At 66.6% G+C, this 55,296-nt stretch carries 58 protein-coding genes and 1 pseudogene (2 of these 59 running past the window's edge); 23 read left to right on the top strand and 36 right to left on the bottom strand.

Going from position 1 to position 55,296, the window contains the following annotated elements; translation table 11 throughout:
- The 3 genes in view from crcB (ACFVBH_RS03225) to ACFVBH_RS03215 are tightly spaced (at most 48 nt apart) and all read left to right on the top strand, a layout consistent with a single transcriptional unit that may run on beyond the window.
- A protein-coding gene (gene crcB / locus ACFVBH_RS03225; protein ID WP_378999328.1) for a fluoride efflux transporter CrcB crosses the window boundary here: on the top strand, window positions 1-415 show its 3' portion. The gene continues 65 nt to the left of window position 1, outside the view; the window shows 415 of its 480 coding nt (coding positions 66-480); its start codon lies beyond the left edge, outside the window; its stop codon occupies window positions 413-415.
- Window positions 415-777, top strand: a complete 363-nt coding sequence (crcB, locus tag ACFVBH_RS03220; protein ID WP_378999326.1) for a fluoride efflux transporter CrcB — start codon at window positions 415-417, stop codon at window positions 775-777. The genes crcB (ACFVBH_RS03225) and crcB (ACFVBH_RS03220) overlap by 1 nt, the downstream gene beginning before the upstream one ends.
- A gap of 48 nt (window positions 778-825) precedes the next feature.
- On the top strand, window positions 826-1,632 hold the full coding sequence (locus ACFVBH_RS03215) for a CPBP family intramembrane glutamic endopeptidase (RefSeq protein WP_378999323.1): 807 nt from the start codon (window positions 826-828) through the stop codon (window positions 1,630-1,632).
- Between the two features lie 667 nt (window positions 1,633-2,299).
- Here the strand turns inward: ACFVBH_RS03215 and ACFVBH_RS03210 are convergent.
- The 3 genes from ACFVBH_RS03210 to ACFVBH_RS03200 all read right to left on the bottom strand — a co-directional run bounded on the left by ACFVBH_RS03210 (window position 2,300) and on the right by ACFVBH_RS03200 (window position 5,351).
- Window positions 2,300-3,781 (bottom strand): DUF222 domain-containing protein, encoded by a 1,482-nt coding sequence (locus tag ACFVBH_RS03210; RefSeq protein ID WP_378999321.1) that lies wholly within the window; start codon window positions 3,779-3,781, stop codon window positions 2,300-2,302.
- Window positions 3,782-3,915: 134 nt separating this feature from the next.
- Window positions 3,916-4,476 carry a dihydrofolate reductase family protein gene (locus ACFVBH_RS03205; protein WP_378999318.1) on the bottom strand — a complete coding sequence of 187 codons (561 nt, stop codon included), beginning with the start codon at window positions 4,474-4,476 and terminating at the stop codon, window positions 3,916-3,918.
- Between the two features lie 140 nt (window positions 4,477-4,616).
- On the bottom strand, window positions 4,617-5,351 hold the full coding sequence (locus tag ACFVBH_RS03200) for a pirin family protein (protein WP_378999316.1): 735 nt from the start codon (window positions 5,349-5,351) through the stop codon (window positions 4,617-4,619).
- A 144-nt stretch (window positions 5,352-5,495) separates the two neighbouring features.
- Here ACFVBH_RS03200 and ACFVBH_RS03195 point away from each other — a divergent pair, with 144 nt between their 5' ends.
- The 3 genes from ACFVBH_RS03195 to ACFVBH_RS03185 all read left to right on the top strand — a co-directional run bounded on the left by ACFVBH_RS03195 (window position 5,496) and on the right by ACFVBH_RS03185 (window position 7,548).
- The gene (locus tag ACFVBH_RS03195; protein ID WP_378999314.1) at window positions 5,496-6,350 is read left to right on the top strand and encodes a DUF3137 domain-containing protein; all 855 of its coding nucleotides are present in this window, start codon (window positions 5,496-5,498) and stop codon (window positions 6,348-6,350) included.
- Window positions 6,347-6,949 carry a LemA family protein gene (locus ACFVBH_RS03190; protein WP_378999312.1) on the top strand — a complete coding sequence of 201 codons (603 nt, stop codon included), beginning with the start codon at window positions 6,347-6,349 and terminating at the stop codon, window positions 6,947-6,949. Before ACFVBH_RS03195 ends, ACFVBH_RS03190 begins: the two co-directional genes overlap by 4 nt.
- Before the next feature lie 197 nt (window positions 6,950-7,146).
- On the top strand, window positions 7,147-7,548 hold the full coding sequence (locus tag ACFVBH_RS03185; protein ID WP_379001566.1) for a PPOX class F420-dependent oxidoreductase: 402 nt from the start codon (window positions 7,147-7,149) through the stop codon (window positions 7,546-7,548).
- Between the two features lie 6 nt (window positions 7,549-7,554).
- On the opposite strand, the gene ACFVBH_RS03180 is transcribed toward ACFVBH_RS03185, so the two are convergent.
- Window positions 7,555-8,934 carry an acyl-CoA dehydrogenase family protein gene (locus tag ACFVBH_RS03180; protein WP_378999310.1) on the bottom strand — a complete coding sequence of 460 codons (1,380 nt, stop codon included), beginning with the start codon at window positions 8,932-8,934 and terminating at the stop codon, window positions 7,555-7,557.
- A gap of 117 nt (window positions 8,935-9,051) precedes the next feature.
- Here ACFVBH_RS03180 and ACFVBH_RS03175 point away from each other — a divergent pair, with 117 nt between their 5' ends.
- Window positions 9,052-9,972 (top strand): SGNH/GDSL hydrolase family protein, encoded by a 921-nt coding sequence (locus tag ACFVBH_RS03175; protein WP_378999308.1) that lies wholly within the window; start codon window positions 9,052-9,054, stop codon window positions 9,970-9,972.
- On the opposite strand, the gene ACFVBH_RS03170 is transcribed toward ACFVBH_RS03175, so the two are convergent.
- Window positions 9,938-10,783 (bottom strand): helix-turn-helix transcriptional regulator, encoded by an 846-nt coding sequence (locus ACFVBH_RS03170; RefSeq protein WP_378999305.1) that lies wholly within the window; start codon window positions 10,781-10,783, stop codon window positions 9,938-9,940. The genes ACFVBH_RS03175 and ACFVBH_RS03170 overlap by 35 nt on opposite strands.
- 102 nt (window positions 10,784-10,885) lie before the next feature.
- On the opposite strand from ACFVBH_RS03170, the gene ACFVBH_RS03165 reads away from it, so the two are divergent.
- Window positions 10,886-11,605 (top strand): SDR family NAD(P)-dependent oxidoreductase, encoded by a 720-nt coding sequence (locus ACFVBH_RS03165; protein ID WP_378999303.1) that lies wholly within the window; start codon window positions 10,886-10,888, stop codon window positions 11,603-11,605.
- 80 nt (window positions 11,606-11,685) lie between these two features.
- Window positions 11,686-12,090 (top strand): hypothetical protein, encoded by a 405-nt coding sequence (locus ACFVBH_RS03160; protein WP_378999301.1) that lies wholly within the window; start codon window positions 11,686-11,688, stop codon window positions 12,088-12,090.
- A gap of 10 nt (window positions 12,091-12,100) precedes the next feature.
- On the opposite strand, the gene ACFVBH_RS03155 is transcribed toward ACFVBH_RS03160, so the two are convergent.
- Window positions 12,101-12,523 carry a DoxX family protein gene (locus ACFVBH_RS03155; RefSeq protein ID WP_354986201.1) on the bottom strand — a complete coding sequence of 141 codons (423 nt, stop codon included), beginning with the start codon at window positions 12,521-12,523 and terminating at the stop codon, window positions 12,101-12,103.
- Window positions 12,524-12,655: 132 nt separating this feature from the next.
- Window positions 12,656-13,978 (bottom strand): alpha/beta hydrolase family protein, encoded by a 1,323-nt coding sequence (locus ACFVBH_RS03150; protein ID WP_378999299.1) that lies wholly within the window; start codon window positions 13,976-13,978, stop codon window positions 12,656-12,658.
- Between the two features lie 193 nt (window positions 13,979-14,171).
- Here ACFVBH_RS03150 and ACFVBH_RS03145 point away from each other — a divergent pair, with 193 nt between their 5' ends.
- On the top strand, window positions 14,172-14,768 hold the full coding sequence (locus tag ACFVBH_RS03145; RefSeq protein ID WP_378999297.1) for a hypothetical protein: 597 nt from the start codon (window positions 14,172-14,174) through the stop codon (window positions 14,766-14,768).
- Between the two features lie 27 nt (window positions 14,769-14,795).
- Here ACFVBH_RS03145 and ACFVBH_RS03140 read toward each other — a convergent pair whose 3' ends face one another.
- Together ACFVBH_RS03140 and ACFVBH_RS03135 are read right to left on the bottom strand one after the other, a co-directional pair.
- Complete coding sequence (locus ACFVBH_RS03140; protein WP_354986204.1) at window positions 14,796-15,068, bottom strand: hypothetical protein; 273 nt, start codon at window positions 15,066-15,068, stop codon at window positions 14,796-14,798.
- Between the two features lie 63 nt (window positions 15,069-15,131).
- On the bottom strand, window positions 15,132-15,497 hold the full coding sequence (locus ACFVBH_RS03135; RefSeq protein ID WP_378999293.1) for a DUF6086 family protein: 366 nt from the start codon (window positions 15,495-15,497) through the stop codon (window positions 15,132-15,134).
- A 128-nt stretch (window positions 15,498-15,625) separates the two neighbouring features.
- On the opposite strand from ACFVBH_RS03135, the gene ACFVBH_RS03130 reads away from it, so the two are divergent.
- On the top strand, window positions 15,626-15,955 hold the full coding sequence (locus tag ACFVBH_RS03130; protein ID WP_378999291.1) for a hypothetical protein: 330 nt from the start codon (window positions 15,626-15,628) through the stop codon (window positions 15,953-15,955).
- 31 nt (window positions 15,956-15,986) lie between these two features.
- Here the strand turns inward: ACFVBH_RS03130 and ACFVBH_RS03125 are convergent, their stop codons facing one another.
- Complete coding sequence (locus ACFVBH_RS03125; protein WP_378999289.1) at window positions 15,987-16,619, bottom strand: hypothetical protein; 633 nt, start codon at window positions 16,617-16,619, stop codon at window positions 15,987-15,989.
- Between the two features lie 343 nt (window positions 16,620-16,962).
- On the opposite strand from ACFVBH_RS03125, the gene ACFVBH_RS03120 reads away from it, so the two are divergent.
- On the top strand, window positions 16,963-17,502 hold the full coding sequence (locus ACFVBH_RS03120; protein WP_378999287.1) for a hypothetical protein: 540 nt from the start codon (window positions 16,963-16,965) through the stop codon (window positions 17,500-17,502).
- A gap of 34 nt (window positions 17,503-17,536) precedes the next feature.
- On the opposite strand, the gene ACFVBH_RS03115 is transcribed toward ACFVBH_RS03120, so the two are convergent.
- Complete coding sequence (locus ACFVBH_RS03115; protein ID WP_378999284.1) at window positions 17,537-18,328, bottom strand: MBL fold metallo-hydrolase; 792 nt, start codon at window positions 18,326-18,328, stop codon at window positions 17,537-17,539.
- 6 nt (window positions 18,329-18,334) lie between these two features.
- Window positions 18,335-18,805: a grhN gene (locus tag ACFVBH_RS03110; protein WP_378999282.1), complete on the bottom strand. Its 471-nt coding sequence runs from the start codon at window positions 18,803-18,805 to the stop codon at window positions 18,335-18,337.
- Window positions 18,806-18,916: 111 nt separating this feature from the next.
- On the opposite strand from ACFVBH_RS03110, the gene ACFVBH_RS03105 reads away from it, so the two are divergent.
- Entirely contained in the window at window positions 18,917-20,065 is a 1,149-nt protein-coding gene (locus ACFVBH_RS03105) for a LuxR C-terminal-related transcriptional regulator (RefSeq protein WP_378999280.1), read from the top strand.
- Window positions 20,066-20,174: 109 nt separating this feature from the next.
- Here ACFVBH_RS03105 and ACFVBH_RS03100 read toward each other — a convergent pair whose 3' ends face one another.
- Window positions 20,175-21,320, bottom strand: a complete 1,146-nt coding sequence (locus ACFVBH_RS03100) for a TfoX/Sxy family DNA transformation protein (protein WP_378999278.1) — start codon at window positions 21,318-21,320, stop codon at window positions 20,175-20,177.
- 79 nt (window positions 21,321-21,399) lie between these two features.
- Window positions 21,400-21,975: a chloramphenicol phosphotransferase CPT family protein gene (locus ACFVBH_RS03095; protein WP_378999275.1), complete on the bottom strand. Its 576-nt coding sequence runs from the start codon at window positions 21,973-21,975 to the stop codon at window positions 21,400-21,402.
- An 88-nt stretch (window positions 21,976-22,063) separates the two neighbouring features.
- On the opposite strand from ACFVBH_RS03095, the gene ACFVBH_RS03090 reads away from it, so the two are divergent.
- Window positions 22,064-22,492, top strand: coding sequence for a DUF6892 domain-containing protein (locus ACFVBH_RS03090; RefSeq protein WP_378999273.1), 429 nt, complete (start codon window positions 22,064-22,066; stop codon window positions 22,490-22,492).
- Window positions 22,493-22,579: 87 nt separating this feature from the next.
- Here the strand turns inward: ACFVBH_RS03090 and ACFVBH_RS03085 are convergent, their stop codons facing one another.
- The 10 genes from ACFVBH_RS03085 to ACFVBH_RS03040 all read right to left on the bottom strand — a co-directional run bounded on the left by ACFVBH_RS03085 (window position 22,580) and on the right by ACFVBH_RS03040 (window position 31,779).
- On the bottom strand, window positions 22,580-23,056 hold the full coding sequence (locus ACFVBH_RS03085; RefSeq protein ID WP_378999271.1) for a nuclear transport factor 2 family protein: 477 nt from the start codon (window positions 23,054-23,056) through the stop codon (window positions 22,580-22,582).
- A gap of 77 nt (window positions 23,057-23,133) precedes the next feature.
- Entirely contained in the window at window positions 23,134-23,406 is a 273-nt protein-coding gene (locus ACFVBH_RS03080; RefSeq protein WP_378999269.1) for a hypothetical protein, read from the bottom strand.
- A 126-nt stretch (window positions 23,407-23,532) separates the two neighbouring features.
- Entirely contained in the window at window positions 23,533-24,114 is a 582-nt protein-coding gene (locus tag ACFVBH_RS03075; protein ID WP_378999267.1) for a hypothetical protein, read from the bottom strand.
- A gap of 149 nt (window positions 24,115-24,263) precedes the next feature.
- Window positions 24,264-25,397 carry an amidohydrolase family protein gene (locus ACFVBH_RS03070; RefSeq protein ID WP_378999264.1) on the bottom strand — a complete coding sequence of 378 codons (1,134 nt, stop codon included), beginning with the start codon at window positions 25,395-25,397 and terminating at the stop codon, window positions 24,264-24,266.
- A 45-nt stretch (window positions 25,398-25,442) separates the two neighbouring features.
- Window positions 25,443-26,453 carry a 4-hydroxy-2-oxovalerate aldolase gene (dmpG, locus tag ACFVBH_RS03065; protein ID WP_378999262.1) on the bottom strand — a complete coding sequence of 337 codons (1,011 nt, stop codon included), beginning with the start codon at window positions 26,451-26,453 and terminating at the stop codon, window positions 25,443-25,445.
- Window positions 26,450-27,388 carry an acetaldehyde dehydrogenase (acetylating) gene (locus ACFVBH_RS03060; RefSeq protein ID WP_378999260.1) on the bottom strand — a complete coding sequence of 313 codons (939 nt, stop codon included), beginning with the start codon at window positions 27,386-27,388 and terminating at the stop codon, window positions 26,450-26,452. Before ACFVBH_RS03060 ends, dmpG begins: the two co-directional genes overlap by 4 nt.
- A complete protein-coding gene (locus tag ACFVBH_RS03055; RefSeq protein ID WP_378999258.1) occupies window positions 27,385-28,197 on the bottom strand; it encodes a 2-keto-4-pentenoate hydratase in 813 nt (270 codons plus the stop codon). The genes ACFVBH_RS03060 and ACFVBH_RS03055 overlap by 4 nt, the downstream gene beginning before the upstream one ends.
- Window positions 28,194-29,894, bottom strand: a complete 1,701-nt coding sequence (locus tag ACFVBH_RS03050; protein ID WP_378999256.1) for a bifunctional 3-(3-hydroxy-phenyl)propionate/3-hydroxycinnamic acid hydroxylase — start codon at window positions 29,892-29,894, stop codon at window positions 28,194-28,196. The genes ACFVBH_RS03055 and ACFVBH_RS03050 overlap by 4 nt, the downstream gene beginning before the upstream one ends.
- On the bottom strand, window positions 29,891-30,913 hold the full coding sequence (locus tag ACFVBH_RS03045) for a VOC family protein (RefSeq protein ID WP_378999254.1): 1,023 nt from the start codon (window positions 30,911-30,913) through the stop codon (window positions 29,891-29,893). The genes ACFVBH_RS03050 and ACFVBH_RS03045 overlap by 4 nt, the downstream gene beginning before the upstream one ends.
- Window positions 30,910-31,779: an alpha/beta fold hydrolase gene (locus tag ACFVBH_RS03040; protein WP_378999252.1), complete on the bottom strand. Its 870-nt coding sequence runs from the start codon at window positions 31,777-31,779 to the stop codon at window positions 30,910-30,912. Before ACFVBH_RS03040 ends, ACFVBH_RS03045 begins: the two co-directional genes overlap by 4 nt.
- Before the next feature lie 154 nt (window positions 31,780-31,933).
- On the opposite strand from ACFVBH_RS03040, the gene ACFVBH_RS03035 reads away from it, so the two are divergent.
- Window positions 31,934-32,572, top strand: a complete 639-nt coding sequence (locus ACFVBH_RS03035; protein ID WP_354986224.1) for a helix-turn-helix domain-containing protein — start codon at window positions 31,934-31,936, stop codon at window positions 32,570-32,572.
- Between the two features lie 108 nt (window positions 32,573-32,680).
- Here the strand turns inward: ACFVBH_RS03035 and ACFVBH_RS03030 are convergent, their stop codons facing one another.
- The 3 genes from ACFVBH_RS03030 to ACFVBH_RS03020 form a co-directional block, all read right to left on the bottom strand.
- A complete protein-coding gene (locus ACFVBH_RS03030) occupies window positions 32,681-32,911 on the bottom strand; it encodes a hypothetical protein (RefSeq protein WP_378999249.1) in 231 nt (76 codons plus the stop codon).
- A gap of 223 nt (window positions 32,912-33,134) precedes the next feature.
- A complete protein-coding gene (locus tag ACFVBH_RS03025; RefSeq protein WP_378999246.1) occupies window positions 33,135-33,503 on the bottom strand; it encodes a VOC family protein in 369 nt (122 codons plus the stop codon).
- 402 nt (window positions 33,504-33,905) lie between these two features.
- Entirely contained in the window at window positions 33,906-34,445 is a 540-nt protein-coding gene (locus ACFVBH_RS03020) for a GNAT family N-acetyltransferase (protein ID WP_378999244.1), read from the bottom strand.
- 395 nt (window positions 34,446-34,840) lie between these two features.
- Between ACFVBH_RS03020 and ACFVBH_RS03015 the strand changes: the two genes are divergently transcribed.
- The 4 genes from ACFVBH_RS03015 to ACFVBH_RS03000 all read left to right on the top strand — a co-directional run bounded on the left by ACFVBH_RS03015 (window position 34,841) and on the right by ACFVBH_RS03000 (window position 38,414).
- The gene (locus ACFVBH_RS03015) at window positions 34,841-35,485 is read left to right on the top strand and encodes a hypothetical protein (protein ID WP_378999242.1); all 645 of its coding nucleotides are present in this window, start codon (window positions 34,841-34,843) and stop codon (window positions 35,483-35,485) included.
- Window positions 35,486-35,596: 111 nt separating this feature from the next.
- Entirely contained in the window at window positions 35,597-36,070 is a 474-nt protein-coding gene (locus ACFVBH_RS03010) for a hypothetical protein (protein WP_378999240.1), read from the top strand.
- Window positions 36,071-36,250: 180 nt separating this feature from the next.
- Window positions 36,251-37,072: an SPFH domain-containing protein gene (locus tag ACFVBH_RS03005; RefSeq protein ID WP_378999237.1), complete on the top strand. Its 822-nt coding sequence runs from the start codon at window positions 36,251-36,253 to the stop codon at window positions 37,070-37,072.
- A gap of 229 nt (window positions 37,073-37,301) precedes the next feature.
- Window positions 37,302-38,414 (top strand): serine hydrolase domain-containing protein, encoded by a 1,113-nt coding sequence (locus ACFVBH_RS03000; protein WP_378999234.1) that lies wholly within the window; start codon window positions 37,302-37,304, stop codon window positions 38,412-38,414.
- Window positions 38,415-38,419: 5 nt separating this feature from the next.
- On the opposite strand, the gene ACFVBH_RS02995 is transcribed toward ACFVBH_RS03000, so the two are convergent.
- Window positions 38,420-42,355 (bottom strand): hypothetical protein, encoded by a 3,936-nt coding sequence (locus ACFVBH_RS02995; RefSeq protein ID WP_378999232.1) that lies wholly within the window; start codon window positions 42,353-42,355, stop codon window positions 38,420-38,422.
- Window positions 42,356-42,712: 357 nt separating this feature from the next.
- Between ACFVBH_RS02995 and ACFVBH_RS02990 the strand changes: the two genes are divergently transcribed.
- Window positions 42,713-44,503: a hypothetical protein gene (locus ACFVBH_RS02990; protein ID WP_378999230.1), complete on the top strand. Its 1,791-nt coding sequence runs from the start codon at window positions 42,713-42,715 to the stop codon at window positions 44,501-44,503.
- A 558-nt stretch (window positions 44,504-45,061) separates the two neighbouring features.
- Here ACFVBH_RS02990 and ACFVBH_RS02985 read toward each other — a convergent pair.
- Complete coding sequence (locus ACFVBH_RS02985) at window positions 45,062-45,550, bottom strand: hypothetical protein (protein WP_378999228.1); 489 nt, start codon at window positions 45,548-45,550, stop codon at window positions 45,062-45,064.
- Between the two features lie 217 nt (window positions 45,551-45,767).
- On the opposite strand from ACFVBH_RS02985, the gene ACFVBH_RS02980 reads away from it, so the two are divergent.
- The gene (locus tag ACFVBH_RS02980; protein ID WP_378999226.1) at window positions 45,768-46,217 is read left to right on the top strand and encodes a DUF4279 domain-containing protein; all 450 of its coding nucleotides are present in this window, start codon (window positions 45,768-45,770) and stop codon (window positions 46,215-46,217) included.
- A 90-nt stretch (window positions 46,218-46,307) separates the two neighbouring features.
- On the opposite strand, the gene ACFVBH_RS02975 is transcribed toward ACFVBH_RS02980, so the two are convergent.
- The 3 genes from ACFVBH_RS02975 to ACFVBH_RS02965 all read right to left on the bottom strand — a co-directional run bounded on the left by ACFVBH_RS02975 (window position 46,308) and on the right by ACFVBH_RS02965 (window position 48,367).
- Window positions 46,308-47,084 (bottom strand): hypothetical protein, encoded by a 777-nt coding sequence (locus tag ACFVBH_RS02975; RefSeq protein ID WP_378999224.1) that lies wholly within the window; start codon window positions 47,082-47,084, stop codon window positions 46,308-46,310.
- A complete protein-coding gene (locus ACFVBH_RS02970) occupies window positions 47,081-47,536 on the bottom strand; it encodes a DUF6301 family protein (RefSeq protein WP_378999222.1) in 456 nt (151 codons plus the stop codon). Before ACFVBH_RS02970 ends, ACFVBH_RS02975 begins: the two co-directional genes overlap by 4 nt.
- A 282-nt stretch (window positions 47,537-47,818) precedes the next feature.
- The gene (locus ACFVBH_RS02965) at window positions 47,819-48,367 is read right to left on the bottom strand and encodes a hypothetical protein (protein ID WP_378999220.1); all 549 of its coding nucleotides are present in this window, start codon (window positions 48,365-48,367) and stop codon (window positions 47,819-47,821) included.
- 150 nt (window positions 48,368-48,517) lie between these two features.
- Between ACFVBH_RS02965 and ACFVBH_RS02960 the strand changes: the two are divergent.
- Window positions 48,518-49,680 (top strand): annotated as a pseudogene (locus tag ACFVBH_RS02960) (IS30 family transposase).
- A gap of 87 nt (window positions 49,681-49,767) precedes the next feature.
- Here the strand turns inward: ACFVBH_RS02960 and ACFVBH_RS02955 are convergent.
- The 4 genes from ACFVBH_RS02955 to ACFVBH_RS02940 all read right to left on the bottom strand — a co-directional run bounded on the left by ACFVBH_RS02955 (window position 49,768) and on the right by ACFVBH_RS02940 (window position 55,061).
- Window positions 49,768-51,225, bottom strand: a complete 1,458-nt coding sequence (locus ACFVBH_RS02955) for a flavin-containing monooxygenase (protein ID WP_378999218.1) — start codon at window positions 51,223-51,225, stop codon at window positions 49,768-49,770.
- Window positions 51,222-52,835: a GMC family oxidoreductase gene (locus ACFVBH_RS02950; RefSeq protein WP_378999216.1), complete on the bottom strand. Its 1,614-nt coding sequence runs from the start codon at window positions 52,833-52,835 to the stop codon at window positions 51,222-51,224. Before ACFVBH_RS02950 ends, ACFVBH_RS02955 begins: the two co-directional genes overlap by 4 nt.
- Window positions 52,836-52,838: 3 nt before the next feature.
- Window positions 52,839-53,480, bottom strand: coding sequence for a TetR/AcrR family transcriptional regulator (locus tag ACFVBH_RS02945; protein ID WP_378999214.1), 642 nt, complete (start codon window positions 53,478-53,480; stop codon window positions 52,839-52,841).
- 147 nt (window positions 53,481-53,627) lie between these two features.
- Window positions 53,628-55,061, bottom strand: coding sequence for an MFS transporter (locus ACFVBH_RS02940; RefSeq protein ID WP_378999212.1), 1,434 nt, complete (start codon window positions 55,059-55,061; stop codon window positions 53,628-53,630).
- 84 nt (window positions 55,062-55,145) lie between these two features.
- Between ACFVBH_RS02940 and ACFVBH_RS02935 the strand changes: the two genes are divergently transcribed.
- On the top strand, window positions 55,146-55,296 hold the 5' end (the start) of the coding sequence (locus tag ACFVBH_RS02935) for an AraC family transcriptional regulator (RefSeq protein ID WP_378999209.1). Its footprint extends 617 nt past the window's final position; the window shows 151 of its 768 coding nt (coding positions 1-151); the start codon lies at window positions 55,146-55,148; the stop codon falls past the right edge of the window.

Here is a 55,296-nt window from a genome sequence, read left to right as displayed (position 1 = left end):
AATCAGCGGAACACACGGCGCTGTGCTCGCCGTCATCGCAGCCGGGGGAGCACTCGGCGCACTGAGCCGATACGGCCTCACCCTCGTCTGGCCTGCCCCCGCCGGAGGATTCCCGTGGGCGATATTCGTCATCAATGTGGTGGGCAGCTTCCTGCTGGGTGTGCTGATGGTCGTCATCACCGAAATCCGCCCCGCGCACCCCCTGGTCCGCCCATTCCTGGGCGTCGGAATCCTCGGGGGCTTCACCACGTTCTCCACCTACGCCAACGACATTCGAGCACTGTTGAATCCGGACACGGTCGTCACCGCCGCGGCCTACCTCATCGGCACCCTGACCGCAGCGCTCACGGCCACCGCCTGCGCGCTGATTCTCACCCGCTACGCCGCACGGTCCATCCGGACGGAGACGATCTGATGGACGCACTGCTGGTAATCCTCGGCGCCGCGCTCGGCGCACCCTCCCGCTACCTGCTCGATCGCGCCATCCAATCCCGCCATGAGAGCCGATTCCCCTGGGGCACAGCAATCGTCAACATCTCGGGCTGCCTACTGCTGGGCGCGCTCACTGGCGCGGGTCTCGCGCAATCCTGGATGCTGTTGGCGGGAACCGGATTCTGTGGCGCTTTCACCACCTACAGCACTTTCAGCTACGAGACGATTCGCCTGACCGAGCAGCGCGCCTATCGCCCGGCGATTGTCTACGTCATCGTCAGCGTCGTAGCCGGGCTTATCGCCGCCGTTGCGGGTTACACCGTCACCCATGCGCTGTGGGGTTAGTCGGCGAGTAAGCCACTCTTACAGACCGGACGGCATTATCTTTGCTGAATGGGCACAACATCCGCTGTACCGCCGCGGGAGCGGCCTGCGCGTCGCCTGACCTACCTGGGTTTCGCGGCGATCGTCGTCGTTTACCTCGTGATCATCCAGGGCGGCGGGATTCTGCTGTCGAAACTCTCCGGGGAAGATGATTTCTTCACCACCCGGGGCGTCTTCTTCGGCATGATCATCCCACTCGGCGTGGCCTTGGCCTTCACCTACGGCATTGCCGCGTATCTGGGCTGGCTGCGGCCGGTGCTGCACGACGATCGGCCCGTGCGGCCGTGGGTGCGGGTGGTGCCGATCGCGTTTGTCATCGCCATCGCTCTCGGCATCGACTACAGCGCTCTCGCGGACAAGGGCTGGGTGTATGTCGCCGTTCTATTGCTGGCGACGCAATTCGTCGGCTGGGGCGAAGAGGGCATGTTCCGGGGCATCGGCGTCACCGTATTGCGCCGGCACGGGCTGACCGAAGGTCGCGTAGCGCTGTGGTCGAGTGTGATATTCGGTGCTGTGCATCTGACGAATGTTGTCGGGCATGGCATCTCCGCGCTGCCGCAGGCTGTGATGGTCAGTCTCGCGGGGTATTTCTTCTATCTGATTCGGCGTGTGTCCGGGGGGAATGCGCTGAACTCGGTCATTCACGGGTTGTTCGATTTCGCGCTGCTCAGTGGGAGTGCTGTGGTGGCGGATCAGCAGTCGTATGTGGGGACGTTGCTGCCGGTGTTGGTTTATCCGGTGTTGGCGATCGTCTTGTTCGTCAAGCGGCGTGACATTGAGAGTGAGAGTGGGGGTGTGTCAGGGGCGGGCAGGTAGGGGGGCTGTTCGGTATGCGTGGCTGGGTTTCGGGGGAATCGGAGCGTTGGGTGGGCGGTTGCGGTTCGGGACGACTGGATAACGGCATACCAGCGTTGTGCGGTAGGGGACTTGCCTGCGGTTCCAGCCCTCCCGGGGCAGAGGAGCCTGGATAACGGAATTCCAGCGGGGACCGGTTGGGAGGCTCGACTGCGGTTCCAGCCCTCCCGAGGCAAAGCAGCCTGGATAACGGAATACCAGCCGGGCCCGGGTTGGGAGCCTCGACGGCGGTACCGGCCCTACCGGGCCGATAAACGGAATCCACCACCAGTGGGGTACAAGCAAGCCTCGAATCGACTATCGCTCAGCACAATCACCACCTCGGGCAGAACCAGCATTCAGAGATGACGAGTCTTTGTCTGTAGGTCTCGAGAAGGTTCCCACGGCCATCCAGCCAGGCTGGAAGGGCGAACAGGCTCCCAGCTGGGGAGCCGAAATCGGGTACGGCAGGCGAAGTAACCAGCACTGCCTCGTTGTACTTGCTTGTCCTCCCGAACCCCGCTGGAACGCGAAGGGTGCGTGCGGGTCTCGGCTACGTCGGCCACTGGAGTGAACACCGATGCCGCTCTCAGCCCTTGGGGTTGGGCTTTGGGGTTTGGGGTTTGGGTTCCGGCTGTAGGGCGGCGCTTTAGCAGAGTCGCCGCGCCGGGATACCCGGCACACCCGAAGGACTCGGCACACGCGGGTGATGACGGAAATTCACCCGAGGTCTACGAGCCGGATCGATATGCGGTGGCGGAATCCACCCCGTCTTGCCCGGATGCTCCGAATCGGGCGGCATGACGATCGTTTTCCAGCCGTTCGGGCCGGTGTTGATCTGTGCGTGGCAGGCGTCGCAGGCGAAGGTCAGGTTCTCGATGTCGGTGTCGCCGCCATCAGCCCACTCGGTGATGTGGTGGACCGCGGAGCGGGTGGCGGGTGCGTCGCATCCGGGGCGGGTGCACCCGCGTTCGACGGCGGTGAGTGCGAGGCGCTGTTCTGCCGAGGCGAGGCGTTGACCGCGGGAGAGGTGCAGTGGGCGGCCGTTGGCATCCACGATCACCAGGTACGGGGTGGAACGCGCGGCCAACGTGATCGCTTCGGTGATCGAGAGGGTGCCACCGGTGTTCGTGGTAGCGAGCCCGGTGCGCTGTTCGAGGTCGGTCAGGCGCATGGTGACCACGGTCGAGACCGGCAGGCCCCGGTGATACCCGAGCTTGGTGGGACCCATGTCCGGGTGCAGGAACCGCAGCAACGCATCGTGATTGCGCTGGGCTTCGCTGCGGTGATCACGCTTGGCAGCGGCCCGCAACACGTTCCGAGCGGCGACGGTGGCAGCATCGGCGTCACTGTCGTCGGTTTCGGTTTCGGTGTCGATCCCGAGTTGCGCGGTCGTGTGCGGGCTGTCCGGATCATCGGGGTTACACATGCCGGGGCGCGCGAACTTGGCGAACATGGGCAGGAACACCGCACCCAACTCCGGGGTCAGCAAACCCGAGATCGGGAACATCCCATCCGCGCGTTGACGCCCGATGCAGATCCCGCGCATGCGTTGCCGGTCGTTGTCCGCGGTCAGCACCCCGTCGGGGTCGGTGTATGCCAGGACTCGGACTCCGAGTGTGGTCACGCCTTTGGGGTCGCCGGTGCGCGCGAAGTCGGTCAGGGAGCGTTCAGCGAGTTCCTTGAGTTTCGGTTCCACGCTGGCGGGGATCCGATCGAGGACCTTCACGATCGCCTGCACATGATCGGCGGAAATCTCTCCCGCGCGCTGCGCGGCGGCGATGTGCGGGAACACCGGCGGGCGCTGAACCGATCCTTCGGACACGGTCGAGAGCCGGTCCGCGTTCCGCACCCGAGTCGCGGCATCGAAATGGGAGATCCGCAAGGTCTGCTGCAGAAACACGATCAGACTCTTCACTCCGGCCTGCGTGTTCAACCCCCGCACACCGCATTCGAGGACGAAGCGTTGCTTCACCGCTTCGAGCATGCGGAAACTGGTTTCGAGTTCCTGCATCTTCTCGATGAACTCGGCATCGGGCAACGAGAACAGAGGCGATTCGAGCAGGTTCTCCACAATGGCAGCGTGTGCGGTGACACTCTGCGCGATGGTGGTTTCCCCTCCCGAATTCATACCCCCATTCTACTCCTCGATAGCAACCTGCAATAGCCCAATCCCATTGTGATACAACAATATTCAGACCTAGTCACAGTTCAGAACCGCACGGATGTTCAGCAGCCGCAAATAAACGCGTCCCCGCGCCCCACTCACCTCACACGCCCGTATCGCAGATAGACCACACGTGAACTGAACGTCCGCGATTCGAGCAATTGCAATTCCAGCGACTGCGGCAGCGGCGGAAAGTACGAGGTCCCACTCCCGATGATCACCGGGCACACGAACAACCGATACTCGTCGATCAGATCCTCGGCAATGGCCGCGGCGGTGAGCTGCGCTCCGCCGATGGCCACCACGCCATCTCCCGGCCGATCGCACAGCGCGTTCAGCTCGTTCGCGAGATCCGTTGTGGCGAGCCGGGCGTTGCCGCGCACAGCATTCAGAGTGCGGGAGAACACCACTTTCGGAATCGGCTGCCAGATGCGCGCGAACTCGAGGTCGTCGGCCTCGGTCATGGTCTGCTCGGCCGTCTCCCAAACCAGCATGGTCTCGTACAGTTTGCGGCCGCACACGTGCGCGGCCACCTGCCGCGTCTGCTCATTGTGGAAGCGCATGAGCTCGGGATCCGGTGCTGTCCAGCTTATGTCGTCGTGTGGACCGGCGGTGAAACCGTCCAGGGACACACTCATCGAGTAGATCACGGGCAGCATCGGTGGCTCCTCGGCGACTGGCGGTGTGAGTCGGTCGAAGGCGGACGAGACCCCCGGCCGGATCGCGATCATCACGAATGTACGCAGGAGGCGGGGGAAATCGCGCCAGGCGCAGCGAATGTCGTGTTCGCTGTTCGGATTCAGACCGCGACCGCGTGCATCTCCCAGATGAGGATTTCGGCGTCGGTGCGTGCGCGTACCTGCTGTCCGCCGGTCGCGGTGAGCCGCACCGCATCACCCTGTTCGAGGATGCCGGACCCTTCGAACTCGACGCTGCCGCGCGCGATGAACACGTGCCCGTGTGGCGCGTCGGGTACCTGAATCGCGGACCCGGCGTCCAGGCGCGCCGCGTGGAAGGCGGCGAACCTGTTGCCGAGACCGATCGCTGTGTCGTTGCGGTAGCGCTCCATGCCGGAGGCGACGGTCAGCAATTCGTTGCGCCGCAGCGCATCACCGATGTCCATCTCCTGGTATCCGGGTGTACTCCCCGGTGTGTCCGGCGGCACCCACATCTGCACGACGTGCAGCCGCTGCCGCTCCGCCCGGCCCGCGCCGTTCTTCTCCGAATGCAGGATTCCGGTCCCCGCGCTCATCCGCTGTGCCAGCCCGGGATGGATCAACCCCGAATGCCCCTGCGAGTCCTGGTGTACGACAGTTCCTTCCAGCACCCAGGTAATTATCTCGGTGTCCCGGTGCTGATGGGTGTCGAAGCCCTCCCCGGCGTCGACGAAATCCTCGTTGTGAATGAGCAGCATCCCGTGCGCGTACCGCGCGTGGTCGAAGTTGCCGGTCGCGGGAAACGACTGCCGTGATTCGAGCCACTCGTTGCGCCACCGTCCCCGCTCGGCGCTGCGCACCACCTTCACCTCGGACATCTGCAACCTTTCGACGTCGGCTGCAATGCCGATCGGTTGCCCGCTATTCCCGGGGCAGCCGCGTCCGGCACCGAAATTGCATTGCGGGCCCCTGAGAGAATCGTTGCGACCGTCCGGGAGGGGCGGTCGTGGGGAGGGGGACTTGTGAGCGGTGTGACCGATCGGGAATCGGATGAGGCGGTGTGGTCGCGGCAGCCGACGCTCAACGTGCTGACAGCGATGACTTTCGTGGCGCTGGTGTTCGTGCAGTATCGGTGGTGGCACGACCACGGCCGGCCGTTCTCGTGGTTGCTGCTGCCGGCGACGCCGTTGCTCGCGTTCCTGCCGGCCGGGATCATCGTGAAATCGCTGCGCAAACGGTGGACCGAGGGTTGGGCGCGGGGGAACGGGTTCGAGTATCGGCGCACATCGGAGTGGCCGGTGCCCACCTGGGACTTCCCGCCGTTCAATATCGGGCGGGCCCGGCGGTTTCGCGTCCGCGACACCATGCGGGGCACGGTCGGCGACTACCCGGCGAGCTTCTTCCATCTCACCTGGCTGCACAACAACCGCATCAATGTCAGCACGCACTATCGAAACGTCTTCGTCGTGGAGCTGCCCGCCGCACTGCCCCGGCTGACGATGGGCGCCACGGTGGACATCACCACCGGGGGACGGGTGGAGTTCGAATCGGCGGACTTCAATCGCCGATTCTTCGTCTATTCGAAGAACCCGGCGTTCGCGCACGCGGTCCTCACCCCGCGCACGATCGACACACTGCTCGAGCTGGCCCGCGCCCACGGCGGTGCGGTGACCGTGACCAAGTTCGAGATCGTCGGCAACCTGCTGGTCGCCGTGACCACGCTGGGCAATCGGCCGCACGAGATCACCGGTGTGTACGCGGTGATGCGTGCCCTCGCCGACGGCATTCCGCGTTTCGTCTGGACCGACCACGGCACCCCCGCCACCCACTCGTACCCGGCGCTGTCCGGCTCGCACTCGGAAGGGACCATCGCATGAGCACCACCGTCACCGTCCTCGTGGTGATCGCCGTCGTTGTGATCGCCGTCCTGTGGTACTTCGCCGTGTACAACGATTTCGTCCGGCTGCGGAACCTGGTCGCCGAGTCCTGGCGGCAGGTCGATGTCGAACTGCAGCGCCGCCACGAACTGATCCCGAATCTGGTCGCCACGGCCGAACGCGCCGCCGCCTTCGAACGCGGCACCCTGGAAGCCGTCACCGCGGCCCGCGTGAACGCCGCCGCCGCATCCGCTGCCGGTTCGGAAGTGACCGGCGTCGTCACCGCCGAAACCGCCCTGACGAACGCCCTGTCCCGTCTGTCGGCCGTGGCCGAGCAGTACCCCGACCTCGGCGCGATCCGCAATTACCTGTCCCTGCAATCCGACCTGGGCGACGCGGAGGACCGAATCGCCGCGACCCGCCGCCTCTACAACGCGAACGTCCGAGCCCTGAACACGAAGATCGAGTCGATCCCCGCGACCGTCGTGGCCACCCTCCACCACGTCCTCCCCGCCCAATACTTCGACCTGACGACCCCCGATGCCCGTTCCGCCGTCCCGGTGGCCACCCTGTTCCGCTCACCCGACCGCCCGGTCTGACCACCACACCGGTTCGCCACATGCCTCCGGCCAGGGCCTCGTCAACGCGAGATCCAGCTCCCAGCGTGTATGAATTGCCTGTGGCGGAATGCTTTTGGGTGTCCGGGGGAGCGGAGCCACGAGTCGTGGTTTCATCGGGTAGCCGCGGGCATGCGGGAATTGTTTCGGGGTGGGGGGTGTTGCCCAGCGGGGTGAGCATGCTTTCGGAAGAACTGCGCAGGCACATCGACGAGTCCAAGGTCTTCGGGACCGTGGCGACCATCGGGGCGGACGGGCAGCCGCATCTGACCGTGGTGTGGTTGATTCGGGACGGGGACGACCTGGTGTACTCGACCGCGGTGACGCGGCAGCAGTACCGCAACCTCGCGCGGGATCCGCGGGCCACCGTCATGATCACCCCGGCGGAGAACCAGTACGTCTACGCCGAGGTGCGCGGTACGGTCAGTTTGGAGCCCGACCCCGATCGTGTGCTGCCCGACCAGGTGTCGCGCAAGTTCACCGGTAAGAGCTTCAACGACTTCAACCCCGCCGCGGCGACCGACACGGCCGAGCGGGTCATCGTCCGCATCACCCCGACGGAGGTGCACAGCCGCTTCTGACACGGCTCAGCGCGGCGGGCGCAACAACCGCATCGCCGCCTTCACTATCGGCTGCGGCATCCGATCCTTCATCGTCAGGGCGGCCGAGGCCGCCTTGGTGCGCATCTCGGTGCCGCGGCCGAACTTCCGGTTCAACGATCCGCCGGAGGGTTCGAGCGAGAAGTGCAGCGGCGGTTTGCCGTCGGCCGCGCCCAGGGCGCCGGAGATCACCATGCGCTGAATCTCGCTGGTTCCCTCGAAGATGGTGTACAGCTTCGCGTCTCGATACCACTTCTCCACCGGATGGTCGGTGATGTATCCCCAGCCGCCCATGGTCTGAATGGCACGCTCGGTGGCGTCCACCGCGACCTCGCTGGCCGCCAGCTTCGCCATCGACCCCTCACCGCGCTCGAACGGCACCCCGTTGGCCGCCATCCACGCGGCCCGCCAGGTCAGCAGTCGCGCGGCGTCGATGCGCGTGGCCAGATCGGCGATCGGGAATGCGATGCCCTGATGATGAATGATCGCCGCGCCGAACGCTTCCCGCCGATTGGCGTAGTCGGTCATGTATTCCAGTGCCGCCCTGGCGATGCCGAGCGCCTGCGCGGCGACCATCGGCCGGGTCTGGTTGAACGTGCCCAGCGTCGCCGAACTCGTCCGCCCGCCATCCCCGTTGGCCGCGTGCGCTTTCGCCAGTTTGTGCTCGAGCTTGTCGGCCCCGCCGAGCAGGTGATCGGCGGGCACCCGCACCCGGTCGAACCGCAGTTCCGCGGTGTGCGAGGCCCGGCACCCCAGCTTGTCCAGCTTGCGCACCAGCTCCAGCCCCGGCGTCCCGCCCGGCACCACGAACAGCGCTTGACCGCGATGCCCCAGCTCCTCGTCGACCACCGCGTTCACCACGTGCACGTCGGCGATGCCGCCGTTGCCGATCCACATCTTGTGCCCGTCGATCACCCAGTCGTCGCCGTCGCGCACCGCACGCGTCCGCAGATTGCGCACATCGCTGCCCCCTTCGGGCTCCGAGATCGCGAGCGCGGCCAGCTTCAGATTCCCGGGTGTGCCGAAACATTCGGGCGCCCACCGCAACATCTGCTCGGGTGTGGCGGCCTGCCCGATCGCCGACAGCGCCAGCGCGGGCATGACGATCGCCAATCCGATTCCCGCGCAACCCCAGAACAGCTCTTCCATGAACATCGGCAGCGACAACCCGGTGGGATCGCCGATGAGATCGCGATAGAACAGCGGACTGTAGAACCCCCGCTCGGCCGCCTCCTCGAGAACCGGCCAGGGAAACTCCTGGGCACGGTCGTAGTGCGCGGCCACCGGCCGCACGCATTCCTGCGTGAAATCCCGCACTCTGCGCACCAGATCCTGCTGCGCGGCGGTGGGCGTCAAGTCGAAGGTCACGAGGGGGCGATACCCAGTCGGCACGGTCTGATTCACGGCCGGCGCGGATCTCCCGGGTACGCCTGCTCGCCGTGCGGCAGCGAAAAGGCGGGAATTCACCCGGTTAGGGTGGTCGGCATGTGGCTGTCCTCCTCGCGAACCCGCGCTCACGCCGCCCTGGCCGCGCTGACGGTCACCGCCGCGATCGTGTCCGGCTGCTCGTCCGAACCGTCACCCTCCGACGAGCCGGGGGTGAACAGCGCGCTGCTGGGGGAGTACGTAGCACTGGGCGATTCCTTCGCGGCCGGCCCCGGGATATCGCCGCCGAGTATGGGCGATCCCTGCTTTCGCAGCGCCGTCAACTACCCCCAGCTGGTCGCGAACGAACTGGGCGTCAAGACGTTTCGCGACGTCACCTGCAGCGGCGCGCGCACCGAGAACATCCTGACCACACCGCAGACCGGCAGGTCGGCCGAGGCGAAGGTCCCGATCCAACTCGACGCCCTGACCCCCGACACCACCCTGGTCACCCTCACCATCGGCGGCAACGACGCCGGCCTGCTCACCATCGCGAACCAGTGCGTGAACAACACTCCCGAGCCGGCCGGCGAATCCTGTCGAGACCGCCTCACCGCGGACGGCATCGACCGCGGCGCCCAGGCGATCGACGCCACCGGCCCGCAGATCGCCGAGGTGCTGGACGCGATCCACGCGAAATCCCCGAAGGCCCGCATCCTGATCACCAGCTACGCCCTCTACACCCGCGACGGCGGCTGCCCCACCCAGCCGGTCTGGCCCCGCGATGCCACCTACCTGCAGGACCTCATCGACCGCATGGCGGACCTCACCCGCACCCTGGCGGCCGAACACCGCGCCGAGTTCGTCGACTTCATCGGCCCGGGAGTGGGCCACGACGGCTGCGAGCCCCTCGAGAACTGGGTGAACGGAATCGTGGCCCGCCGCCCCCAGGACGGCTTGGTGCCGCTGCACCCGACGGGCCTGGGAGAGGCGAACTTCGCGCGCATCATCGTGGAGCAGCTGAAGGGTGCGGGGTCGTAGGGCGAGCGAGCAGCTCGAGCGCGGTCGCCGCGGCACTGCCCGCGGCCGCGGAATACACGATGACGGTTTGATCGGCGTCCGGGATCACCAGCGCCTCGCAGTCGAGCTCGAGCGGGCCGAGGACCGGGTGCACGATGGTGGCCGAACGGCTGCGCAGCCGGCCCGATCGACCGGAAAGCCACAGCGTCTCGAACAGTGCGCTGCGCGAGCGCAACTCGGTGATCAGACTCGACAACCCGGGATCATGCGGATACCTCGACTGGACGGTGCGCAAGCAGCCCACGCAGTCGGCCGCGTCCGACGCCTCGGTGTCGGTGACCGTCGGGCCGGGCCCGGCGCCCAGGAATCGCTGCCACAGCAGATTTCGCTCGCCGACCGGGTACGCCGAGAAACCCCCGAACAGTGCCGCCGCGAGCGGATTCCACGCCAGCACATCGGATTTGGCGGACAGCACGAGCGCGGGCAGGTCCGCCATCCGATCCAGCAGCCGCATGACGCTGGGCCGGATGGTCATGGGGATCCGCCCCGCCTGCGGCGGCTCACCACCCGCGAGCCGGAAGATCAGATCCCGGTCCGAGTCGTTCACCCGCAGCGCGCGGGTCAGCGCGTGCAACACCTGCTCGGAGGGTCGCGGCCCGCGCCCCTGTTCGAGCCGGACGATGTAATCCACACTGAGCCCGGCGATCTGCGCGACCTCCTCGCGCCGCAACCCCGGCACCTGTCGTCGAAATCCGCCCGCCAGCCCGACTTCCGCGGGTGTGAGGCGCGAGCGCGCGGTCCGCAGCACGCCCGCCAGTTCAGCCCTGTCCACCCCGTCCATCGTGCCGCAGGATCGCCGCGCGGGGGTGGTACCGGCGGTCCCATGCCGATCAGGCCCTGGTGACGCCGGCCCGCGGGCGCGAGGGTGACATCCATGACGACAACGACGATCGCCCTGGTGACCGGGGCGAACAAGGGTCTCGGACGCGAAACCGCGCGCCGCTTGGCGGTATCCGGGTGGCGTGTCTTCCTCGCTGCCCGCGACGAGGCGCTCGGATCGTCCGCGGCCGCCGAACTGTCCGCCGATGGCGCGCCGGTGAGCTACATCCCGCTCGATGTGACCTCGCAGGATTCGGCGGACGCGGCGGCCGGGATCGTTCGCGCCGCGGCGGGCCGCCTGGACGTGCTGATCAACAACGCCGCTGTCGCGGGCCCGGACGCGCACCCCGCCGACACCCACGCCGCGGACCTGCGAGCGGTCTTCGACACCAACGTGTTCGGCCCGATCCGGGTGATCACGGCCTTCCTGCCGCTGCTGCGCGCCGCCGCCAACCCGCGCATCGTCATGGTCTCCAGCGGTATGGGCTCGATCGCGACGACCACGGACCCGCGCTGGAAGGACCTGGTGCGGCCCACACTCGGCTACCCCGCCACGAAAGCCGCCCTGAACATGCTCACGACCCAGTACGCCCTGGCCCTGGGTGATATTCGCGTGAACGCGGTGGATCCCGGCTACACCGCGACGGATCTCAACGGGCACAGTGGGTTTCAGTCCCTGCGGGAGGGCACCGACGCCATCGTCGAACTGGCGGGCATCGGGCCGGACGGCCCCACCGGCGGCTTCTTCGATCGGAACGGACCCGTCCCGTGGTGAGGGCCGCGATCACGCTATTTGTGCTGTCCGCCCTGGGCCTGGCACTGTTCACCATCTCGACCACACCGGAGGACCCTCCCATGGCACAACACGATTCGAGCGACGCGGTGCTGTCGATCGGCCTGCATCCCGGAGCCGTCGACTACAGCCGCTATCCCGGTCTGACCGAGGACGCGCTGGCGGCGCGAATCGCGGCCGGTGAAGCCGCGTTGCGCGACGCCGGCTTCAACCTGGTCTCCTGCCTGCTTCCGGCCGATCCCGCCGCGGCCGAGGTGACGCTGCGGGAGTGCCTGTCCCGGGGACAGTTCCGGGCCGCGATGATCGGCGCCGGGGTGCGCATGGCGGCCGAGCACACGGTGCTCTTCGAACGCCTGGTCAACGCGCTCGTCGAGGTCGCACCCGGAACCCGCCTGTGCTTCAACACCTCTCCGGAGACGACCATCGACGCCCTGCGCCGCTGGGTCGAGCCCGCTCCCCGGCGCTGATTCCGCGGGGTCAGCGCCTGCTCGTCCGCCGCGCGCCGAGCGACAGCGCGGCGGCCCCCGGCCCGAAGAACGCGATCAACAACAGCCCGACCCCGAACGCCGAGGCCGCCTGCCCGCCATTGCCGTACGCGTCCCACCACCGGTCCGGACTCCCCTTGGCGTGCACGAAAATATAGGCGTAGGCCATCATCCCGGCCCCGAACAGCCCCGCGAAGAACGTGTAGGCCCCGAGGATCAGCAGCACGCCCACGATGAGCTCGAAGAGTCCCGCCCACCACCACGGCCACTCACCCGGGGTGGCCTGCGGACTCGCGTTGGGCCACCCGGCCAGCGCGGACGTGCCCGACAGTACGAAGTTCACCCCCAGCACCAGCCGTGCCAGCAACACGACATAGGGCCGCAACTCCGGTGCATACCCGCCGTCACCCGCCATCAGCTACCTCCCAGCGTCTCCTATGCACGATAGCGCGAGTTGCCGATTCGGTCGGGACGGTGAATCTGGCAATCCTGTCGCGAACGGTGGTGACGCCGGCAATCGTCATCCGAGACCGAAGCGGGTCCGCTTTTAGGGAACGGGGACCATGTCCGGGTGCAGCAGATCGCCCGGCGCCTGCAGCAACCGGTCGTATCGTCCCAGCGCCGTGTTGAAGAAGCTGCGCAGGTACACGTTCTGCAGGGCCAGGGAAACCTGCGGGTCGATCGTGCCGACCAGTTCCGCCGCGGCGGCGGCGGGAAGGCGCTGGGCCGCGACGAGCGGTGCGGCCACGAACTGGTTGTCGCAGAACGAATGATGTTGCGCGCCGACGAGGCGGAAGTGGAACTTCGGGCCGCGCGTGGCATCCCAGAACTGCTGCCACCCCGGGACATCGGCCCGGCTCGCCGCATTCCCGGAGATGAGCATGAACGGCCGGTCCACGCCGTCTCGGGCCACCGAACCCCACAGGCCCCCATCGAGATCGGCCGCCGCCGCGATCCGCGGGTCGTCGTGCATGGCCTGCGCCGCGGTGGCGCCACCGAGTGAATGGCCGTACATGACGATCTTCGACATATCGAGCACCCGCGCGAGATTCGCCGGGAGCGGCTGTTCCGCCGCGTCGGGGTTCTTTCCCGCCGCGATGTCGCCGAGTTCGTCCAGCACGAACCGCGTATCGGCCACCCGCGTCGCCAGCGCGGCCGCGACCTGGCTCTCGGCCTCGGCCGCGTCCTTCGCCACCGGCAGCGCGTTGCGCTCGATCCGCCCACCCGGGAATTCCGTGGCGGCCGACTCGTAGGTATGGCTCATGGTGACGACGACGAATCCATGACTGGCAAGATCTTCCGCCTGCGCGGTGCTGAGCTCGCGCGGCATTCCCAGCCCCGGCGAGAACATCACGATCGGCCGCCGTCCCCCGGTGGCCTCCGCGTCCGCCCCGACCCCGCCGTGCCCGGGCGTGAACACCCACTGTCCGTCCGTCGCAGCGCCGACCCGAGTCAGGCTGCCGGCATAGATCCGCGCCATGTTCGGCGAGAGCCACGCGCGCCGTGGACTTCTCGCCTCCGCCGCGGCCGGATACCACACGCTGACCATCAGCTCGCGGGCCCCGCCCGGCCCGTACGCATCCCGCCGCGAGCCGTCGACCAGATGCAGATCGACCACCCCGACGGCGTCTTCACCCGTCGGCTCCGGCAGGGTCAGCACCACCTGCTGCGAGACATCCGGTTCGGCCCGCGCGACCACGCCGGTGAAGCCCCATACCAGCACGAACACAACCGCAACGATCCGAAATATCCTGTTCAGCAAGGCAATACCCTCCCGGGTTCCCGACAATGAGGTCTTCGGCCGTGTCCGCAGACAGCTACGCGAGCCACCATAGCGGGAACGTGTGCCACCGCCCCGGACCGCCGCCAATCTGAGATCTGGCCGTCGATTTCGGGCCGCCCTTGTCCGGAGACTCTTTCCGCGACGACGTTCGGCCGCGTCGTTCCAACCGACGTCGGTCGGGAGGCTGCCCGGTGCCGCCCGGGTGAGCTCAACCGGCTTTCGGGATGAAAAGCGCGTGGCGGCTCGCTGCGTGCGTAGGATCTCGGTCAGGGAGGACCGGATGGGATTCATTGCGCGGCAAGATGGTTCGACCCCCGCTGGCGCGAGCAAACGTTCGAAGGCCGCTGCATTGATGCTGCTGGGCTTGGCTTCGCTGAGCGCGGTGGTCGTCGCGATCCTCGTTCTGGTCTGGAGCCGCTTCGCGGGTTTGGCCGACTCGCTGATCGTCCCCGAGGTCGTCAAGACGAACCTCACCGACAGCGACGCCAGGGACAAGATGGCCCGGGAGTTCCACATCCACATCCCCGACAACTGGCGCCTGATATCGATGACCTCGATCTGCGAAGGCGACGCGATCAAGAGCTGCGCCTTCAATGGTTCGTTCACCGGCCCGCCGTCCGAGTTCGAGCGCTACCCAACACTTTTCCGCGCCCGCCCACCCCAAACGGTGGATCAGCCCGCGGCTCGGCCGGTGACCTGCGCCGAACTGACGGAGCGAAACCTGACGGAGCTGGCGTCCGGCATCGACTGCGCCATTCGGCAGGACTTGGTGCTCAGCGATCTGACCGGCCGCGGCAACACGGGGTTCCGCGGGAATGTACTGGTCGCGGGAACCGCCACGGAGACCATCGTGCGAATCAGCGCGTGGACTGCCTGATCGGCGGGCCCGATCGGCGGCATCCGCCTACCGGGCGATCCTGCGCACGCCGTAACCGATCGCGAACAGCGCCAGCGCCGCCCCTTCGAGCGCTGCCATCACAATCGTCCCCGCCACCATGATGAACGGCCCGTACTCGGCGACCCGGCCCCAGTAGTCGCAGGGTCCGACGGAGTCCGGGATCATCGCGCACTCGGGGTGCCGCAGGGTCGCGAACAACAGCGTCGCGATCGCCGGCATCGCCAGGGCCAGCCCGAAGAAGAGCGCGACAGCGGAAACGAACCGCGGCAGGGTTGGCATGTGGCCAGACACTAGCGTGAGATGCGCCCGCTCGTATGCCGATTCGGACGGCTGTTCAGCCAATCACCGCGCCATTGCACGGGTCAGTTCCGCGACGCGATCACCGAGCCCGGACGGACCGCGGGTTTCGATCTCCACCGAAACACCGGCGCGCTCGGTGATGACCAGGCAGATCGCCAGAATCGTCTCGACCATCCGGCGATAGACCATGTTCTGCGTCGTCCCGTACGCGTCGGCCAGTGCCACGGTGAACGCGCGAAATTGCTCGATATCCACGTCGATGGTTCCCGGGTCGAATTCCTGCGCCCGTAGCCCGGTTGGCTTCTCCACAATCGGGCTCATGGCCTCGGCGAGCGAAACGAACATCGCCCCGGACCGGTTACCGGGATTCCATAGGTCGCGGTCGCCCATCTGGAAATACATGCTCATGGCAACTCCCTTCGGGTGCTGGGTCCGGCAGCAATTCTGCTGGCAGCGTCGGGCGTCATTGAATCTGACACACGGGAGTCTTCCGAGCGATCGAACGATTGCCCGCTGCTGGCTAAACCCAAGGCAGGGTGGGACTTTCGTCAACTCGTGTAACGGTCGAGATCCGCACTCCGACGGACCTGTCGAAGACGCTGACGCGGCAGGGGGCCGACATGCCGGACGATTCCGAATCGACACTGCGCTCGAGACTCGGCAATGAGATGAGGCTGGTCAAGCCGATCGCCGGCGCGGTCGTCGCGATAACGCTGGTGGCCGTCGGCATGACGGTGTTCTTTTACGAACCCGATCCGGCCCCGGTCGGCAACAATCGGCTGATTCAGCCGGTGGTCATCAAGCCCCTGCCGACGGACTATCACCCCGTAATCCCGACCAGCGCCCCTGCCGCGCCACCGAAGTGACCGGCGCAAAGCCTCTTTCGTGATTCGGTCCCTACTGCCTGGGGAACCCGAATGGCTTCCGATTGCGCCCGCGCATGATCACCACCGTCACGATGATGGCAAGGCCGACAACGAATCCGGCCGCCACGATCCCCAGCGCGATTCCGATGGTTCCGAAGGCGGCCGAGGGCGACCCCTCGGTGACCGCCAGGGTGATCCGTGCGGAACTCTCGCCGGTCAGCAGGTAGCTGCCGGCCTGCTCGGTGTGAAAGGTGAACCCGGCCCGGCCTTCGACGGCGTTGACCTGGTAGGTCGTGGTTCCCTTGGGGTCCGTCAGGTGAACACTGTCGCCCGAGGGGTCGGTGAGGGTGACGTACACATCGCCCTGCGGGCCGTACTCGCTCGCACCGGAGTATTCGAGGTAGATCGTGTAGTCGGTGTCGGCGGTCAGACTGACCTCGCCCGATCCGGGGGACTGCACCCGCTGATAGTCGTCGACCTCGTCCAGGGCCTGGAACAACGCGCTGAAACCGAACACGGCGGCGCCGACGATCCCCGCGATGATCGCGACGATGCCCGGCACGATCCACCACAGCGACGGCTTGACCGGCTGCTGCGGCTGCCCCCATTGCTGCGGCTGCCCCCACTGCGGCTGGGGGTTGGGTGGATATCCCGGGTAGCCCATGGATCGATTCCTTTGCGGTGGCGCTGAACTCGGTCCAGCGCGCACGCCCCCGCCGGTATGGCGCTGAGCGCGACCTTCGTACCAATACACCCAGACCGTACAGTGCGGTGACGACATTTCGGCGGATGTTCGATGCCGGGTCGAAACGCCTCTCGGAGTGGGAGCCGTAAGGCCGCGAGAGAGTGGGCGCGGGGTGCGGCAACTCGGTTCTTCGCGCACACGATCCACACAATTCCCGCGCATTTCTTGCACATCGCCGCCGTAGGTTTCGGTGATGCTCGTCAACGCATTGCGAAACCCCGTCCCCGCGTGTGCCTTTGTCCTCGCCGTGTTCATGCTCGGGGTGACGCTTCATCGTGGCTGGTTCTTCACCCGGTTCTGGATTTTCGCCATTCCGCTGCTGCTGGGAGTTTTCATGTCGGTCGTGGCCGGCTTCGTGCTCATGCTGTTCCTGGCCGGCCGTGACCAGCGGCTGTGGCCGCGGATATCAACCGCGGTGCTCGCACTGATCGGGGTCGGCGGCTCGGTCCTGCTCTACTTCGACTCGGAAGCCACCGCCCGGATCAGGTTTTGGGTCGAGCGACCGGCGTTCTCCGCTGCCGCGCAGATCGACCTTCCCGCGGACGGCGAAATCGATTACTACGGTGTCGATCTGCCCGCACACCTGTGCTTCGTGTCGGCGAACTGCAAGGTGGCCGTGATCGGAACCAGCGGCGGACACCCGGTGCGGTTCGTACCCGACTACATCGGGATCCCGGACGATGCTCACGGTTACGGGCATTTCGTTGGCAGACCGGATCCCGGACCGTACAACGGATTCGGCGAACCCATCTGCCCCACAATGGAGTTGGGTGGCGGCTGGTGGTGGCTCGACTTTTGCTAGCGTGCAGTCTTGCGGCTGAACGACATCGACACCCTCACGGCTCGAATGTAGCGAGAAGTTGTTCGAGGGCCTCCTGGTCGGGACCGACGAACGGCTTCTCATCGGGCGCGGCGGCGAGCATGTCGAGGAACTCCGCTGTGCGGCCGGGCGCGGGGGGCAGGTGGGTGCCCAGGATCAGTGCGGGGTCGAATCCTGCCAGGGCGGTGAGGGTGTCGAGGTAGCGCGGCTTGTCGACGTTGTGCACCCACGGGCTGTCCACGGTCGCCCAGAGCAGTTGCCGCTCGCGCAGCTCGGCTCGGTCGAGGTAGCCGACATCAGGGCAGCCGGCCAGCTCGGCGGACGGCATGGGCGCGCCGAAGCAGTCCGAGGTGAAGCAGGCGCCGGTGAGCTCGTCGAAGCAGCCGGTGGTCGACGGGTTGTCGAACAGCGGCGGCCGGAACGCGGTGAGCCGCCGATCGCCCACATCGAGCGACTGGCCCGGATTGAGCAGGTAGATCCGGTCCATCGGCAGGGGAGCCTCCATCGACATCAAACCCATTCCCAGGAACGTGGTGATCAGCCGTGCGCGCGGTGCGAGGTCGAGCAGCTCGCGCAGCGCACCGGTGTGGTCACGGTCCGGGTGCGTGATCCAGATCCACTCGATGTCGCTCGGGTGCAGGACGGAACCCAGCGCGGTTGTGAAATCGCGGCCGGGCAGCCCGGTGTCGATGAGAACGGGCTCGGCCGAGTGCAGTACGAAGGCGTTGACCGGGATGAACCCGATGCCCGGCACCGGCTGGCAATCGCTCAGGACGCTGATGTCGCGTCCTATCCTGTTGATCTCCATGGGATCTCACTCCTGATCGAAATCGACGCGGATCATGCACCGCGTGATGGCCGACAGATCCTTGACGGTCGGTTCGTGACCGCGACTGACTTTGAGCCCGAGCTCGAACGGCGTCGCGCCGTGATCGAGGGCCTGTCGCAGCGCCGCGCCCAGCTCGTGCGGGGTCGGGTGCAGCAGGACGGCGTGACCCGCCCGGACCTGTCCGTGCCGGGTGATGGTGACGGGTGCGGGGTCGGTGAAGTTCAGCCGCCACGGGCGTTCGGTGAATACCGTCGGCACGCCGTCGATGGTGTGCAGGCATACCGGTATCCGCAGTGTCCTGCCGCTGATCCGGCCGGTGCATTCCAGCAGTACCTGCAGGTCGATGCGACGGCTGAGCCGGGGATCCGCCAGTATCCGCCGGACGAACGGGTTGATCATGCGCATGAGGGCCGGGGGTGGCGGAGCCAACCGGACCTTGGGTGTGGTTGTCGTCATCGCGGGCTCCTGGATGGTTCGGATACCGCTGACGGTAGGGATCCGCCGGTCACCGGGTAATACCAGAAATGTGGCATTTCGCGGCGGCCGCAGGGGTCGTACCGTTGTCTGATGAGCGCGGATACCTGGCAGCGTGCCGCGGACAAGATCAGCCGGCTGTGCGCCGAGCCCCGTGATCTGGTGTCGCTGTGGCAGGCCTCGACCGAGGTGCTCGCGGTCGTCGTCCCGCACTACTGGACGCCCTGCTTCTACACCCTGGACCCGGCCTCGCTGCTGATCACCAGTCACTTCCACCGCGGTCTCGACGAGTTCCCGGGCGACTGGCTGGTCAGCGAGTACTACACCGAGGACGTCAATCAGCTTGTCGACGTGGCCCGTTCGAAGTCGGGCATGTCGACCCTGCACGAGGCGACCGGCGGTGATCCCGCCAGCAGTCCGCGCTGGCACCGGAACATGGAGATGGGCGGGGATCAGGAGCTCGTGACCGGTCTGCGCACGCGGTCCGGCGAGGTGTGGGGCGCGCTGGCGCTCTACCGCGAACCCGGCGCGCCGATGTTCGACGAGGCCGAGAAGAACTTCGTGCGATCGGTGGCGTCCGTGCTCGCCGAGGGCGCCCGGTCGGCGTTGCTGCTGGGCCAGGCCCGCGAGCCCGAGTCGGTCGATTCTCCCGGCCTGCTCATTCTCGACAGCGCCGGCAACGTCGAGTCCACCACGCCCGGCGTCGATCGCTGGCTCGCCGACCTCCCCGACGGCGACTGGCCGACCGGCCGCCTGCCGTCCGCGGTCCTCACCCTCGCCGGCCGGACTCTCCGGGCAGCCGACCATCCCGAGCGAGGTGAGATCACGGTGGTGCGGGTGCTGTCCCACTCCGGAACCTGGGTGGTGCTACACGGCGCGTGCCTGAACTCGACCGGCGACCGCCGGATAGCGGTGATCATCGAGCCCGCCGCTCCCGGCCGCCTGTACCCGCTCCTGATGTCCGCCTACGGCCTGACCGAACGCGAGAAGGACGTCACCCGCCTGGTCCTGCAGGGCGCCTCGACCTCCCAGATTGCCGCGGATCTGGTGCTATCCGCCCACACGGTCCAGCAACACCTCAAAAGCGTGTTCGACAAGACCGGGGTACACAGCCGCCGGGATCTGGTCGGGAAGGTGTTCTTCGCGTTCTACGAGCCGAGGTTGCGCGACAACGAGCGCCGGGTGCTCGACGATCGCCCGGTGCGGGGGGAGCCTTGGCTGTCGCCGGGTCACGCCGGGTGAGGGTGCTGGTCGCAATCTCCGTTCGACCGGGCGACCCCTCGACCGGTTCGAGTCCTGAACGGGCTCTTCTCTTTTCAGTGACGGTTGCCGGGGCGCTTCTTCGGAGCGGCTATGCGCGCCGACCGACGCGCTGACCCCGCCTGTACGGGCCCGATTGCATGGGGCCGCGACCGGTACGTCGCGTCGCAGACTGGCGTGGCGGCTCGTCACCGAGTTCGGCGAGCAGCTCCTTGCGTCTGTCGGCGGAGACATTGCGCCGATCACGGTAGGTCAGTGCGCCTTCCATCGCCCAGAGCATCTCGCGGTCGAGGCCCGGTACCCCGGCCGCGCGCATGCGGCGGTACGCCTCCGCCGGACCGACCGTCGCCAGATCCTCGAGATTCGACACATCGGCGTGGGCGAGTTTCGCGGCGGCAGCGTCGCCGAGTTGGTAACCGCCGGAACCTGATTCGCGAACTCGGAGGTGGGCGTCGCCGCGGACGTGTTCCGCCCGATGCCACACCGCCGGGCGGAGAGCGTCGGGGTCGGTCGGCGGGTTGGGGCCGTCGAGTACCTGTGCGCGGGCCGTGGAGGCGACACTCACCATCTGGCGGAAGCGGCGGAAGATCTGCACCTCGCCCTCGTAGCCGTAGTCCCAGTCGCCGAGGTAGGTGTAGTCCGAACCCCACCCGCCGCTCGGGTCGAGACCGGCCGCCTGCAGCGCCCAGTCGCGGGCTTCGTCCGGGGTATGGGGAGTCAGTACGAGCAGCCCGGACCGGCGGGAGATCCTGCCCTTGTCCTTGCGGAATCGTCGACGATCCCAATAGCTTTCGCTTGCTTCGGGTTCGAGCGCTCGATCCAGGCCGAATGTATGCCAGCGCACCGTGCCGTCCGGTTGACGCAGGGGTAGTCGGCTCTGCATGTGGCGCGCGGCGTGATCGTCGAATTTCGTGCACCAGCCGGGCACGATCACGATCGGGTCGGCGGGATCGGCGTCGAACGGATTCGGGGTGAGGAACGAGCGGTCGATGAGCACAACGGTGCCGGGCCGGGCCTGATACGCAAGCCCCCACAGTAGTCGTGCCAGCAGCTGCGCGCCATGGTCGTCCGAGAGCACATGCCAGGTGTCGTGAAAACGGTTGGTGCTGAATCTGGCTCGCGTGCCGGGCCGGAGGGTGATGATCGTGCGGACACGATCCGATCGCTGCACCGAATGCCGGTGCAGCTTCATGCCGTCCGTGACGGCCCGGGCGGTAGCCGGTCTCTGCTGCTTCATAGGGCTTCAAAAGACCACGTCGGCCGACGGCCTCGCAACCGAAATTAGTGCCCCCGATCGCCCCGCGGAGTCGGCCGCATCAGAGTTCGGCGCGGAGCCGGTCGAATGCGCGCGGGGTCGACAGCGAGCCGGCACATCGCCGAATCTCGTCCGAACACTCGGCCAGAGTGCTTGCGCTCGTATCGGTCTCGCAGTCGTAGATGCCGTGCCCATGCGTGGCGGCCAACTGCGCCACCGCGGTGCCGACGGCGCGGTCGCCCCTGTGTTTCTCCCGTCGCGCCAATTCGCCGGGCGCGCAATGAACGCCGACGAACACCACGTCGATTCCGGTCATGACTTCCAAGCAGTCCAGCAAACGCCATGGCTCACTGAACACGTGATCCATCACTATGTCGTTGCCGGCCAACGCCATTGCGGCGACGGCACGGTGGTAACCCGCCCGCGTCCGGCGCAACACCTGTTGCAGCGCATCCTGCTCCAACAGGCGGGTCTGCGGTTCGGAACGCATCGCCCCGACCATATCCACCCCGATATGGAAGAACGGCCGGTCGAGGTCAAGAAGAAGCTGCCGAGCCAGGCTCGTCTTCCCCGAACTCGATACGCCGTTGAGCAGAATGATTTGCCCGGCCGGTGCACCCTCGAAGGTCGAGATCACGAACCAACCGTAGTCCCGGTGCCGCGCCGGGTGACGTCCACCGGTTCGCAGCGCCGCTGCTGTCGTAGGCCGCCGCTAGTTTGGACCCGTGACTAGGTTCGTCGACTTCAATCTCAAACTGGCAGTTATCGAAGCACTAATGTACGAGGGCTCACCCAAGCTCGAACCGTGGTCCCTCGAAACCACGCTGAGCGCCCAGGGCTTCGACGGCGACCTGTGGGAATACTCCGCCGACAACTACTGGGACCAGGTTGTCCCCGAGGCGAAAACCTACTTCGAGGAGCTCGAACTCCCCGCTGAACTGCTCGCCGAGGTCGAACAGCTCATCTTCGACGGCGGCTGCCAGATCTACTTCGACTGCTGCCCGCACTGGGATGGGGAAGGCTCGCAGTTCGACGTAGCCAACCTCGACGACCTCCACCTCCTCCCGAATCTGAAGCGCGTACTGGGTGCGGAGTGGCTCGACTCCGAGCTTCAAGCGGTGTTGCGTGCCCGAGGCATCGAGCTGATCGACTGACCCGGGCACTCGACAACCCCGCGCATCACACCGAAAGCCACGCGCGCATGTTTCGGCCCGTCCGCGCTCGCCTCGTGCGTCGTTCCCTCACAGTGACTCGGGCGCGACATGAATCGGCAATGCACCGGTCCGCCAGACGATCCGCAGTCGTAACTCGGACAGCCGCCAACCCGCACCGGTCCGCTGCGCGACGCCTTCGAATACTCCTCCCGCCAGAAAGTGCGATTCGAGTGCGGCGGAATCGCCGGCCTCCACGCCCCACAGGTGCATAGCGGTCAGATTTGCACGCAGCCGAGCCGAATCGCCCTCGACGTCGACCAAGTGGTCGGAGGTGACATGGTGGGTGGCGCGGAACATGGCCACCGCTGCGATCTGTTGATCGGCGATCGCCTCATGCCCGACTCGGGCTATCCCGGTCGGACTGACCCACCTTCCGTCAGGCGTGAACACCGCTTCGACAAGGGCTCTGTCGACGGCTTTCTCGTCGACCGCGCTGTAATAGCGGCTCACGAGGTTGCTGATCCGTGTGCGATCTTCGAATTCGGTTTCAAAGGAGGAAGTCATAGCAGCCACTATCCGCACTCGTCCTTGCGCGGATCTTGCGTGGCACATGCGTTGTCATGCAAGCGATTTCGATGGCGTTATCGCAATCCGTCGGAGTGCTTCGCTCGGAGTGCGGCTCGTTGTTCGGCGACGCGCGCCTTGCGGCGTTCGAGAGTTCGGGCGCTGCGGTTCGGGTGTGACGGCCGCTCCGGTTGCTCATCGGGTTCGTGGTCTCTTCGGAAGAAGCTCGAGACCCAGTAGACCGCCGCGGCGACCGCTTCCCAGGCGAAGGCGGCTACCAACAGCAGAACCAGGCCACCGATCATGATCCACATCAGGTCGCCGAAGAAGAGATTGAAGACGAACTTCATCAAGCCACCCACGAGAATCCCCCAAGACAGGTACGAACGCGCCGAACCGGGCTGATGTTAGTGGCCACGACCCGGTATGCGGCAGTTGACTATTCGGGTGCCGACGCGGCCACCGATCGGCAGAGACTACCCGGCCCAGAAGCCGATGAGATCTTTCTTGTCGGATGTGGACTGACGGAACCAGTCGACGATCGAATCCGCGTAGCCGCCGTGGTCGTCCGGCCCGGCGGCGATGGTCTCCCATTCGGCCAACTGGTCCGCGCAGCCCTGTTTGCCGATATGGCCCCAGCCGTTGTCCTCGGTGTACGGGAATGGGTCCCTGCCGTCCATGCTGCTCGCCAAAGTCAGGATCACGTCCGGAAGACCTTCGTAGCCGAACCAGAAATTCACCTCGCCCGCCGACGTGCCGAGGCCCTGGCAAATCGATTCCAACGCCGCAACGTAGGCGTGAGCGTAAACCTCGTTGAAGGGACCTCCGGCGAAAATTGTCCGCAGCGCGTGCGGCAGTTGCGCGTCCTCGCAGTACTCGCATTCCTCGCAGTCGGGACCCTCGCAGTCCGATGACTCGCACGGCTCGCAGAAGCCGCACTCCGGATCATGATCGGGCGCTTCGGCCAGCAGCCGGCCGAGGAACTCCTCGTTCCCGGACCCGATGACGGCCTCGAGCTCGATCAGATCGAGGAGGTATACGTTCAAGAAATGTGACACGTCGCGAATCGTAGCCAGCCACAACGACACTCGGCCGAGAGTGCGCGACGACTCAGGTGATGCGGCAGGTCAGCGCATCCGGTCCACGCCACTTTCGTGGCGGCCCGGTGTTGTCCCGGTCGCGCATCGACAGTGGCCCAGCACCGTGGTCACCCTTCGACCGCCCGGGCGAGGCGGGGCAGCTGGCGGAGCGGATTATGGCGCTCGACCTCCATGCGCTGGGCGCTGTCGAAGACATCGCTGAGACCGGGCGCGGGGTCGCGGTCGCCGGTTTGGGGGAGGGTCGCGGCGCTGAAGGGCCAGTCGGAGCCGAAGACTATGTGGTCGCGTGCGGTGACCGCCAGCACGCTGGCCATGGCGGCGGGTGAGGCGCTCAGGGCGGTGTCGTAGTAGAAGCGCGAAATCTGATTTTTCGTGTCCAGTACCGAAGGCCTGGGCAGACTCTCGGGCCACAGCTCACCGAGCACGGTTTGCGAGGCGACGCTGATCCGGTGCGACAGGAACGGCACCGTGCCGCCGGCGTGGGAGAGCTGGAAGCGGATGTCGGGATAGCGCTGGGTCATGCCGGTGGCCATCATCAGCGTGGCGGCGCGGGTGGTGTCGAAGGTGAACTCTTCCAGGAAATCCGGCAGGGGCAGTTCGGGTTTGGCGTCGGCGGGGATGGCGGCGGGGTGCACGAACACGAACGCTTTGCGCTGGTTGAGCGCGATCATCAGCGGTTCGAACCGCGGGTCGCCGAGGTAGATGCCGTTGTAGGCGGTCAGCAGGACCACCCCGTCCAGACCGAGTGTGTCCAGGGCGTAGATTGCCTCGGCGATGGAGGCGGCGACGTCGGGCATCGGCAGAACGGCGAAGGCGCCGAACCGGGTGGGGTGCGCGCGGAACAGGTCGGCGGCGTAGGTGTTGCAGTAGCGGGCCATGTCGATGGCCTCGGGGCCGGGCAGGTAGGACACGCCGGGGTCGGAGATCGACAGCGCCTGAGCCTGGATTCCGTAGTAGTCCATGAACGCGATCGCTTCCTCCGGCGACCAGTTCGGGGTCGGATAACCGCCGATGGTGAGGTGACCGTGCTCGAGCAGCGAGGCTCGATAGTCCGGCGGCAGGCAGTGCGCGTGCAGGTCGATCCGGTACGTGCCCGAGGGCGGGGACTGGCGGCGCGCGGGCGCGGCCTGGGCGGAGCCGAGCCCGGTGGCGGCCAGCGCGGTGGCGCCGAGTGCGCCCGCGGCCCCGCCGAGCAGGCGGCGTCGGCTGGTGGGCGCGGGGGAGAACGGACGGAACGGCATGCGGAATCTCTCTAACTCTCTATGTGCGAAGGCGTCGAAGGGAACTCAGCCGCGCGCGGACATCAGATCCAGGGCGATGTCGACGATCATGTCTTCCTGACCACCGACGAGACCGCGCCGGCCGGCTTCGGTGAGCAGCGTACGAACGTCGAGCCCGTAGGTCGCCGAGGCGTTTTCGGCGTGGCGCAGAAAGCTGGAGTACACACCCGCGAAGCCGAGCGTCAGCGTTTCGCGGTCCACCTGGACGGGCCGGTCCAGCAGCGGGCGAATCAGGTCGTCGGCGGCGTCGGTGAGGGCGTTCAGGTCCGCGCCGTGCTGCCATCCGGTCAGCTCGGCGACGGCCGTGAACGCCTCCAGGGGCGTATTGCCCGCGCCCGCACCCAGACCCGCCAGCGACGCGTCCACCCGGGTGGCGCCCTCCTCGACGGCGACGACGCTGTTGGCGACCGCCAGCGACAGGTTCTGGTGGGCGTGGATTCCGATCTCGGTGCTCGGTTCGAGTACTTCGCGGTATGCCCGGACCCGTTCGCGCACGCCGTCCATGGTCAGTCGGCCACCGGAGTCGGTGACGTAAACGCAGTGCGCGCCATAGGATTCCATCAGCCTGGCTTGCCCGGCGAGCCCGGCGGGTGTGTTCATATGGCTCATCATCAGGAAACCGGATACGTCCATGCCGAGTTCGCGGGCGCAGTCGATGTGCTGGGCGGCGATATCGGCTTCGGTGCAGTGGGTGGCTACGCGCACCGAACGAACGCCGAGTTCGTAGGCGCGGCGCAGATCGGCGCGCGTGCCGATGCCGGGTAGCAGCAGCGTGGTGAGCCGGGCGCGGGGCAGTGCGGCCGCGGCGGCCTCGATCCACTCCCAGTCGGTGTGACTGCCGGGGCCGTAGGTGAGGCTGCCTCCGGAAAGCCCGTCGCCGTGGGCGATTTCGACGGCGTCGACACCGGCGGCGTCGAGCGCGGCGGCGATGGCGCCCACCCGCTCGGGGGTGATGCGGTGGCGCAGGGCGTGCATGCCGTCGCGCAGGGTGACGTCCTGGAGATAAACGCTGGTCATCGGGTCAGCTCCCGGGCGGTAGCGATCTGTTCGGCGACGCGCACGGCCGCGGAGGTCATGATGTCGAGGTTGCCGGCGTAGGCGGGCAGATAGTGAGCCGCGCCCTCGACCTCGAGGAACACCGAGACCTGATGGGTCACCGGCTCGGCGGTCAGGGTGTGCACCGGAGTTCCCGGCGGCACGGGTGTGATTTGTACGTCCTGTTTGAGCCGATAGCCCGGCACATAGGCCGCGACCGAGTCGACCATCCGCGCGATCGAGTCGCGAATCGATTGGGCCGCGGTGTTTTCCGGGTCGTTGATCAGCGCGAGCACGGTATCGCGCATGATCAGGGGCGGTTCGGCCGGGTTCAGCACGATGATCGCGCGCCCGCGGCGGGCGCCGCCGACGACACGCAGGGCTGCGCCGGTGGTCTCGGTGAACTCGTCGATATTGGCCCGGGTGCCGGGGCCGGCGGATTTCGAGGCGATGGCGGCGACGATCTCGGCGTAGGGCACCTCGGTGACGCGGCTGATGGCGGCGACGATCGGAATGGTGGCCTGGCCGCCGCAGGTGACCATGTTGAGGTTGCTCGCGTTCAGGTGCTGCTCGAGATCGACCGCCGGAACCACGAACGGGCCGATCGCGGCGGGCGTCAGATCGATGAGGCGTTTGCCGTGCGGCGCGAGCGCGGCGGCGTTGGCTCGGTGGGCCGCGGCGGAGGTGGCATCGAAGATGATCTCGATATCGGCGAAGTCCGGCATGGCGATCAGGCCTCGCACCCCGTCCGAGGTGACCGGCACGCCCAGGCGGGCGGCGCGGGCGAGGCCGTCGGAGTCCGGGTCGATGCCGACCATGGCGGCCGGCTCCAGGTGCCGGGAAAGCCGCAGGACCTTGATCAACAGGTCCGTGCCGATGTTTCCGGAGCCGATGACGGCGACTTTGGTGCGGCTCATGCGCGGGGCTCCCAACTGAAATCGACGGTACTGACCAGGGTGTCGAGGTAGAACTCGGCACGGACTCGTGCGCCGGGCGCCAAAGGCGCCATAGGGCCGAGCGCGCCCGAAAGCACGATGTCCCCGGCGCGCAACGGATCTCCGAACTCACGGGCGGTGCGGGCCAGCCACGCCAGGGCTTCGAGCGGGTCGCCCAGGCAGTCCGCGCCACTGCCCTCGGAGACGAGCGCGTCGTCGACGGTCATGCGCATGGTGAGGTCGCGGGGTTCGAAGTCGCTGAGCGCGAGCCGCTCCCGGCCGAGAGTGAACCAGCCGGCGGAGGCATTGTCGGCGACGGTATCGGCGAAGCTGATGTCCCAGTGGGCGATTCGACTGTCGACGATCTCGAGCGCCGCCACCGCGTGACCGACGGCGGCCCGCACGGTCCGCGCGTCCAGCGCGTCGTGGTCGAGGTCGCGGACCAGGACGAAGGCGAGTTCGGCCTCGACCTTCGGTTGCAGCAGGGCGGGTCGCCGCGCGGGTGTGGTCTGCGGGATCTGCATGTCGGCGAACAGGACTCCGAAGTCGGGTTGGTCCACGCCGAGTTGGCGCTGCACCGCCGGGGAGGTCAGGCCGATCTTGCGGCCCACCACGCGCGCACCGGCGGCCTTGCGACGGCGGGTCCCGATGTTCTGGACCGCGTAGGCGGCCGCGACGTCCTCGCGGCCGAGGAGATCGCGTATCGGCGCGCAGGGAATTCCGGTCGTCGTCGCGTTCAGCAGCCGCTGGGCCGCGGTCAGAACGGCCGGAGCGTCGGTGGGGGAGGTCATCGGGTCTCCTGGGCTCGGGTGGCGACCGCGAACTCGGGTCGAAGCTGTCTGTTGACGGCGCCGATCAGCGTCGCCGCCTGTCCCGGCATCGCGGTGCCGAAGACGTACCGGTCGGGGCGCAGCAGGACCACGCCGCCGGGACGCAGCCGTGCGCGGCGGAACCAGCGGGTCAGCACACCGGTGTGGTCCTCGATGTCGGTGATGTCCTCGCGGCCCTGTCCCGGTTTGCCCTGGGGGCGTCCCCCGAGCGGGTAGACGGTGACGAAGCGTGCGCCCAGCGCCCGCAGGGTCTCGAGATCCGCGGCGGAGAAGGCCTGGCGCGGGTCGGCGGCGTAGCCAAGGACGGCGAATCCGGCGCCGAGCGCGTCGTCGAGCCGCAGATGTCGCCCGTGGTAGGTGCGGACCTCGGGTTGGGGCGCGAGCCGGCCCTGGACGCCGCGGATCAGCGGGCGGGGCAGTCCGAGGTAGGACCCGCGCCGGAAGCGCGGCGCGGGTTTGATCTTCGCGGTCCTGATCAACTCACCCAGCACGGGTAACCGCGCCGCCGTACGGATGCCTATGTCGCGCGCCGCGGCCAGCATCGGATTACCCAGTGAGACAACGTTCTTGTTGAAGACCGAGAGCGCGATCATCGCCTCGGCATGCGGGCGGCGTTCGCGTTCGTAGCTGTCCAGAATCTCGGGGTCCACGCCGTGCCGCAGGATGGCGGCGAGTTTCCAGGACAGGTTGTCGGCGTCGCGGACACCGGAATTCATGCCCTGGCCGATGAATTGCGGGGTCATGTGCGCGGCGTCGCCCGCCAGCAGGATCCGGCGCTCGCGCCAGCGGTCGGCGACCACGGCGTTGAAGGTGTAGACGAGTTTGCGCAGCACCTCGACTTCGTCGGGGTCGACATAGCGGGCGATATGGCGGCGCACGGTGTCCGTGTCCTCCATCTGCTCTTTGGTTTGATCGGCGCGCAGCATGAATTCGAACCGGTGATGGCCGTCGGGCTGCGGACAGGACACGATCGGCAGTTCGGGATCGCAGACGAAATCGAAGTACGGCAGGTGCCGGAACGCATCGACACCGTCGCGGGCCTTCAGGTCGACGACGAGCCAGCGCTCGGGAAAGCTGGTGCCGGACATGTCGATTCCGAGTTCGGTGCGCACGATGCTGCGGCCACCGTCGCAGCCGACGAGAAACTTCGCGCGCACGGTTTCGGTGCTGTCCGGCTCGAGCCGAGCATCGCGGGTGCCGTAGCCGGTGCCGGAACAGGCGGTATGCCGGACCCGCACCGCCGCGGTGTCCTGGTCGAATCCGACGACGGCGCGGCCGCGGCGCACGGTGACGTGCGGGTAGCGGCCCAATGCGCGCTCGAGGCCGTTCTCCAGGTAGGGCTGGTACAGGAAGTTCGAGACCGGCCAGCCCAGCGGGCGCTCGATCTGGTTGAACTGGGCCAGGATTCGGCCGTCGCCGCGGACCCATTGGACGGTGGAGTCGATGTTCATGTCGGCGGCCAATTCGTCAGCGACACCGGCGTTCTGGAAGACCCGTAGGCATTCGTCGTCGGTGTAGACCGCCCGGGCGAGGCCGTAGTAGTCGGGCTCGCGCTCGAGGACGAGCACGTCGATGCCGTGCCGGCCCAGCAGGTTGGCCAGGGTCAACCCGGTCGGGCCGAGTCCGACGATGACGACCTCGTGGTCGAATTCGCTCATCTGCCAACGCTTCCGGTGAGTTCGGGGACGGTGATCTCCGGGCTGCGCAGGCGCGCGGCCGCGGTGCGGAGCTGGGCGAGTTTGTCCAGCGGGGATTCCGCGACGGTGTGGTGGCCCCAGATGCTGATGCCCCGATAGGTCGTCGCCGTCCAGGCGGCGTCCAGTTCCGGGGTGACCACAACGGGGTTCCAGCCGACTTCGAGTTCGAAGCCGGAGGGGGTGACGCAGTAGAAGGACAGCTCGCGGTCGTTGGTGTGCTGTCCGACCGACCACGCCATCCGGAATCCGAGACCGGTCACCCGGCCGTAGGCGGCGAGCATGTCCTCGAGGGTCGCGGACTGGATGTTGACGTGCTGAACGCGGGTGCGAACGGGGTCGATCTTGAGGCCGCGGATGTTGGCGACCGCGATCGAGTGGTGGCGTTCGTTGACACGCAGGAATCGGATCTTCATCCGCAGTCCGGAGATGTTCTCGTCGATGAAGTCCGAGAGCCGGGAGTCGAAAAGTGTCCGGTAGTAGGCGTGCATCGCCTCCGGTTCCCGGGAAGTGATAGCGACGTGGCCCAGGCCTGCCTCGCCGGTGACCCAGCCGGAGCTGAGCATTCGCAAGGGCTCGCCGGCGCTGAGCGGGGTGGTGAATATTTCGGTGGCCAGGCCTTTCGGTCCCGGAAAGCGCCACAGCCGTTCGACCCCGCGCAGGGCGCTCTCCTCGGCGGTGCCCTCCTGGATCGGCACGCCGCGATCGCTGACGCGCGCCAGGATTCGGTCGAAGGTGGTGTGGTCATCGACATGCCAGCCCAGCGCGGTCACGTCTTCGGCGGGTCCGCGCCGGATCAGGAATCGGCATGCGCGGTCGTCCAGGCGCAGGCGCAGGGTGTCGGCGTCGAGACGATCGGTGTGCATGCCGATGGCCAGCGCGCTGAAGCGCTCCCAGTCGGCCAGCCGCCGCGACTGCACGGCCAGATAGCCCAGATGCACTGCGCCGTATACGGATATCCCGTCGTCCCGGTGCTCGGTCATCGTGACTCGTCCAGGAACGCACCGACGAGATCGTTGAACAGGTCGGCGCGTTCCCATTGCACCCAGTGCCCGGTGCGCGCGGCCAGGTACAGGTCGCAGTTGGGCATTCGCTCGGCCAGCATGCGCCCGCCGCCGGGCCGGTTGACCCGGTCGGCTTCGCCCCAGATCACCAGGGTCCGATGCGCGACGGAGCGCAGTCGCGGGTCACGGGTGAAATCCATCCGCCACAGCGTGCGCAGGGCGGCCGGTCCCGAGGGGCGGCGGAGCGGAGGGTTGGCCGTCACCTCCGGATCCAGGCTAGCCCGATAGCGGGCATCGATCATGTCTTCGGTGATCGTGGCGGCGTCGTACACCAGGTGCTCGCGCAGGAACCGGGCGAGTTTCTCGCGGCTGGGCCCGGCCCCGGTGTAGTAGGACAGCAGTGCGCGCAGACCCTCGGTCGGCAGCGAGCGCGTGGTGCCGATTCCCCCGGGCCCCATCAGGATCAGCCGCTCGGCCTGCTCGGGGCGATCCATCGCGAGGCGCAACGCGGCGGCTCCGCCGTAGGAGTTGCCGATCAGGTGGGCGCGGGGCACCTCGAGCACGTCGAGCAGGCCGCCGAACGCGGCGGCCAGGTCGCCGAACGGGTCGCTCTGGTCGACGCGCTTGCTCGAACGGCCGTAACCGGGCAGGTCGGGCACGATCACCCGGAACCGCCGCGCCAGGACCTCGATGTTGCGCGAGTAGTTCGACAATCCCGACGCGCCCGGGCCGCCGCCGTGCAGCAGCACGACGGCGGGACCCGAGCCCGCCTCGGTGTAGAAGATGTCTCGGTCGCCGACCCGGACCGTTCGCCCGGCTTCGACTCCGTTGTCAGTGCTTGTCACGGCCACCTCCACGAGTTGTTGATGAAATCATCAGTGAAGATGAAGTTCGCTGTCAAGACGATTTTGATGATTTGATCAGAATGAGTGATCGCTCACGATCGCAACTGACCGTTTCCTCAGATATGATTCGTCCGGACAACGAGGGGAGGGGCCGATGGCAGCCGAATCAGTGGTGCCCACTCGCACCGACCGCCGGCGCGAGCGCACCCGCAACGCGCTGCTCGGCGCGGCGCGCAAGTTCCTGTCCGAAGGCAGGTCGGCGGTCAGCATTCAGGACATCACCGACGCCGCCGATGTCGGCTTCGGGTCCTTCTACAACCATTTCGATTCCAAAGAGCAGCTTTTCGACGAAGCGGTGCGCTCGGCGCTCCAGGTCTACAGCGAGATGCGCGACGGCATCGTCGCGCTCTACGACGACCCCGCCGAGGTGTTCGCGGTGAGCTTCCGGATGACCGGGCGGCTCCAGCGCCGCCTCCCGGAAATGGTCAAGGTGGTGTTGAACTCCGGCATGGCCGTGATGCTGCGGGACGAGGGCCTCGCCCCCCGCGCTCGCCGCGACATCCGCGCCGCCCAGGAGGCGGGCCGGTTCGAGCCGATGGATGCCGATCTGGCGGTCATGGCGGCCGGTGGCGCGCTGCTCGGGTTGCTCCAGTTGCTCGACGCCGACCCCGCCGCCGATGCGGACGCTCTCTCCGACGAGATGACTTTCCGCGTGCTGCGGATGTTCGGCATGAACAGCCGGACCGCCCGGCGACTGAGCTCGGGGGATCTGCCGGAAATTCCGGAAATCTGAGACGGCCCGCGCTGATCGCTGTCGGGAGATCCTGAACAAGCCCGACGTCGCGGGCTGTGGCCGATCGCTACGGGGTCGGCGTTCCGCAGCCGTGCATCTGATGCACCGTCACGGCGGTTCGTAGTAGCTGTCGGCGGGGGTGAGCTCGTCGTTGTAGAACTGGTCGGCCAGCTCATGCTGGCGTCGGCGTGCCCGGTCGATCCTCGGCACATCCACTGCGGGGAAGTCGACCTCGTCGCCTGAATGTGCGGGCAAGTCCAGCAGGCGTGCAGTCCACGGCACCTCGCGGACCGCGCGGCTCAGGCGGGTCCCACAACGGGCACACACGAAAACGGTCATCGCCGCCGGCGTCCGCTGCGCAACCCGTTGTCCGCAAGCGGTTTTCGGGTTCTTCGGAATCGCGGGCCTCGGCGGTGACCGGGGGTGGGGTATGGGTGTTCACGACGCAAGCGAATGCTCCCGGCCGCGGTGGGGCTCGCCGCCTGCCGGGCCGCGCCGACCGGATCGGTCAGCGCACCGCGGCATTCGTGGAGACTTGATCAGAACCGGCCGGACCGGTCCTCTAGCTCCAATTCCCGGCGAGCGTCAGGCAGAACGGGTGGCCGCTCGGATCCAGCAGCACCCGCCAGGTTTCGCCCGGTTGAAACTCCGGCACGGTAGCGCCCAACTCGACCAGCTGCTTGCTGGCCACCTCGATGTCTTCGACCGCCAAATCCAGATGGAACTGCTTGGTTCCGTTCTCGTTCGGCCAAGTGGGCGGCTGATAGTCCGCGACCGTGCCGAAGCCCAGCGCGTGGTCCGGACCGGTGAGCATGGCGTACTCGTCCTGCGCGTGGGCAATCTCCCAACCGAGCGCGGCGGACCAGAACTCCGCGTCCCGCCGCGCGTCGGCACTGTCCAGGGTGAGCATCTTCAGCGTGGCAACCGACATGTGATTTCCTTTCGCAACAACGTTCCTGTCAGCCCAAGTCTGCAACGCAGATGTCGCCGGCGATTGTAAGAACACGACACCGGTCGGGGACCCTCCGGCGACTCGTAGAACCCGGCCGGCCAGCACGCGGCGGTCCGGAAACGCTCGGGTCCGACGGTCTGGTGGTCCGTCGCTCGCGTTCGAGAGAAACGAGCTTCCGTGCCGGCCGGGCTCTGTCTTCACGCACAGCACTTTGGGGGTCGCGGTCTGCGCGGTTGTAGGCGCCCGAGGTGATCACGGGCGGTTCGCCCGGCACAGGCCGACGGGCGGGTGTGGGTGACCACTTGGGGCTGTGCGGCGGGCGCTGCCCGGCGTGCAGGACGGTGCCAACCCTGACCGGTCGAATGCGACCCGGCGCGCGGACTATTCGGGTGGATCGAGGCGAAAGAAGCGGCTGCGCCGTGTACTTCCGTCCCGGCGAACGATCGTGTCCTGACGCACGCCGAGGTCGGTCGCGCCGAGCTTACGGATGGCGGCCGCCGACCGAAGGTTCCGCTCGTCGGTGCGGAACCTGATCCACTCGGCCCCGTTCGCGAACACCTCACGGATCAACAGCGTCTTGGCCCGCCCGTTGATCCCGGTGCCCCACACTGCGGGCGTGAACTGGGTTCCCCCGATCTCGACACCCCCTGGTTCGGCGGGATCCCAGATCAGCGATGTCCTGCCGACCACGGTTCGCTCCCGGCGGACCGTGAATGTCAACCACGTCCCCGACGCGACGGCGGCCCCGATGTCCGCGTCGAGTGTGCCGAAATCCGCTGGCGCCGTGCGCGGTATGTGCTCCCACACGCGGTCGTCGCACAGCGCCGAGTACAGCTCTTCGGCGTCGCCGGGTTCGTAAGACCGCAACGACACCGCACCGTCGTCGAGGCGGTCGTGGGACAGGGGGAGCGGCCACTTCACCGACCCATCCTGCCAGCTCGAATCGTCTTGTCCTACAGCGATTTCTCGGCGTCGCCGTGTAGTCGGTAGAAGCGGATGTCGTTGGGGAGCGATCGATCTCGCCGCCTCAGGCCTGTTCGGTCAGCACGCCACGCGGCATGTCGGTGCGTTCGGTTACAAAGTGGCTCGAGAATCGATGCGCTGGTACAGGTGAAGGCGAGATGCGTTGAGCTACATGATTGGTCGTTATTCGGCAGCGCTGGTGGCGGAGCTTGCTCCGCAGCTGGCCGAGCGAGGCTTGCAGTACTCGCACGGACGCCGGCATGAGATGGCCCATGTCGCCAAGGCGGCCGCGTGGATCATGCGGTGCCTCGCTGGGCCGGTGGGTGCGGTAGCGAGACCGGAGGGGGCGGACATTGACGGGCGAGGAGCAAGTCGTGCAAGGCCGTAGCGGGCAGGGGTGGTTGCGTTGGCGGCGGGGGCTGTTCGGTGTGGGGGCGGGTGTTTTGATCGTGGGATCAGGGTTCGGGATGCGTGCTTTTCCTGATCTTTCACCGTGCTGGCCATCTCCTGCGGGAGATGCGATCACGAGGTCGATTCTGCTGGTCGAGGCCGCGGTGGGGGCGGCGTTGGTGCTGGCGGTGATCGTCACCGAGGCGGACGTGCCCCGCACTCGCCGCAGCAGTTCTCCGGGTGGGCGGGTTCGGCCTGGAGTGCGGTCGGCAGTGGTGTTGTGGCTGTTGTTCGGTGCGCTTGTGTTGCAGCACAGCGGAATCGCGACGTTCACTCCGTACCTCGACGTGGACCGGATCCCGCCGGTGGCCGAAGGTCTTGCGGTCGTCGCGGTGTGGACCGCGACAGCAGCACTCGGGGCCGGAGCACTTGTTCACACCGCCGGGGTCGCGCGGATGCAGAACCGCTCCGGGCCAGTGGATCCGGTGTCGAGGTCGAGTGGAAAGCGAGCGTCGAGTCTGCTGGCCGGCGCGGTGGTGGGCATGGCTGTGACCGGGGCGCTGTGCGCGTACGCCTGGCATTCTCCAGCGTTCTGCATCGTCAACTGATTGCCCCGCAGCCGCGAGCTGTTGATCAAACCTTCGAGGTACACGGATTCCCGCAGTCGCGGACGTTCGTAGCTCATTGGTCCGAACCATCTGAGCAGGCAGACTATTCGAGTGACCTTCCGATTGCTGCCCGGCACCGGCCTTGCCCTCCCGGCGAACGCGGGCGTCCTGCGATTCGGCATGACCGAGCATTCAGCGCAGTGGACGGCGTCAACCCTGGCGGACGTCCACGTCGGCGGGTGGATGTGCGGAGCGCACTGGACCATCTCCTTCGTCCACGACGGCATTCTGGTCACGGCCTACTCCTGCATCGAGTGCGCCGAGCAGACTTTGGGACACTTGATCATCGAGCGGCAGTATGGCCTGGACTGGGCCGCCGACGTTCCGGTCGCTCTCGGCGACTACGACCTCTTCGGCTACCCGATCCACGAACTTGCCGAGGTTCTCAGCCCGCCGGACCACAAGCTCCTACTGCCCGCGGGCATCAACCTCCAAAGCACGCACTACCTGTCCGCCGTCCGCCTCGACTTCTGCGCAGAGAAGGGCACGGACGCCCGCGGGAACCAGACGCACACCGCCGGTTGACCTTCGACGCTGAACATCGCCTCGAGCCGCCACATCGGCATCTCGACGGACTCGGCCAACACCCTTCCGGCGGAATAGAATAGTTGGTGGACAGCGACTTCTGATCGCCTCATACTCAGCGTTATGGGGCGGAAACGTTGGTGGGCACCAATTCTGGGTGCGCTGTTTATCGGAGTATTCGTGACCGGCTGTTCGGTGGCACCGAACCCGGATGAGGCGGGGCTGGAATACGACGCCGGGGCCTTCAGCGCGACCACGTTCTCCAATTGCGTCTCTCCCGGCAGCCGGGAGTATCACGGTCCCGGCGATCAGGTCTACCTCTACCCGGCCGGGCAGCGCACCTTCGAGTTCGCCGCCAACGAGGACGCGGAGATCGGCCAGGCGACCGTGGTGTCCAAGGACGATCTCGAGCTTCAAGTCACCGGCCTGGTGACCTTCAGCCTCAAGACCGACTGCGACACATTGCAGCAGTTCCACGAACGCATCGGCATCAAATACGAGGCATACGAGTACGACGGCTGGGTCCGCATGCTGCGCGATTACATCGGCCATCCGCTCGAACGGGCACTCGACGACGCCACCAAGGCGTTTGCCTGGCGCGATTTGTACACCAGCGCCGAGACCAAGGGCACTTGGGAGCGCGCGGTTGGCGAGTTGCTCGCGAAGTACATCGCCGAGCAGGGCGGCGAAGCGTTCTTCTGCAGTCCGGTCTACACCCCCGGATCCACCGGCGACTGCGGTGATCCGCAGCTGACCATTCAGCAGCCGATCCCGCCCGAGCCGGTACGCGCGGCACTGACCGATACCCAGCGCGCCATCGAGGCGACACGAGCCCAGGGCGAGGAGAACGTGCGGGTGACCACCGAGCTGGAGGCGATCCGGAGCCTGGTCGCGGTGCTCGGACCCGACGGCTACGTCCTGTACCAAGCAATAAAAGACGGCAAGGTACAGGTGGTTCCCGTGCCCAACGGTGTCGGTGTGAACATCACCCCGGGTGGCTGACACGACTGCCGCCCCGGGCCGCCCCGCATAATGCCGTTCGCGGGATCGCCTCAGAGACAAAGCATCTTGAGATCGGCGGAAGCCTACGTTCGACGATCACTGCGCGGTCCCGAACCGAGCAACCGGCGGGGAGCCCGGCGCCTCTCATCCTTGGCAGCAATGACAATCCGCTATCCACCTGTGCGACCGACGATGTGTTCGGCGAGGCCCGAGGTGCGAAGATCAGCCGATGAAACGAGCGTTGGCCGGGATGGCGATTGTCGTGAGTGCGTGTGCGGCAGGGACGAATTCGGCCCACGCGGCCCCCATGGACGACGCGGCGCAGGTGCTACGGGCCGCGCTCGATGAGGGTGTGGGCGGACTGGGGTACCCGGGGGCGATCGGGCTGCTTCGACGCGGGGAGCAGGTCCAGCGGGTGGGTGTGGGGGTGGGTGATCTCGTCGCCGGAACCGCGGCGGATCCGGGTGCGCCGGTGCGCATCGGGAGCATCACGAAAATGTTCGTGGCTACCGTTCTCCTGCAACTGATCTCGGAAAGCAAGGTGTCCCTCGATGACACCGTAGAGCGCTGGCTCCCCGGAGTCGTGCGGGGCAACGGCCATGCGGGGGAACGGATTCGAGTAAGGCATTTGCTCGAGAACACCTCCGGAATGGTGACCTACGACCGGGATCCGGCTTTCTCGGCGTTGTACGCGGCCGATGCGGACCCCCACCGGGTTTGGGAGCCCCGTGAGCTGGTGGAGATCTCCACCGCGTCACCTCCGTATGCGGAGCCGGGAGTCAAGCAGGTGTACTCGAATACCGATTTCGTCCTGGCCGCGATGGTGATCGAAGCGGCCACCGGGCACAGTGCCGAAGCGGAAATCCAGTCGCGGATCGTGACGCCGTTGGGGCTGCGGCACACCTTTTTCCCGCGCTCGGCGGAGGCTGGGCCGGATTGGTTACGCGGGTACTTTCTCGTGCGAGATGTGACGGTATCGAACCCGACAATCCATGGCGCCGCCGGGGCGATGGTGTCCACCCTCGATGATCTGGCGGTGTTCGCGGGAGCGCAGCAGGATGGCCGATTGCTCGCGCCGGCGCAGCTGTCACTGTTGCGCAGCACCTTTCACGAACAGGGCCGTGATACCGGATTCGGGATGGGAATCTATCGCTGGGACAGCGCCTGCGGGCCCGTATGGGTGAAATATGGTGCGGTACTGGGGTATTTCAGCGGCGTGGCCACTTCGGATTCCGGGGACAAGCAGGTGGTATTGGTCGCCAACGAGTACCACCTGCTGTCGGATTCGCCGACCGTCGTTCACCTGGCGGCCGCGTTGGAGCGGGTGTTCTGCGCGTTCTGAGCCGGTCAGCACGGAGGATCGTAAGCCCGGCCCGGAACATAGGCGTCCCAGGCCTCGGGGGTGAGAACATCACGCGTCACCTGACAGATACGCTCCACCGCGGTCGCGGGATTCAGGTCGAGTACCAGCAATTGACTGAGCAGGCCGACGCCCACGACGAACCCGCGGGCGGGGACCATTCCCGCGAACATCATCCCGGTGACGACTCCGGCATCCACGAGCGATGGCCCGATGGCGGTGGGATTCGACCGGTCCTGCGTGTTGTAGAGACGGATGCTGCCATCCGAGCCGCTGATCACCATCAGGCGCCCATCGGGGGTCATGTCGGCGTTGGTGACCGTGACGCCGTCGGGCGGAGCGATCGCACCGAGTTTGGCGACGTTGTCGCGATCGCTGACGTCCCAGAGCTGGATGGCTTTTCGGGTCACCGTGATCGCGGTGCGCTGATCGTAGGGCAGGGCCGCTTTGTAGATGGGCGCGGAGGCATCGCTCGGAATCCGCAGAATTTCCCGCTGCCGGGCCGAGTCGGTGACCTCCCATATTTTGGCCACGACCTCGAGATCACCGGCGGGAGTGCGATCTTGCCCGCCGGACAGCAGCAGGCTCCCGTCGCTGTTCGAGACCGTGCCGAGGGCTTTCTCGGTGAACAGGGGTTCGGAGACCGGTGTGCCGAGCAGACGTGGTTTTTCGGGGCTCGCGATGTCCCAGTACTGCACCTTGGTCACGTTGAATATCGCGTCGTCGCGAAACCGGATGTCGACGGTGACCAGGCGGGAGCCTGCGATGAAACTCGCCGAGGAGGCCTCGGGGAATTCATGCAGGACCCGGTATCTGGCCGGGTCGGAGATATCGATGAGCTGCACGGGTCGTTGGCGGCCCTGTGGCGTGGCCACGATCATGCGTCCGTCGGAACTGATTTCTCCGGAACCGCCCGGCATGGTTCCGAGCTGGCGCGGCACGGTGGGATCCGACATATCCCAGACGCGGAGCTCGTTGCCATCCCAGCCGGTGATCATGCGCTGTCCCGCGGAATCGAACATGGAGGGAATCAGATCCGTGGTCAGGCCGCCGACGAAACCCGGTGGGGGTGACCAATATTGGACGATGCCGCTGGCATCTCCGGCGATCAGGTGCCGCCCGTCGGCGGTGAACTTCAGCGACCGCGATCCGCTGAGACAGATTCCGGAAGGGTCCGGGCACGTGTTCAAGCCGTTGCGCAGGGCAGGCCCGAGTGCGACCGGCCGGGCCGGATCGGCGACGTTCCAGAGCCGGGCGCCATCGTCGGCGCCGATCGCGAGCGTGCGCGCGTCGGGGCTGAAGGCGAGCGACCACAGGCCCGAGCGCACCGACAGTGAGACGGAGGGTCCCAACGCTTTTGCTTCGGTATCGGTCAGGGACCACAACCGCACGCCGGCCTCGGTGAGCATGCCCATATCGACGGGCGTTCCACCGTGTCCGAGTGCCACCGTGGAACCGTCGGGGCTGAAGGCGACCGCGTCCACGCGGTGTGCGGAGTCCTCGACGGGAATCGCGACGGGCGCGGCCGGGCGGTCGAGCCGCCACACCAGCACCGAGGAGCTGACACCGGCGGCTGTTGTCGGTATGAACAGGGTCGGGCCGCCGGCGTCATTGCTCGCGGTGACGAGGCGATTCCCGTTGGGAGAGAACGCCAGTGCGCGGACCGGGGCGGGAGTGGTCAGGACCTCGCGCCGGATCGGAGTGGTCGGGTTCGTGAGGTTCCACAGGGTGACGGTGTGGTCGGCGCCGGCGGCGGCCAGGGTGCGCCGGTCGTGGCTGTAGGCCAGGCGCAGGTTCGCTGTTCCGCTCGCGAAGGCCGCGCCGAGCGGTTCGGGCCGGGCCGGATCGCTGATGTTCCAGAGCCGAACGAGTCCCGAATCCGTTCCCACCGCCAGGATTTCACTACTGATGAAGGTGACCGCGGTGATGGCAGCGTCGTCCTTCGGGAAGGACGCCAACTCTCGCGGTTGCTGTGCGGCAGTCCAGAGCTTGACAATGTGGTCCGCGCCCGCCGAGGCGATCAGTGCCCCACTCGGATCGATCGCGACATCGTTGACCACGTCCTGGTGCCCGCGTAGGGGAGTGGCCAGGGGCAAGGTTTGCGTGCGCAGTATTCGTGTTTCGATGGCGGGGTCATGGGGGCGTAGCTGATCAGCGACCAGGATCAACTGGGCGGCGAGCGACGGGTTGGTGGTGTTCAAGCCGTCGGCGGTGGTGAGGATGTCCGCGACGAGCCTGTCGGTTTCGCGCTGGGCGGTGAGCCTGCTCTGGAAGTAGGCGAGCGAGGACAACGCGAGCAGCACCACCACCGCTGCTACCGCGGATCCGCGCAGCAGCAGTTCACGTCGCCGGCTTCGCTGATGGGCGGTAGCGGACGCGGTCAGGAATTCGCGGGCCGCAGGGGTGATCGGTGCGTTCTCGGTGTGTTCGAGCAGCAGGGCCAGCCGCGGCCGGGGATACAGGAGGAAGGGATCGCGTTGGGCCTCAGCCCATTCCGTGGCATCGAGTTCGAGTCGTTGGCGGTCGAGATGGGCGGCGCGGTCCTTGTCGATCAGCTCACGCAGCAGCGGCCAGACTTCGAGCACGATCTCATGGGTGAACGACACCGAGGTCTCGTCCATGATGATCAGGCGGCTGTGCACCAGCGTGTCGAGTGCGGCGCGAACCTCGGCCCGGTCGATGTCGGGGATCTCGGTGATCGCCCGGACTCGACGGGTGTCCCTGCCGTCGTGTCCGACATTGACCAGCGAGTACAGAATCGCCGTGGCGGCTTGGTGCTGTGCGGGGTCGAGTGACTGCCAGGCGCGGTTGGCGGTCGCGGTGACCGATCCCGAGATGCCGCCGACCGCGCGGTACCCGGTGAAGGTGAGTACCCGGCCCTTTCGCTGTTCCCAGGTGGCGGCCATGACGTGGGACAGCAGTGGTAGCAGGCCCGCGCTGTACTGGTGATCGGCGCGCCCGTAGTTCATGTTGCCGAGTTCACGGATAACCAGCTCGCGCAGTCCGGGTTCGAGGGTGAGCCCGTGAACCTCGGCCGGCCGGTCGATCGCCTGCTCGAGCTCGTCCCGGGTCATCGGTCCCAGCGGATAGCTGCGTGTGCCCAGTGCGGTGAGCAGGATGGGGTGTTCCATGCAGTTGGGATAGAAGTCGGCGCGGATCGCGAGCAGAACCGTGATCGGCGGTGTTCCGGCGGTGGGTTCGGTGAGTGCGTGCAGCGCCTCGATGTAGGCGATGCGGTCGGGTTCCGTGGTGAGCGCGCTGAAAAGCTCCTCGAATTGGTCGATGACCAGCAGCCGGTGCTCACCTTCCCAGGCCAGCGTGAGCAGGGTTTCGCGGGTGGACCGTGCCGGGCTCAGAACCTGTGTCTGCCAGCTCTCAGCGGTGAGTGCCGGGATCAGGCCCGCCTGGATCAAAGACGACTTGCCCGCGCCGGACGCTCCGACCAACGCCACGATTCCGGGGCTCGCCGTGACGAGTTCGGCCAGCTCGACGGTCGCGGCGCTGCGTCCCGCGAACAGCGCGGTGTCCGCGACGGTGTACTGCGTCAGACCCGGGTAGGGGCACTTGTCCGTGTCTGCGGGGGTGACTGCTCGTTCGGCCACACACGATTTCCACAGGTCTCGCCATCGGCCGATCTGCAGCAGGCTCGCGTCGACCCCCGCCCCGCGGGGCACCTTGTCGATCAGGACCAACAGCACGCGATACAGCGGATCCCATTTGGCAGGAACGCTTTTCCCCGACCGCCAGTCACTGATCCGCTGCTTGGAGACCTCGTACTGGCGCGAATCCTTCGGAAAGCGAGTGTTGGCCGCTGCTGCCAGCTGTTCGAGCGTCGGATTGCCCGCCGCGGAATAGAGCTGGCGGAGCCGTTCGGCGAACAATACCCGCGAGGACCGCCCGGCCCCTGTGGTCGTGGAACCCACTACACCCCTTGGTTTTACGAAGTGCCAAGCCTAGAACATTCGCGTCCGATCCGGCTCGAGCGGGACCCATTTTTCCGTTCCGGATAACTCACACCACGTCCGTGACCTGCGAATTCGATCGTTTCCGGTGGGCTGCTGCTCGATCGCGAAGCGGACTCATTCATACAGTTCGCGCATGCCTTCCAGGCCTAGAAATCGAGTTCTCCGCCGGTTCGTAACCGGTGGAACGGAGCCAGGAAAGAGGTTGTGCGCGTGAACGCTTCGATGACTCCACCGCACCGGGACGCCCTGTGCAGTGAGGCGGGGACTCGGCTGTTCGTTCCACCGGCCCCGTTGGGGTGGGAGTTCATTCCCCCCGTGCAGCCGTCGGCTTCGCCGCTGTTGAACGATCGCCCACAGTTGATTCCGTCGCGGGTCCCCATCGCGGGGGCCGCGGCGGGCTGGATTGTCGCCGTGGTGATGACGTGGTTCTACTGGCCTCCGGCGTGGGGCAAGCACGCCTATCCCGCGGACCCCGGGGAACCGGGCTACGAAGGGTTGTTCGTCGCGCTGCCGGCCGTGCCGCTGGTCCTGATGTACAGCATCTACCTGATCCGGCTCGAGCTTTTCCGGCGGCGGAGGAAGGCGAACGAGGCATCGTTCGAGTCCGCGCACGAGCGCTGGGTGGCGCAGGTTGCCGCCCATGATCGCGCCGAGTATCAGCGCGTCCTGCGTGCACGGGTGTGGTTCCCGGTGTCTCCGGCGAACGGCACGGCACGGCTCGATGTGTTCGGTGGGACGCAGCGGGGTTGGTCGGCGATGGTGACGACCATGTGCGCTTCGTTGCTCACCGCGGGTGGACGGGCACTGGTGCTGGACTTCAGCAAAAATCACGTCGCGAACGACCTCGGGTCGCATGCCAGCGCTCGTGGGCACTCGGTGCGAGCATTCGCGTTCTCGGACAACACCGCTCGCACGGACAACGGTGCTCCCGACACGTGGACGCCGCGGACCGGCGCAGACTGCCTGCTGCATGGACTCTCGGGTAAGGAGGTCGCGGAACTGGTGTCGGCCGCGGTGCATTCGTTGCGCGAATCGGTCCCGAACCCGGGAATCGGAACCCGCAGTTCGGGTTTGCGCTCGGTCGCTGCGGTGTGTGCACACCTCGAATTCCCGCTTACCTTCGCACGGATCGAAGCCGGACTCGGTGTGCTGCGCGGGACCTACGATCCGCACACGCAGGACCTGCTCTCGGACAACGAATTCGCGCACCTGACCACCTACAGGCACACATCCGGCGGAAAACGGATCACCACCGATGAACTGGATCTCCTGGCCGAACTAACCGGGCTCGCCGCCGGCCGATCGTCGGCCGCGGAGCCTGCGGCCGCGACGTTCGCGCCGCTGTGGCCACCGGCTGAGCTCACGATCGTGGCGAACGAGGTCACCGATGGCCGCCGGAAGGAGTTCCTCGACCTGCTGGTGTTCCATCGGCTGCTGCACGACATGCGACTGCAGGTCACCCCGGTCTCGTACCTGGGCATCCGGGCCACCGTAGACCCCGATGTCATCGTCGTCGCGGGTGTGGCGGGCCTCGGGCTGAGCGACCTCGATGCCTTGTCCCGGCAGGCTCGTCGTCTCGGAGTGCGGCTGATGTTGCTGATCGAGCACCTACGCGAGGATCTACGCGACTTCCTCGGCGGATCGGGCGTCACCTGTTTCATGCGGTTGGCCGACCCGCACGAGGCCGCGATCGCCGCCGAATTCGTCGGCGTGGGATTCAAGTTCGTGCTGTCCGAGCTCACCGAGCAGGTCGGCACGTCCCGAGGTACGAGCGCCGATGTGTCCGACAGCGGGGGCGGGGCAGTACCGACACTGATCAAGAATTCGTTCGACCCTTCGCCGACACCGACGGCTTGGGGCAGGTCTGTGTCGACAGGCTCATCCTCGGCGGAGTCCAAGAGCACCGGCTGGACCGCCCGCCCCGTGCACGAGTATCGGGTCGAACCTCCCGTTGTGCAGAACCTTCCACCGACGGTGTTCGTGATGGTGGAATCGGGTTCGCGGGGACGGCGGGTCGTCGTCGCGGATTGCGACCCGTCGACGGTTCTGCGCGATGGCGTCGCGCTGAGTCCGCGCCGGCCGTTGCCCAATGAGCGCCGCCACTGAACGCTCTTGTAACAGATCCGGCAGCGCAAGAAAGCGGATGTCCGTCGACCTCGAATCGACTCGGACCGTTGCTCTTTCGCCGAGTAAGCATCGGGGTGTTCGGTGATGAACCGCACCGTCCATTGGTCGGCAGTGGCAACGCAGTTCCTCGGCCCAGGGTTCTAACATGACGCCGATCTGCCACATCGCGGACAGTACGTCGCCGAGCTGCATTGGTTCGGGTATCACCGCATCTGTGGCGTGGTCCGGCTCGCGCCACCCCACGGCGAGTAAGGACAGTCGCATCCCAAGGACCATACCGATACGCGGCGGGCCCGATCCCAGGTGTTCAACAACGGTGGATCGGTTCCAGATTCACCATTGGACTCGCGCCGCCGAACAACGGATACGCCACCTGTCGTTCGAAAACAGTAGGAGTCCAAATCCCGCGCCGCAGTTGTCGGCGTGCTGCAACCAACTCGTTGAGCAGGCGGAAGAACGTATCTATCGCGATCTCTCACTCGGCGAGGTTGTCCTCGATGACCTGAGCCCACCCCAGCAGTCATGCGTCCAACCCCATCACGGATTCGTGTGAGTCGCCCGTGGACGACCCGTGGCTGCGCCCGACCGCCGGTGATTCGCGCTCCCTTGGTACTCCGGGGTTTCCCAAGCTCTTTGCATCGCCCGCCTGCGGAATCCCACCGGATCGGTGTCGTACTCGCGGCACATCTCGAGCCAGTGACTCAGTCTCTCAGCCACTTCGGACTCGGACAGCACGTAGAGGCCCGGTCCACCATGGCCGATCACGTTCGATCGATCAGTATCTTGGGTCATGTCCAGACCGTGCAGGTACATCAAACCCGCCTCGACCATCTCATCGGCCGGCCAGAACCGCTGCGGGTCGTCGTCTTCGATCCAGGGGGCGACCCAGTCGTGGGCGATCTCGCGAGATACTGCACCGAGGACAACCTGCCGCCACATCTCCTCGATCGCGGAGCGGTCAGGGAACCCGCATTCATCGCTTTTCATACCGTGACCATCGTCGCCGAACTCGCACGCGAACACCACTGGGTTCCTACGTAACTCGGCACGATGGTGCGTTTGGTCGGTGTCGGATCGGCCCGGCCTGCTGCCTTCGCCCGGCCGGCGCTGGCCGGTTCGGTCAGCGCGGTATGCGGCAGTTGAGTGCGTTCGACGGCCGAGCGAACACCCGAGCTCGAGAGTCCCCTTTGGCAGCCTGATAAATGGGTTCGCTTAGTTCAGGCCCGTCTGCGATGGTGAGGCCGTGTCAGAGGAACTACAGGTGCAGCCACAGTCAGACGACAGAAAATGGTCGGCAGGGTTGGTTCGTCTGGCGAGTCTGACTGTTACCGCGGGCGAGATCTCGGCGCGCCTGGGGATCGTGGCTGACAAACAGTTCGAGCAAGGCAGCCTGGTTAGTCCCTGTCATCCGGCCGGTGCTCGACGCAAGAACAGTCTCTGGCTGCGGCGCAGCGGACTGCCCAACGACAGCGATCTCGCCGACCACGTCAGGACGCTGGTCGACATGTTGGACGGATGCCGCGACGAGCTGGCCGACCTGTCCGCCGATTGCGAAATGGAGTTGGTTCTCGGCTTCGGCAGCGAGAACGGTCAGGGCGGCTGCGCGCTGCCCGCTGACTTGCTTGCCGATGTCGCCGCCTTGGGACTCGACATCGTGCTCGACCTGTATCCACCAGGGCCGCCCGAAGATTGATGAGGCAGGTGCTCAAATCGCGGCTTGCCCATGCCGCTCCGGGCCGGCCCGGGTCGCGGCATGACAGGACGTTCGTGCCGGGCCTGTGTGTCAGAACTCAGCTGACCGCACGATCTGTGCCCACCCGTAGGAGATAGAGGCGATCCGCTCGGCGAGATCGGTGGGCATCAATGTCACCGCGTAGCTGTCGGACAGGGTATCTACCGCCAGCAGTGCAGTTCCACGCCCGTAGGCATGCTCTCCCAGAGCCTCGAGAAAGCGCTTGGCGAGATCCCCCGAGGAGAGTCCTTCGTTGGCTCGAGCGAACGCCGGATACCAGTCCCAGGATAGATCTCCGGGACAGGACGGCAGTGACTCGAGTCGCCTGCGGATCTCTTCCGGGCTCGACCTCCAGTCGAATCCCGCGAGGTGATCGTTGGATGCAAGGCAGTCCAGCAGCGGCTGAGCGAGGTCATCCGGCTCGTCGAATGTGTACTCGTCGAAGACTTCTCCATCGAGCACGATGAACGACTGATCCTCGGCTACGGCGACGTAGACCGCATCCAGTAACGCGCGAAACCAGGCCTGGATCTCAGGTCGGTCCGGCATCCACAGTGCAGCAACATCGACGAGGGCTTCAGCGCGTGTGGAGCTCGATTCCAACTGATCATTCCTGTCTGGCGGGTCTGCACGTCCTCGACCCACAACCGTATGAAACACCCTGAACTCGGCATTAGCGAATGCCTGCCGGTCTCGGATCAGCTTGGCCCGTTGACCTTCGATTCGCCTGCGGTGGCCGGTTCGACCAGCGCGATCAGCGGCAGATCCGCGCGTTGGCAGGTGGCTGCTGCGGGCGTTCAGCGGCATGAGCCAGGATTGGTTGTTCACGCATCCCATTTCTTTTGCACCTCGGGGTTGACGAGGTCGAGAAAGATGCCGTCTTCTCTTGCTATCAGAAACGCCACAGTATTCGAAAGGTCCCAGCGGTATCCCCAGACCTCATCGAATAGATCTTGAGAGGGTTCACCGAATTCGACAATTATTCGCGCTAATATCGCCTCGAATCCGGATACTGCCGGTGAAGGACCACGGTAGTCGGGTTCCTCGATATCGGAGACCCAGACCATCATTTCCCACACAGCTCCGTCTTCGATGTGCACAAAGGCTTCAGGACGGTTGATGCGGAGATTAGTGGCCACGCGAGTACTGGCGTCTGACCGCGATGGCGCTGACCAGGTCAGTTCTCGGCAATTCGTCGCGAGTTCGGATGCATCCCAACTCCAGTCCGGCCTCGCAACGGTTCTCACGATTCCTACTGCCGCGTTTATCTCGGTATGCATGATCAAATCCTACTTCCTGCGGCCAGGGCATCTTACAAGGGAAATTGAAATACTGGCGTCTAGGAAAGGGTGAGGACAAGAAGATCGATCGTGCACATCGGCATAGCTGCGCAGGGCGTTCGAGATATCGATGGGCCACATCGGGGCGGCAGCGTCGGGCACAGCGGGCGGCGGTGAGCCCGTCTCGAAGAACACTGCGCATCGGGCAACCTGACGCGTTCCAGGGTGACCGCTGCGGTCAGCGCGGTATGCGGCATTGCAATGTGTTGTCGCACGGGCCCATTACGGGCTGAAAGAGCAGACAACCCCGTACCCCGGCGATTGCGCTGCCATCCGGGCCACTTCGATGACTTCCTCGACAGCACCTAGATCATAGGGATCAACCCCGGAACGCTGCTGCACGGTCACGGATTCCCATTGCGCCACCGCTCGAACGCAGTCCTCATGGGACCAAGAGCTACTGTCTATGAACGTCTTGAAACTGATCCCGTCGATTCCCAGCTGCTTGAGTCCACGACTGCCGTGCTCGAGCCACTCGCGTCCGTAGGGGCCGTTGCCCCAGCTCGCCAAGGACAAGGTCTCGCAAATGTGTTCATATGCTTCTTCGGAACGCTCGGCGACCCAATCTTCGTCATCGCAGGTGCCCATGATCCAGAGCCGAAGCGCTTGAGCCAGCGTCGGTGACTCTTCCTCGCGGGACAACTCCGCATCCTCGGCGAGTTCCTCGGCCGACATCTCTTCGATCAATTGGAGTAGCTCGGCATCGCCGGACTGGAAGGCACCGTCGATTCGGTCCACATCGACAACGAACGTTCTGAAATACCAACCCACGACGGAGGATCGTAGGGCATCGACCCGACGGTCCGGACGGCAGCCAAAGTCGCTCTCGGTCACGCAAGTTCAACGCCCTCCATTCGGTGCGGTCTCAATGGGTTAGCGCAACACTGGGATTGTCCTGGTGAACAAGGGGTGTGATGCGCAATGGCCTCGAGCAGACCGCTGTCGGAGAAGCGAACCCCGCTGACCGAAGCCCAGGTCGAGGAGGTGTGGCGGCGGTGGCGGTCGGGGCAGGCGATCAAGGTATTGGCGCGGGAGATGCGCCGGCATCCCTCGACCGTGCGTGAACTGCTCAAACGCTGTGGCGGGGTCCGGCCCGTGCCTCGCCACCGCAACGAGCTTCGCCTGAGTTTGTCCGAGCGTGAAGAGATCTCACGCGGACTGGCGGCCGGTGACTCGCTGCGCAGTATCGCCCGCGGCCTCGGTCGAGCTCCCTCGACGATTTCGCGCGAGGTTGCCAAACGCGGCGGTCGCTTCGCATACCGAGCCGTGCCTGCCGATCGCGCGGCGTGGGCGCGCGCAGTGCGACCGAAACCGACCAAGCTGTCACAGAATCCCGGGTTGGCGGCAATGGTGTCGGAGAAACTCCTTGCGCGGTGGTCGCCGCAGCAGATCGCGGGCTGGCTGGCACGAAATCCGCAGTCCAGCATGGGTTATGTGTCGCACGAAACGATCTATCGCAGCTTGTTCATCCAGACTCGCGGCGAGCTGCGTCACGAGTTGACCCGCTATCTGCGCACCCACCGCGCCATGCGTCGGCCCAAGGTCGTGCGGCAGCCCGACGGCCGCGGGCAGCGCCGGGGCGTGCTGACCATCGCCGAACGCCCCGCCGAGGCCGCTGATCGGGCAGTGCCCGGGCATTGGGAAGGCGATCTGCTGTTCGGTCGTGGCATGTCGCCGGTCCCACTCTGGTCGAACGCTCGACCCGGTTCCTGCTGCTGGTCGCCCTGCCCGAGGGCAAACGCGCGGACCTTGTCGCCGACGCCCTCGCCGCCCGGATCCACACCCTGCCCGACGCGCTGCGTCGCACCCTGACCTGGGACCAAGGCTACGAAATGGCAGAACACGCCGCGTTCACCGTCGCTACCGGCGTCCCGGTCTATTTCTGCGATCCGAAGAGCCCGTGGCAGCGCGGCACCAACGAGAACACCAATGGCCTTGTCCGCCAATATCTTCCCCGACACCTGGACTTGCGCAGTTACTCCCAGGCCGATCTGGACGCCATCGCCGACGAACTCAACGGACGCCCTCGACAAACCCTCGGATTTCGCACACCATCAGAAGCACTCGAAGACGTGTTGCGATGACCGCCTGAGCCCGCAGGCATGAGCGTACGTTCGACGACCGCTGCCTCGGTTTCGAACCCAGCGGCTGGCGGGAACCCGACGACCCGCCTACCCCCGCGTCACGACATAATCCGACGGGTCGAAGCGGGCGGTCATGCGGCGGAGGCGGCGTGCCGACCACGGCCAGGAGAACCCGTTGCGGCCGTTCTTGTCGAAGTAGTAGCTGCGGCAGCCGCCTGAGTTGTAGACCGTGGATTGGAGCGCCGTCTGGACCTCGTTGTTGAACTGCCGCATCACATTTGGGCGGACCTCCAGCGACACCGCGGCGCTGAGCCGGAGGTGGGTCAGGGCCTGGACTACCTGTTGCAGCTGGGACTCCACGATCAGGAAACCCGACGCGACCGCCGACACGTTCGGGCCGAAGAGGATGTAGAGGTTCGGGAAGGAGGGGACCGTCGTTCCGAGGTAGGCCTGGGGGCTGCCGTCCCAGTGCTGCGACAGGCTGCGTCCGTCTACGCCCTTGACCTTGTCCGCGATCGGCATGTCGAGGATCTTGAAGCCGGTTGCCATGATCACGACATCGACCTCGGTCTTGGAGCCGTCCTCGCCGATCAGGGTGTTCCCGCGGACCGCGGTCAGGCCGGTCGAGACCACCGAGACGTTCGGGCGGGCCAGCGCCGGGTAGTAATCGCTCGACATCAGCAGGCGTTTGCAGCCAACCGACCACTCCGGTGTGAGGGCGGCGCGCAGCGCGGGGTCATCGATCGCCGCGTGAATATTCTGGCGTCCGATCCATTTGAACGCCGCCTGCCCCCAGCGCTGGTTGAACGCGACATTGGTGAGTTCGAGAATCAATTCCTCACGCCGGCGGTTGAATTCGTGAACCCACCCCAGCCGATGCACGCCCAGGCGGCGCGCGATCCGGGACGGCGCGGGCTCCATCTTGGGTACCACCCACTGCGGAGTCCGTTGCAGGACATGGAGTTCGGCCACCTGCTCGGCAATGCTCGGCACCACCTGGATTGCCGAAGCGCCGGTGCCGACGATCGCCACCCGCTGCCCGGTCAGGTCGACGTCATGATCCCAGCGCGAGGTGTGGAACACCGGTCCGGGGAAGGAGTCGAGGCCGTCGATGGCGGGCAGGCTCGGCTGATGCCAGGGACCGGCGGCGGCGACGAGCGAGCGGGCGCGGATCTCGCCGTCGCCGGTGTCGAGCACCCAGCATCGCTGCGGCTCGTCCCAGCTCGCCTCGAGAACCTCGACCCCGAGGCGCAGATGCTCGCTGACGCCGAAGCGATCGGCGGTCTCGCGCAGATAGGACAGAATCTCCGGCTGCGGCGCGAACTTGCGACTCCAGTTGTCATGCGGCGCAAACGAATACGAGTAGGCGATCGAGGGGATGTCGACCGCGCACCCGGGATAGGTGTTATCCCGCCATACGCCGCCGACGCCGTCGGCCTTCTCCAGCACCACGAAGTCGGTGATCCCCGCCTCGCGCAGCTTGATCGCGGTGCCGAGGCCGGAGATACCGGCGCCGATCACGGCAACCTCGAACAGGGGGGTCATGCGTCCTCCAGAACCAGTTGGGCGGCGCGCTCGCCGATCATCATCGACGGCGCGTTGGTGTTGCCGCCGGGAATGGACGGCATCACCGATGCGTCGGCCACGCGCAGCCGCTCGATGCCGCGCACCTTCAAATCGGGGCCGACCACGGCGCGCTCGTCCGCGCCCATGCGGCAGGTGCCGGTCGGGTGATAGACGCTCGAAATCCGCTGGCGCGCATCGTCTCTGACGGCGGCCGATGTCGCACCCGCGCGACCGGGTGCGACTTCGGCGCGGACGTAGGAGGCGGCACCGGGGTGCGCCATCGCCTCGCGGACGATCTCCACGCCCGACATCAGCACATCGAGATCCGCGGACGCGCTCAGGTAGCGGGGATCGATCACCGGGGCCGCGTGCGGATCGCGCGAGGCCAGCCGGACCGTTCCCGAGCTCTCGGGATAGAGCATCACCAGGTAGACCGTGAAGCAGGAGCCGTCGATGTCGGGGTGAACCCCCGGAACCGTGGCGTCCTTGCCGCGACGGCCGAGCGGGGTCGCGAACAACTGCAGATCGGGAAGCGCACCGGCATGCTCGGACCTGATGTGGGCGATGCCCTCCATGTAGGAGCCGCCCAGGAAGGTCGAGTTCGGCCGAATGCGCTCCCTGGCCATCGCGGCCATGAATTTTGCCGGACCGAGGATGGGGCCTTCGGTCACGTTGTAGACCACGGGCACGACCGCGTGGTCCTGCAGGCCCTCACCGACCGGCAGGTCACCGAGTACCGGGATCCCGTGTTCGGCCAGGTGCGCGGCCGGTCCGATTCCGGAGAGCATGAGCAGTTGCGCGGTGCGGAACGAACCGGCGGTGACGATGACTTCCTGATGTGCGACAAGACGTTCCGTGCCTCGCTTGGTCGCGACCTCGACGCCGAACGCGGCGCCCTTGTCGATGAGGATCCGCGTGACCTGCGCGCCCGTGCGCACCCGCAGGTTCGGCGGCGCGTCGCGCAGGTACGCCTCCGCCGAGCTCTGGCGACGTCCGCCGGCCGCGTTCCACTGGGCGACCGAGACGCCCTCCTGTTCAGCGGCGTTGTAGTCGGCGTTGTGGGGGACTCCCGCGGTCGTGGCGAGGGCGTCGAGGAAGGCCGTGGTCACCTCGGCGAGATCACGCGCGCGGGTGACGCCGATCGGGCCGGAGCCGCCGCGGTAGTCGTTCGCGCCGTCCTCGAACGCCTCCATGCGCTGGAAGATCGGGAGCACGTCCGCGTGACTCCAGCCCGCGCAACCGGCTGCGGCCCAGTCGTCGTAGTTCCGGTGGTGTCCGCGGGACCAGATCATCCCGTTGACCGCGCTGCCGCCACCGAGTCCGCGCCCGTGCATCTGCGATACCCGCCGGTCGGCGGCATGCGGCTGCGGGCTGGTGCGCGGTTGCCAGGTGACACCGCGCTGCAGCGCGCCGACGCCGTGCATCGCCCCGACCATGCCCGGGACGCGGACGAGCCGGGAGTCGTTGCGGCCGCCCGCTTCCAGTAGCAGGACCTCGGCGCCGGCATCAGCGATCCGGCGGGCAACCGCCGCTCCGGCGCTGCCGCCGCCGACCACGATGTAGTCCGCGGATGATTCGGTTCGAGCCATGGGCTACTTCTCCTTGCCGGATCGCTCGATGGCGACAGACGGGTAGTTACGGCGAAGCGCGACAAGGGCATTGCTCAGTTCGACCGCCGCTTGCAGGCGTGCGTCCTCGAGTGCCGGTCGCGGCAGGATTTCTCGCAGGACGGCCTCGCCGTCGAACATGTGCACCAGCGAGGTGCCCATCAACCGGAGCACCGCGGGATCGACTCCCGCGCCCGATGACGGCACCACCGCGAGCTCGTCGATGGCGGCGTAGAGGCGGGTCGCCACCGGGGTGAGCTGCTCGCGCAACTCGGCGTCCGTGCGCGCGGCGACCAGTAATTCGAACCAGACCGCGTTGATCTGCGAGCGCGATTGGCTTCGCGTCAACGCGAGCATCTCCCCGACGGGCGCGTCACCGAGGGCTCGAAAGCCCGCGAGGTGCCGGCGGCCGACCTCTTCGGCGACTTCGACGACCAGTGCCAGTCGCGAGTCGAAGTGGCGGAACAGCCCGCCCTTGGACACGCCCGCCCGGGTGCAGATCTCGCCGAGGGAAGCGCGGTAGTAGCCGATCTCGGTGATGGTCGCGATCGTCGCGTCCACCAGCGCTGCCTTGGTGGATGCCGTGCGCTCGGCCTGAGTGCGCCGCACATGCTGGGTATCGGTCACACAGCAGATTGCAACCAATCGGTCTCTAAATGTCAATGGGTCGAAGTGTATTGGGGGACAAGCGGGTTCGATCGGGGCTGGTCATGACTTTGTGGGTCGGCAACCATCTCGGTGGCCGGGACTGCCACTTGCCTTCGAGTCTCGCGATCAGTCGGTTTCGGCCGGCGCGGTGTTTCGGAGCGTCGTGGCTATCAATGCCGCGCTGAGTGCGACGAGCGCCGCGGAGATGGTCAGCGCGTGGGCGAAGCCGTCGGTCGCCGCCTGGCGGGGGTCGAGCGAGCCGGAGGTGGTGCGGCGCTGTTCCGCGAGTGTCACGAGAACCGCCAAACCCACTGCGCCACCGAGCTGTTGGACCGATGTGACGACGGCGGAGCCGAGGCCGGCATTCTCCTCGGTAGTGCCCGTGAGTGCGAGGACTGTCAGAGCGGGCAGGGTCATTCCGCAGCCGATGCTGGTGATCAGCAATGCGGGCAGTATTCCTGCGACATAGCTGTCGGACGGGTCGATGCCCGACAGCAGGACGAGCCCGGCGGCGCTGATCAGCAAGGATACTACGAGTGCCCATCGCTCGCCGAGCCGGCGCACCGCACGCGATGAGACCGCCATGCCCGCGAGAATGCCCGCGCCGAACGGCAGATAGCTCAGACCGGCGGTGAAGGGGCTGTAGTCGAGGACGGTTTGGATGTGCAGCATCAGCAGAAATGCCATCGCGTAGAAGCTTGCGGAGAACAGCAGGAGGGTTGTGTTGGCCACCGCCCTCGGCCGAAAGGTGAGGAACGGCAGGGGGACCAGCGGTTCCGCGGTGCGTAGCTCGACGGCGACGAACGTCAACGCCAACAGTGCCGCGGCAGCGATGGGGATCACGGAACTCGCCTTTGCCCAGCCGGTTTCGGATGCCCGCAGCAGGCCGTAGACCAGCAAGCCGGGTACGGCGACGACCAGTACCGTGCCGGGTATGTCCACTCGCGCAGAGGTTTCGGTGCGGCTTTCGCCGACCAGTCGCGGCAGCACGACGAGAACCAGCAGGGCCACCGGCAGATTGATGAAGAAGACCCAGCGCCACGAGGCGAAATCGGTCAGCATGCCCGAGATGACGAGTCCCAGTGTCGCGCCCAGCGCGGCGACTCCTCCCCAGATGCCGATGGCCTTGGCCCGCTCCTTGCCGCCGGGGTATAGCAGGGTGAGCAGGGCCAGGGCCGCGGGACTCGCAAGCGCTGCACCGCTTCCTTGAACGAACCGTCCGACGATCAGCTGCCAGGGCTCCTGGGCCAGTCCACAGAAAAGGCTCGCCGCGCCGAAAAGGGCTACACCGCAAAGGAAGACACGTCGTCGCCCGAACAGGTCGGCAATCCGGCCGGATAGTAGCAGGAACCCGCCGAAGGCCAGGATGTAGCCGTTGACCACCCAGGCCAGCCCGGCGAAGCCGAATCCGAGTTCCGCGCGGACGGTGGGGAGCGCGATGCTCACCACGTTGTCGTCCAGGTTGAGCATGAACTGCACCAGGCACAGCACGATCAGGGCCGTACTCCGGCGCCTGGCCGCGGGTGGTGTGTCGGGCGTCCGGGTCGAGATCGGAGTCATGAGACGACGGTAGGTAAGGCCGGACCGTGGCCGCTATACGTCACAGGGCCATGTTTTATCGCGTTGGGGACATAGTCTAGTGGGGTGCTCGAGCCTGCTTTCGAACCCGCACCCGCCGGAGTCGGTGCCATTGTCGTAGGCAGCTTTCCCCTGCTCGCGGGTGAATGGACCCACACGCACTACCACCCACAGCACCAACTGGCCTGGACGCGGAGCGGAGTTCTCGGTGTTGCTG

Origin of the sequence: Nocardia sp. NPDC057668, assembly GCF_042799795.1 — a bacterium.
In the GTDB taxonomy this organism is placed as follows: Bacteria; Actinomycetota; Actinomycetes; order Mycobacteriales; family Mycobacteriaceae; genus Nocardia.
This window is presented reverse-complemented; position numbering and strand designations above follow the sequence as displayed.

Bases quoted from the DNA above. Each gene is read 5' to 3' on its own strand.
- ACFVBH_RS03205 (WP_378999318.1), bottom strand. From the start codon at position 4,476: ATGCTGCCCGTGATCTACTCGATGAGTGTGTCCCTGGACGGTTTCACC.
- ACFVBH_RS02970 (WP_378999222.1), bottom strand. From the start codon at position 47,536: ATGCATACCGAGATAAACGCGGCAGTAGGAATCGTGAGAACCGTTGCG.
- ACFVBH_RS03125 (WP_378999289.1), bottom strand. From the start codon at position 16,619: ATGGGCTACCCGGGATATCCACCCAACCCCCAGCCGCAGTGGGGGCAG.
- ACFVBH_RS03215 (WP_378999323.1), top strand. From the start codon at position 826: ATGGGCACAACATCCGCTGTACCGCCGCGGGAGCGGCCTGCGCGTCGC.
- ACFVBH_RS03035 (WP_354986224.1), top strand. From the start codon at position 31,934: ATGGCAGCCGAATCAGTGGTGCCCACTCGCACCGACCGCCGGCGCGAG.
- ACFVBH_RS03115 (WP_378999284.1), bottom strand. From the start codon at position 18,328: ATGGAGATCAACAGGATAGGACGCGACATCAGCGTCCTGAGCGATTGC.
- ACFVBH_RS03000 (WP_378999234.1), top strand. From the start codon at position 37,302: ATGAAACGAGCGTTGGCCGGGATGGCGATTGTCGTGAGTGCGTGTGCG.
- ACFVBH_RS03025 (WP_378999246.1), bottom strand. From the start codon at position 33,503: ATGTCGGTTGCCACGCTGAAGATGCTCACCCTGGACAGTGCCGACGCG.
- ACFVBH_RS03210 (WP_378999321.1), bottom strand. From the start codon at position 3,781: ATGAATTCGGGAGGGGAAACCACCATCGCGCAGAGTGTCACCGCACAC.
- ACFVBH_RS03085 (WP_378999271.1), bottom strand. From the start codon at position 23,056: ATGACTTCCTCCTTTGAAACCGAATTCGAAGATCGCACACGGATCAGC.
- ACFVBH_RS02940 (WP_378999212.1), bottom strand. From the start codon at position 55,061: ATGACTCCGATCTCGACCCGGACGCCCGACACACCACCCGCGGCCAGG.
- ACFVBH_RS03185 (WP_379001566.1), top strand. From the start codon at position 7,147: ATGCTTTCGGAAGAACTGCGCAGGCACATCGACGAGTCCAAGGTCTTC.
- ACFVBH_RS03160 (WP_378999301.1), top strand. From the start codon at position 11,686: ATGGCACAACACGATTCGAGCGACGCGGTGCTGTCGATCGGCCTGCAT.
- crcB (WP_378999326.1), top strand. From the start codon at position 415: ATGGACGCACTGCTGGTAATCCTCGGCGCCGCGCTCGGCGCACCCTCC.
- ACFVBH_RS03030 (WP_378999249.1), bottom strand. From the start codon at position 32,911: ATGACCGTTTTCGTGTGTGCCCGTTGTGGGACCCGCCTGAGCCGCGCG.
- ACFVBH_RS03155 (WP_354986201.1), bottom strand. From the start codon at position 12,523: ATGGCGGGTGACGGCGGGTATGCACCGGAGTTGCGGCCCTATGTCGTG.
- ACFVBH_RS03105 (WP_378999280.1), top strand. From the start codon at position 18,917: ATGAGCGCGGATACCTGGCAGCGTGCCGCGGACAAGATCAGCCGGCTG.
- ACFVBH_RS03165 (WP_378999303.1), top strand. From the start codon at position 10,886: ATGACGACAACGACGATCGCCCTGGTGACCGGGGCGAACAAGGGTCTC.
- dmpG (WP_378999262.1), bottom strand. From the start codon at position 26,453: ATGACCAGCGTTTATCTCCAGGACGTCACCCTGCGCGACGGCATGCAC.
- ACFVBH_RS03175 (WP_378999308.1), top strand. From the start codon at position 9,052: ATGTGGCTGTCCTCCTCGCGAACCCGCGCTCACGCCGCCCTGGCCGCG.
- ACFVBH_RS03045 (WP_378999254.1), bottom strand. From the start codon at position 30,913: ATGACCGAGCACCGGGACGACGGGATATCCGTATACGGCGCAGTGCAT.
- ACFVBH_RS03050 (WP_378999256.1), bottom strand. From the start codon at position 29,894: ATGAGCGAATTCGACCACGAGGTCGTCATCGTCGGACTCGGCCCGACC.
- ACFVBH_RS03070 (WP_378999264.1), bottom strand. From the start codon at position 25,397: ATGCCGTTCCGTCCGTTCTCCCCCGCGCCCACCAGCCGACGCCGCCTG.
- ACFVBH_RS03110 (WP_378999282.1), bottom strand. From the start codon at position 18,805: ATGACGACAACCACACCCAAGGTCCGGTTGGCTCCGCCACCCCCGGCC.
- ACFVBH_RS03060 (WP_378999260.1), bottom strand. From the start codon at position 27,388: ATGAGCCGCACCAAAGTCGCCGTCATCGGCTCCGGAAACATCGGCACG.
- ACFVBH_RS02955 (WP_378999218.1), bottom strand. From the start codon at position 51,225: ATGACCCCCCTGTTCGAGGTTGCCGTGATCGGCGCCGGTATCTCCGGC.
- ACFVBH_RS03190 (WP_378999312.1), top strand. From the start codon at position 6,347: ATGAGCACCACCGTCACCGTCCTCGTGGTGATCGCCGTCGTTGTGATC.
- ACFVBH_RS03200 (WP_378999316.1), bottom strand. From the start codon at position 5,351: ATGTCCGAGGTGAAGGTGGTGCGCAGCGCCGAGCGGGGACGGTGGCGC.
- ACFVBH_RS03100 (WP_378999278.1), bottom strand. From the start codon at position 21,320: ATGAAGCAGCAGAGACCGGCTACCGCCCGGGCCGTCACGGACGGCATG.
- ACFVBH_RS03140 (WP_354986204.1), bottom strand. From the start codon at position 15,068: ATGCCAACCCTGCCGCGGTTCGTTTCCGCTGTCGCGCTCTTCTTCGGG.
- ACFVBH_RS03145 (WP_378999297.1), top strand. From the start codon at position 14,172: ATGGGATTCATTGCGCGGCAAGATGGTTCGACCCCCGCTGGCGCGAGC.
- ACFVBH_RS03055 (WP_378999258.1), bottom strand. From the start codon at position 28,197: ATGACCTCCCCCACCGACGCTCCGGCCGTTCTGACCGCGGCCCAGCGG.
- ACFVBH_RS03135 (WP_378999293.1), bottom strand. From the start codon at position 15,497: ATGAGCATGTATTTCCAGATGGGCGACCGCGACCTATGGAATCCCGGT.
- ACFVBH_RS02950 (WP_378999216.1), bottom strand. From the start codon at position 52,835: ATGGCTCGAACCGAATCATCCGCGGACTACATCGTGGTCGGCGGCGGC.
- ACFVBH_RS03080 (WP_378999269.1), bottom strand. From the start codon at position 23,406: ATGAAGTTCGTCTTCAATCTCTTCTTCGGCGACCTGATGTGGATCATG.